Here is a 48,411-nt window from a genome sequence, read left to right as displayed (position 1 = left end):
CGTTGCCAGGCACATGAAAGAGACAATCCGCTAGGATTGTCTTTTTTTTATTTTAAGGCAAAATGAGTGAAAAGCTTAGCATCATTGTCCTTTTAGCTTGAATGAAGGACAGAAAGGTCGGTTAAAAGACGAAATTGGTCACTAGGAGCCTGGCATAACGCCAAAACTACTAATCAACCAACCAAAATTGTCTTTCATGGCCAAGATGAAGGACAAACCGGACAGCAAAAACCCGAGGGCGGTCAATAAAACGCTATTTAAATGCCCAAACCACCAGCTAACCAATCCAAACTGTCTTTCATAACCTGGATGAAAGACAAACCTGACAGTGAAAACCCAGCGGCGGTCAATAAAATGCTATTTAAATGCCCGACTCTCCAGTTAAACAACGCAAACTGTTTCATAGCTAAGATGAAGGACAAACCTCATACTCAATCAAGTCAGCAATACCGCTTATAGGAGACATGTACAGTGGAAAAATGCAATGTAAATTCCACAATAGAAATCCTGAAAACAATAAAACAAACAAAAATTTATAGTTTTTGAAAAGAAATCACCTATAGACATACACCCAATTGTGAAACACAACATAATATAATAAAGAGTATTCAAAAAATTGTATACAAATCCAAATTGCCGGGCAGAATGGGTGTATGGAGGTGGAGGAATTGAGTTCATTTTTGGCACATAAACATATTGAAGAAACATGTGTGATTTGTGAGAATCTAAAACCAAAAGGCATACATCTATATACTTCGTTTATTTGTACCGACTGTGAAAATGATTTGATTCAGACAGATACAAATGATCCAAAATATAAATATTTTCTAAAACAGCTTAAAAAAATAAACACTCCAGAAATATTTTCATAACAAGTCCTTATGGGCTTTATTTTTTTTGTTAAAATAGATGAGACTATGTAAAGGAAGTATATAAAAAATGACTCAATCCCAGAAGCCCTTATATGAAGCATTAATAAAACATATAAAACAGAAGCCAATATCCTTTCATGTACCTGGACATAAATATGGGGAAGTTAGTCTATCTCCATTTTATCAGCCTATCCTGCAGCTAGATGCAACAGAACTGACAGGACTCGATGATCTGCACTCGCCTGAAGATGCCATCTTAGAGGCAGAGACCCTTTTAGCTGACCTTTTTCAAGTGGAAAAAAGCTATTTTCTCGTAAATGGATCGACCGTCGGCAACTTAGCGATGATCATGGCAGCTTGCACAGAGGACGATACTGTCCTTGTTCAAAGGAACTGCCACAAATCTGTCCTAAATGCGTTAAAATTAGCAAAAGTAAATCCAATCTTTTTGGAACCGGAATATAACCTGGAGTGGAAGGTAGCAGCTGGGATTACTCTTGAAATAGCCGCAAAAGCAATAAGTCAGTATCCCAATGCAAAAGCCATCATATTGACCTATCCAAATTATTATGGGTTAGCAACGGATGTACAAGAAATTATTGAACAAGCCCACCTGCATCAAATTCCTGTTTTAGTCGATGAAGCACACGGTGCGCATTTTATCATTGGACAGCCCTTTCCGGCTTCTGCTACGCAAATGGGAGCGGATATAGTCGTGCAATCCGCACATAAAACCCTGCCGGCCATGACGATGGGCTCATATTTGCATTTTAATAGTAAGCTCATTGAAAAAAACAAATTAAAAGAAAACTTAGAAATGTTCCAATCCAGCAGCCCTTCCTATCCTATAATGGCGTCTCTTGATCTAGCAAGACATTATTTAGCAGGCTATGAGCAAAAGGACGCAACATTTTTACTAAAAGAGATCAACCGCTTTAAAGAGGATTTAGCAAAAATTCCACAGATTAAAGTGTTAGAGTTTCCCAATCATCATGGAGATTGTTTAAAAATAACACTTCAATCCCATTGCGGATTAAGCGGCTTTCAAATCCAGAAAAAATTTGAAGAACACGCTATCTATACAGAACTAGCCGATCCCTATAATGTCCTTCTCATCCTTCCATTATTAAAACAAGGACAGAACTATCCGTTGGAAGAGACGGCATTAAAAATCAAAACCATTCTAGAAGATCTTCCTAATCAAGAATGGAAGGAAGACTATCAGCCAGCTGCCGGCAGCATTTCAGGTCTGGCGATTCCTTATAAAGAGATGTCCAGCCTAAAAGAGCAAGATATACATATAAATAAAGCCGTAGGCCATGTTTGTGCGGAGACTATTATTCCTTACCCGCCGGGCATACCCTTGCTGATAAAGGGTGAAAAAATAAATGCAGAAAAGCTGATCCAGCTTAAAACGCTGTTAGAATCAGGGGCTAGATTTCAGGGCGGCACAAACTTAAACAAAGAGTCCATCAGAGTTTTTATACAACATTAGATTTTAACAGTTTTGGAGGTTTTATTTGAATGAACAACGGAACTTTTATTACATTTGAAGGGCCGGATGGTGCCGGTAAAACAACGATCATCAGCATGGTGGCGGAAAAACTTAACCACGCCCTATTAACAAGGGAGCCGGGCGGGATTGATATTGCCGAACAAATCAGAAGAGTTATTTTAGACAAGGAAAATACCGCAATGGATCCTAGAACAGAAGCATTGCTATATGCAGCAGCGCGCAGACAGCACTTGATTGAACGAGTGAAACCAGCGCTTGAGGCAGGAAGAGACGTTCTTTGTGACCGGTTTGTCGACAGTTCCCTTGCTTATCAAGGCTATGCAAGAGGATTAGGAATAGACGAAGTATGGAGCATCAATCAATTTGCCGTCGAGAACTTAATGCCAGAGTTAACAATATACTTTGATATCGAGCCAGAATTAGGTCTGACGCGCATTAATAAAAATAAAGGCCGAGAAATTAATCGGTTAGATTTAGAAAACCTTGAATTTCACCATAAAGTACGAAAAGGATACCATCTCTTACTCGATCGCTTTCCAGAGCGTATTGTTAAAATTGATGCTTCCGGAACAGTAGATGAGGTTTTTAAAAAGACCTTACAGATTGTCGAAAAAAAATTAGCTGAAAAATAGCCTTCATGTGAGGCTTTTTTTTATGGCTAAATTTCCACTTGAAATAAATCTGCTATAATATAGATAAAGGAAATAGAATCGGTTTAATAGAGGAGAGGTTGTTCGATGAAACTAATTATCGCTGTTGTACAAGACCAGGATAGCAACCGGTTATCAAAGGCATTAGTAGAGAATAATTTCAGGGCGACAAAGCTTGCCAGCACAGGCGGATTTTTAAAATCAGGTAACACAACCTTTATGATCGGGACCGAAGATATTCGCGTTGACCGTGCTCTCCAGATTATTAAGGATAACTGCAGGGCGAGAGATCAGCTCGTTTCCCCTGTGTCTCCAATGGGCGGGAATGCTGACTCCTATGTTCCATATCCAGTTGAAGTGGAAGTAGGCGGAGCAACGGTATTCGTTTTGCCAATCGAGCAATACATGCATTTTTAAATATAAAATTAAATTTTGACTTTGAAAATTGTCTAGCTCCACCGTCAAGGCGCTTCCGCATTTCTTTTAAAAAAGTGAGTGATAATTGTGGTTAAAACATGGGATCAACTAGAAGAGCTGCAGCCAGCCGTATTAAAGATGATAAAAAACAGCTTTTTAAAAAATCGAGTGGCCCATGCATATCTTTTTGAAGGCATGAAAGGGACTGGCAAAAAAGAAATAGGGCTGCTTTTGACGAAGTCCCTTTTCTGCGAGTCATTAAAAGATGACTTTAAACCGTGTGAAGATTGTAAAAATTGCCGTCGGATCAACCATGGGAACCATCCTGATGTTCATATTGTTGAACCGGATGGGCTGTCGATAAAGGTGGATCAAATCAGAAGCCTGCAGGCTGAGTTTGCGAAGAAGGGCTTAGAATCCTTGAAAAAGGCCTACCTGATCATCCATGCTGATAAAATGAGCAATAGCGCTTCTAATAGTTTATTAAAATTCCTTGAGGAACCCAATGCTGAAACCGTGGCGATTTTAATAACCGAGCAGCCTCAGCAAATATTACCTACGATTCTTTCGAGGTGCCAAACATTAAAATTCCATCCATTATCCCCGCAGATTATGGTTAAACAATTGGTGGAAAACGGCGTTGCTCCTCAAAAGGCACCGCTGTTAGCCCAGCTTACAAACAGTATCGATGAAGCGCTTGAATTAAATACCAATGAATGGTTTGCACAAGCCCAAAAAATAATGTTAAAATTATATGAAGTGTTGAGAAAAAATCCGTTAGAGGCGATGGTAACGCTTCAAAGCGATTGGTTCCCACACTTTAAAGATAAAGAACAGATTCAACGTGGTTTAGATCTTTTACTTCTTATTTTTAAGGATTTACTATATATACAATTAGATAGGCAAGAGCAAATTGTTTTTAAAGGAGAAAGTGAGCGGTTAAATCAATTTGCCTTGCAAACATCCGGACGGCGTATATCGGAACAAATGTCAGCTATCCTTGAGGCAAAAAGGAAGCTTGCGGCTAATATGAATCCTCAGCTGATGATGGAACAGCTTGTGTTAAAATTGCAGGAGGGATCTTCATTTGTATGATGTTGTAGGAGTACGCTTTAAAAAAGCGGGGAAAATCTATTATTTTGATCCTGGAGACCTCTCAATTCAAAAAGATGATTTTGTCATTGTTGAAACGGTACGCGGCGTCGAATATGGAAGGGCAGTCATTCCACGCAAACAGGTAGGGGAACATGATGTTGTTCTCCCATTGAAAAAGGTCGTTAGAATTGCAGACCCGAAGGATCGAATGATTGTTGATGAAAATAAACAAGCTGCCCAGGAAGCTTATGAAGTATGTAATGAGAAAGTAAATGAACATCAGCTGGATATGAAGCTGGTTGATGTTGAATATACATTTGACCGCAATAAAATCATTTTTTACTTTACGGCCGATGGAAGAGTCGATTTTCGTGAGCTAGTGAAAGATTTAGCGGCCATATTCCGGACAAGAATCGAACTCCGGCAAATTGGTGTCCGCGATGAAGCGAAGATGCTTGGCGGGATTGGCCCATGCGGAAGAATGCTTTGCTGTTCTACTTTTCTAGGCGATTTTGATCCTGTTTCCATCAAAATGGCGAAGGATCAAAATTTATCTTTAAATCCTACGAAAATATCTGGCTTATGCGGCAGGCTTATGTGCTGTTTAAAATATGAAAACGACGAATATGAATCTGCTAAAGAACAGCTCCCTGATTTAGGGGAAATCATTGAAACTCCACAGGGTGCCGGCAAAGTGGTAGGATTAAATATATTAGAACGAGTGCTTCAGGTTGAACTAAAGGAACAAGAACGGGTTCTGGAGTATACTTTGGATGAAATCGTTAAAGAAGGGGCCTTTTCTATACAATCCACAGATTAAGAGGTGTACGCCGTGGATAAAAAAGAAATATTTGAATCAGTAAGTAACATGGAAACACAAATTGGGAGTCTTTACCAACAGCTTGGGGAATTGAAGCAGCATTTAGCCGAAATACTAGAAGAGAATCATTATTTAAAGCTTGAAAATGAACATCTAAGGCGCCGTTTAGATGTAACCACGGAAGCAGAAAAGAAAGAAACAGAGGTTAAAAAAGGAGCTGCCCAATCGGGGGCACCTGTCATGAAGCCTTTTGATGTTGGGGAAGGATACGATAACCTCGCCCGTCTTTACCAAGAAGGCTTTCATATTTGCAATCTCCACTTCGGAAGTTTGCGCAAGGAAGGCGATTGTTTATTTTGCCTTTCCTTCCTTAATAAGAAATAGCTAAAGCCTTCCTTTAACAGGGGGGCTGTTTTTTTAGGAGGAAACTATGGTTATATTGAAGGAAGATGAGCGGCTTGATTATTTGCTTGCTGAAAATTTAAGGATTATTCAAAGTCCATCTGTATTTGCCTTTTCATTAGATGCCGTTTTGCTGGCAAGGTTTACGTATGTCCCAATTCAAAAGGGGAACTTAATTGACTTATGCAGCGGAAATGGTGTGATCCCATTGTTTTTAAGTGCCCGGACAAAGGGGAAGATTACAGGTGTAGAAATTCAGGAGCGATTATTTGATATGGCGGTTAGAAGTATTGAGTATAACGAGCTTCAAGACCGATTAACGATGATTCATGGCGATATTAAAGAAATGCCCAAGCAATTAGGCTTTGGAAAATTTGATGTTGTCACCTGTAATCCACCTTATTTTACGACACCTTCTAAGGAAGAAATCAATCCGAATGAGCATTTAGCTATTGCTCGCCACGAGATTCTCTGTACGCTCGAGGATGCGGTAAAGGCTTCAAGCCAATTGGTGCGTCAAGGTGGGAAAGTAGCTTTTGTACATAGGCCGGGGCGTCTCTTGGATATGATTACGTTGATGCGCACATACAGGCTTGAGCCCAAACGAATTCAGTTTGTTTATCCAAAGCAGGGGAAGGAAGCCAATACCCTTTTAGTCGAAGCGATTAAAGACGGCAGTCCTGATTTAAAAATACTGCCGCCGTTATTCGTCTATAATGAAAAGGATGAATATACGCCTGAGATCCGAGAGATTTTATATGGAGAATAACGAACATTACTTTTATGTCTTAACCTGCCGGGATGGAAGCTTCTACGGGGGCTATACGAATAATCTTGAGCGCCGCCTAAGACTTCATAATGAAGGAAAAGGGGCAAAATATACCAGGGGACGCGGCCCTGTTGAGCTTACCTTTTATAAAGAATTTGATAATAAAACGGATGCACTTAGAGCGGAATACTACTTCAAAAGGTTATCACGAAAGAAAAAAATTGAGTTTTTAATGGAAGAAACGGGTGGATATAATGTGGCAGCAGAAAAGCTTTGAAAACGAAGAACACAAAGGTATTCTCTATCTTGTTCCTACTCCCATCGGAAATTTGGAGGATATGAGCTTTCGGGCAATCCGAATATTAAAAGAGGCAGACTTGATTGCTGCTGAGGATACACGAAATACGAGAAAGCTCTGTAATTATTTTGAAATTGAGACGCCTGTTGTCAGTTATCATGAGCACAACAAAGAGACAAGTGGGGAAAAATTAATTCAAAGGGTAAAGGAAGGCCAAAAAATTGCTCTTGTCAGTGATGCGGGTATGCCGACGATTTCAGACCCGGGATATGAGCTTGTACAGGCTGCTATAACTAAAAAAATGACAGTAGTGCCATTACCAGGTGCCAATGCTGCCCTCACTTCCTTAATTGCCTCAGGGCTTAGTTGTCAGCCATTTTACTTTTATGGATTTCTAGGCAGAAGTAAGAAAGAAAAACGCTCAGAATTAGAAGTTTTAAAGAAACAAACGGCAACGATTATTTTCTATGAATCACCGCATCGTTTGAAAGAAACATTAGCAATTATGCTTGAAATTCTGGGTAATCGGAACATAGCCCTATGCCGAGAACTGACAAAGAAATTTGAGGAATTTATTCGAGGCACCATTGAGGAAGCAATTAATTGGGCCAATCAAGATGAAATTCGCGGGGAATTTTGTTTAATAGTAGAGGGGACCACCAATGAAGTCGAGGAAGAGTCTAGTTGGTGGGAGAGTTTTACAATTGAAGAACATGTTAATCACTATATTTCAGAAAAAAAGATGGCCTCAAAAGAAGCCATTAAACAAACAGCAAAAGACCGAGGCTTAAACAAGCGTGAAGTGTATCAAACTTATCATATTGAATAAAATTAAAAGCTCCAGAACCAACAAGGTTCTGGAGCCATTTATATTAAAGAAGTAAAAAAGAAAATATCTGCTTTATTCTTATTTTGCTAATTCAAAGCTGTTTTGAATTTCTTGAAGTAATTGCTCTGCACCTTCACGGCTAAGAATTAATTTTCCGCCAGCAAGTGCTAAATTGTCATCAGAAACTTCACCAGTTACTTGGCAAGTCATGTTTGGCTTGTATTTTTTAAGGATGATACGATCATCATCTACATAGATTTCAAGAGCATCCTTTTCAGCAATACCAAGAGTACGTCTTAATTCAATCGGAATAACCACACGGCCTAATTCATCAACTTTACGAACGATACCAGTAGATTTCATTTTTTATAATCTCCTCTCACTAATAAAAAAGTATATTTTCTATTCTATAATTCGTCATTATTCGACAAATTTTTCTTACCTTCATAATACCAGCCATTCCCATATCCGTCAATTATTTTTATTTTGGAAAATATAAGAAAATTTTTCCTGGTGGTTAAATTATTGATTTAATAGGGTTTAATAGAAAGTTTTTTCAATTAAACACTGTTTTTAATATTATCGTAGTGTAAATTCAGTTCCATTTGAATTTTACGGAATTCGACAAATATCTACATTATCAGCATTTAAACAACATATATTTCGCTTAAGGTCCTATTTTTATGGGTGTATAAGGAAAATATTTTAAAATGTTGGAAGCGAGGGATGGCGCTTTCTTGCACAAAAGTCCTTTTTTCGGTATATTTTGAGGATAGAAGCGGGAAAAAAGAGGCAATAATGGACAGTAGGGTTAATGATTGCCAACCTAATAGGAGGAGTAAAAATGGAGGAAAAATTAAAGACCTTTTACCTAACGACACCAATTTATTATCCAAGTGGAAATTTACATATTGGTCATGCTTATACCACTGTTGCGGGTGATGCAATGGCCCGTTATAAGCGGATGAGAGGGTTTGATGTCAGGTATTTAACGGGAACAGACGAGCATGGGCAAAAGATTCAGCGTAAAGCGGAAGAAGCGGGAATTACCCCGCAGCAGTACGTAGACGGAATGGTTGATGAAATTAAGGTCCTCTGGAATAAGCTCGATATTTCTTATGATGATTTTATCCGGACGACCGAAGAAAGACATAAGCAAATTGTTCAAAAGATTTTTGCGAGATTGCTTGAACAGGGTGATATTTATCTCGATCAATATGAAGGCTGGTATTGTACACCTTGTGAATCCTTTTATACCGACCGACAGCTTGTCGATGGAAACTGTCCGGATTGCGGCCGCCCTGTTGAACTTGTAAAGGAAGAATCCTACTTTTTTAGAATGAGCAAGTATGCCGACCGTCTTTTGCAATATTACGAGGAGAATCCTGAGTTCATTCAGCCGGAATCCCGTAAAAATGAAATGATTAATAATTTTATTAAACCTGGTTTAGAGGATTTAGCAGTTTCAAGAACGACGTTTGATTGGGGGATTAAAGTCCCGGGCAATCCGAAGCATGTTATCTATGTTTGGATTGATGCACTTTCAAACTATATTACGGCATTAGGATATGGAACAGAAAACGACGCTAACTATTTGAATTACTGGCCCGCTGATGTCCATCTGGTTGGGAAAGAGATCGTCCGTTTCCATACGATCTATTGGCCAATTATGTTAATGGCCCTGGATATTCCGTTGCCAAAAAAGGTATTTGCGCATGGCTGGCTATTAATGAAGGATGGAAAAATGTCAAAGTCAAAAGGAAATGTGGTCGATCCGGTTACGTTGATTGATCGCTACGGCCTTGATGCACTCCGCTATTATTTATTAAGGGAAGTCCCATTTGGTGCAGACGGAGTTTTCACACCTGAAGGCTTTGTGGAGAGAATTAATTTTGACTTAGCAAATGATCTTGGAAATCTGTTAAATCGAACCGTTGCGATGATCGAAAAATATTTTGCTGGTGTGATTCCAGCGTATTCAGATTCTGTCAGTGAATTTGATGATTCTTTGCTTCAAGTTAATCGTGAAACAGTCACAAAATACGAAGAAGCCATGGAGAAAATGGAGTTTTCTGTTGCGTTAACATCCATCTGGCAGCTAGTCAGCAGGACTAATAAATATATCGATGAAACCCAGCCATGGGCATTAGCAAAGGATGAGGCTAAAAAAGGTGAGCTTGCAAGTGTAATGGTTCATTTAGCGGAGTCGCTGCGCAGAACAGCCATTCTGTTAAAACCGTTTTTAACACGGACTCCTGATGGGATTTTCAAACAGTTAGGAATAGAAGAGGAAGCTCTAAAAGCATGGGAAAGTCTTGAAGGTTTCGGATTGATTCCAAGCGGAACGAAGGTAGCAAAGGATGCACCTCTATTCCCGAGACTTGAAATTGCAGAAGAAGTAGAATTCATTAAGACAAAGATGCAGGGCGGAACACCTGTGGCGGCTGAAGAAAAGAAAGAGGAAAAACCTGAGGCCATTGATGAAATCTCCATTGATGATTTTATGAAGATTGACCTGCGTGTTGCCGAAGTTATCCAGGCAGAGCCAATTAAAAAAGCGGATAAACTGCTAAAGCTGCAGCTGGACCTTGGCTATGAAAAGCGCCAGGTTGTATCAGGAATTGCTCAATACTACAAGCCTGAGGAATTAGTGGGACGTAAGGTTATTTGTATAACAAATTTAAAACCAGTTAAATTACGCGGTGAACTATCACAGGGTATGATACTAGCAGGTTCAAAAGACGGTCAGCTATCCCTTGCAACCGTTGATCAAACCCTTCCAGTTGGTTCTAAAGTAAAATAATGTCTAAAATAGAAATGTTCCACGTGAAACAATTTTCGGGACATTTCTATTTTTTTATTTATAGTATGACAAGGAAATCTATTGTGAAAAAAGGAGCATAGGAAATGTTATTCGACACACATGTACATTTAAACGCAGAACAATACAACGAAGATTTGCAAGAAGTGATTGAAAGGGCTCAAGCAGAGGGAGTTTCGAATATGGTTGTTGTCGGTTTTGATCGGCCGACGATTGAAAAAGCGATGGAATTGGCGGAAAACTACGAGTTCCTGTATGCCTGTGTTGGCTGGCATCCCGTTGATGCCATAGATATGACGGATGAGGATTTAGCTTGGATTGAGGAATTATCAGAGCACCCAAAGGTAGTAGCAATCGGAGAAATGGGCTTGGATTACCATTGGGACAAGTCTCCAAAGGAGATTCAAAAAGAGGTTTTTCGCAAGCAAATCAGGCTGGCTAAAAAAGTGAAGCTTCCTATTGTCATCCATAATCGGGAGGCAACGGCAGATATTGTGGAAATATTAAAAGAAGAAGGGGCTGAGGAAGTAGGGGGGATCATGCATTGCTTCAGCGGCAGTACTGAAGTGGCAAAAGAATGCGTGAAAATGAACTTTTATATTTCACTTGGCGGCCCTGTAACGTTTAAAAATGCCAAAAAGCCGAAGGAAGTAGCGGCAGAAATTCCGCTAGATAAATTGTTAATTGAAACAGACTGTCCGTATTTAACTCCACACCCATACCGAGGACAGAGAAATGAACCGGGTTATGTAAAGCTGGTCGCTGAGCAAATTGCCGAAATAAAGGGGGTAACATTAGCAGAAGTTGCCAAAGTAACGACACGAAATGCTAAAAAATTATTCGGCATAAACTGATAAGAGATTATGTCGAAACGATGAGAAGTTTGTCCAAATTTTTTCTTATAACAAAAAGTTCTACACGTCTCCTTTTCAACATAGGATTACCGTGTCGATAAGTTTTCCTTTGCAATTTTCCCAATATTATGCATAATTAAAAATACGTTCACAGGATAAGCAAGGGTTAACAGCCGGCAGCATGGTTCTCAATAATCTCTCCGAGAAAAGGAGGCGTTTTTCATCGTATTCAAAAACATGAAAAACCTGTTTTTCATGTCTTTGAGCGGGAGAAATTTGACCATTGCTTTTGCTAGTTTTGTAGTTTTGTTAACAACTCTTGGTATTCTTTTTTTTGAAGGATCAAAGAAAACTGTTGCAATTACTCTTAATGGCGAGCAAACGGTCGTTAATACACATGCAGATACCGTCAAAGAGTTATTTGATGAACTGGATGTATCACTTCGCTCACAGGACTACTTGTTTCCAAAGGCGAACGCAAAGGTGAAGGACCACCTTAAGGTCGTTTGGAAACAGGCGAAACAGGTTAGCATTGTCAAGGACAACGAGAAGAAAACGATTTGGACAACAGCCGGTACAGTGGCTGAGCTCTTAAAGGAGCAGAAAATTGTTTTGAATGCACATGATCAAATCTCACCAAAACCAGAGGCGGCAATCAAAAATGAGCTGAAGGTCGGCATTAAAAAAGCCTTTAATCTAACCTATGTTGACAAGGGTAAAGCACAACAAGTTTGGACCACTTCGACTACGGTCGCTGACTTTTTAACGCAGCAGGGCATCAAGCTAAATTCACTAGACCGAGTTGAACCAACACTGACTGAAAGAGTGAAAGATAATGGTGTTGTTAACGTCATCCGAGTAGAAAAGGTCACCGATGTAGTGGAAGAACCTGTTGAATTTGCCGTGGTAACCAAAAAGGATGAAGGGTTAGAAAAAGGAAAAGAGAAGATCTTATCAGCTGGTAAACATGGCCGCGTTTCCAGGCAATACGAAGTTTTACTTGAAAATGGCAAGGAAATTTCAAGAAAATTACTTAGTGAGCAGATGATTGCAGAGAAGCAAGATAAAGTTGTGGCTGTCGGAACGAAGGAGTTATCTTTACAGGTTTCCCGTGGCGCAGTGGAAACGGGAAAAGAGTTTTATGTTACTGCAACCGCCTATACAGCAAATTGTAATGGCTGTTCAGGACGTACTGCAACCGGTCTTAATCTCCGTGCTAATCCAAACATGAAAGTTATTGCTGTTGACCCGAGAATAATACCGCTAGGAACAAAGGTTTATGTCGAAGGCTATGGCTATGCTGTTGCAGCTGATACGGGCGGAGCGATAAGAGGGTATATCATTGATGTATTTGTGCCGTCAAATGCAGATGCGTATCGCTGGGGACGTAAGAAAGTCAAAATTAAAATATTGCAGTAATTTACTTAGGTGCAGAGGGTCCTATCCTCTGCATTTTTACTTTTTCATCGTTTTTATTTATACTTAACAACGAATAGAGACTAGGATTTTTTCCTATGTTTTATACATTAATGTATGATGGCTTTTGATAATATAGACGATGGACATTACAAAAATGTTTCAAGTTTTTTTCAAATATTTAAATATTTTTTGACTCTGTTAAACTTGTCTGTTGATTNNTTTCCGCGGGCGTGCCGGGGAGCCTCCTCGGCGCTATGCGCCTGTGGGGTCTCCCCTGCCCCGTACTCCCGCAGGAGTCTCGTGCCTTCTGCTCCAATCAACAGAGTGATAAAAAATCGACTATCAATTTTAACAAAGTCTTATGTTTCTGGAGGGAAAATGAAGATACAAGAAATTATTGTCGTGGAGGGTAAGGATGACACGACGGCGATTAAAAGAGCGGTGGATGCGGATACAATTGAAACGAATGGATCTGCGGTGAATGAGTCCACAATTGAAAAGGTAAGGCGTGCCCAGGAAACAAGGGGTGTGATTATTTTTACAGATCCAGACTTTCCCGGAGAAAAAATCAGGAAAACAATCTCCGAAAAGGTCCCTGGCTGCAAGCATGCTTTTTTACAAAAGGAAGATGCGCTTGCTAAACGCGGCAGGGGACTAGGTGTTGAGCATGCTAATCCAGAAGCGATCCGTGAGGCGCTGAAGGATGCGCAGATCATGCATGAAACGATTTCAGAAGAGATTTCCCAAGAGGATTTAATCACTGCCGGACTTATTGGCGGTGAAGGTTCTAAAGAGCGCCGAATCCTGCTGGGGAAGCTTTTGAAAATAGGCTACACAAATGGAAAACAACTTCATAAGCGTTTAATGATGTTTCAAATTAGCAAACAGGAATTTGCAGAAGCACTTGCTATTGTTAGGCAGGAGGAAAACAATGAATAAAGATATTGCAACACCCGTGAGGACAAAGGCGATCCTTGAAAAATACGGTTTTTCGTTTAAGAAAAGCCTGGGGCAAAATTTCTTAATTGATACAAATATATTAAAAAAAATCGTCAGTTTTGCGGACTTGACGGAGGACTCTGGTGCGATTGAAATCGGCCCGGGGATTGGCGCGCTGACAGAACAGCTGGCCCGCACAAGCAAAAAGGTCATTGCATTCGAAATCGACCAAAGATTGTTGCCGATTTTAGCAGATACCCTATCATCGTATCCGAATGTCAGCATCATTCATAATGACGTGCTGGCAGCAGATGTCAGGTCTGTTATGGCTGAACACTTTGCCAGCCTCGATGATGTTATGGTGGTGGCGAATTTACCTTATTATGTGACGACCCCGATTATCATGAAACTGCTAGAGGACCAGCTCCCAATCCGTGGCATCGTTTGTATGCTCCAAAAAGAGGTAGCAGACCGGATTTCAGCCAAGCCTGGGACAAAGGATTATGGCTCGCTCTCTATTGCCGTGCAGTACTATACAGAAGCGGAGACAGTGATGATTGTTCCGAAAACGGTGTTCGTACCTCAGCCAAATGTTGATTCAGCGGTAATCAGGCTGATTAAGCGGGAGAGCCCTGCTGTCAGCGTCAAGGATGAAACTTTCTTTTTCCAAGTGACAAAGGCTAGCTTTGCGCAAAGAAGAAAAACATTACTTAATAATTTAACGAGTCAGCTGCCGGATGGGAAACAAAAGAAAGAGGGCATCATTAAGGCGTTAGAAGCCAGCGGAATTGAACCTTCACGAAGAGGCGAAACCCTCTCATTAGAGGAATTCGGCCGTCTCGCAGACGAACTATATCCATATTTCCATTAGACCTTTTTAAAGGTCTTTTTTTATTGGCACAGTGCCTGTGGAGAGCAAAAAGGCAGTTTAAAGGCACTGTGAGGCATTGACAGTGCCCGTGAATGCATATAAAACGCTTCATAGTCCTTGTGAAATCTTTTCAAGGGCCATGAAACGAACTTTATCACATCTTAGGCATTATGAGTTATCCGCCCAATAAATAACCAACAAAATCCTTAAAAATAAATAATCCTAATTATCGTTCGTCACAGGGACAAAGCCGGTGGCATAGCCTATCAGGGAAACTTTTATTATTTTGAAAGGCCTTTTTTGCTGGTCTAATTGGAGTGACGGCAGTGGATATAAAATTAATGGATATTGTCGGCAGACGTTCGTACAACTGTGACATTCTTTTTCGTGTAATCGATTTTCGAAAAATAAATGACCAGAAATTTGCGATCCTTTACGGGGAAGATTTCCGCATCGTGGCAGATGCTCCATATAATGATTTGGTTGTCATCAACCAAACCGAAAGATTAAAGCTTACACAAGAATTTAGGACACTTGAAGAACAGTCTTTAAGACTTTTTACTCAGGATGTTGATTTATTGAAACAGAGACAAGAATATACTGCAACAGGCGGGTATGTAAAACCGAGCAATTATTTTCAAATCCCCGGCAGAGTCCTTCATTTAGATGGAGATCCCTCCTATCTAAAAAAATGTATGACTTTGTATGAAAAAATCGGAGTCCCCGTATTAGGCATCCATTGCAATGAAAAGGAAATGCCGAATAAAATCGGCGAATTAATGGACTATTACCGGCCGGATATTCTCGTTATCACCGGGCACGACGCCTACTCAAAGGCAAAAGGGAAAATGAGCGATATCAACGCCTACCGGCATTCTAGGCACTTTGTTCAAACCGTTAGGGAGGCAAGGAAAAGAGTACCGCATCTAGATCAACTGGTTATCTTTGCGGGTGCATGCCAATCACACTTTGAATCTCTGATTCATGCAGGGGCAAACTTCGCCAGTTCTCCCACAAGAGTCAATATACACGCACTTGATCCGGTATATATTGTTGCCAAAATAAGCTTTACCCCGTTTATGGAAAGAATAAACGTGTGGGATGTTTTGCGCAATACGTTAACAGGAGATAAGGGGCTGGGCGGCATCGAAACAAAGGGTGTTTTAAGAACAGGTATGCCTTATAGACCACTCCCAGACGAGGATGAAGAAGAAAATCAAAATCAAGATACAGAGAAAGTATGAGCCTTTTAATCCCCGGGGCTTATTTTTTTTAATATTGTACACATATTCCATTGACATTAAGGTAACGATAGAAATGTTGAAATTTAGAAGAAAAAGTAGAAGAAAAAATATTGACAAACTTTTTGTCGGACTGATATAATTTATATTTTTGTTTGACAGGACTATGTCAGTGTGTTATACTTTACATAGTGAGGTGGACCGAATGCCAAAAACCTTAGCCGATATTAAAAAGGCTCTTGACACAAATTTAGGGAAAAGATTATTGCTGAAAGCAAATGGCGGACGCAGGAAAACAATTGAACGTTCCGGTGTTTTAGCTGAAACTTACCCGTCTGTTTTTGTTATTGAATTAGATCAGGATGAAAATTCATTCGAGCGAGTGTCTTACAGCTATGCGGATGTATTAACAGAAACAGTTCAAATTACATTCTACGATGAAGCAGCAGGACATGTAGCATTAAGTTAGTATATAAGCAATGAGTGGCAGTAAACTTTAGGTTTACTGCTTTTTGCTATCATTAAAAACCATTATTTACTCATACTATGAATGCTGTAGTATGAAAGGGGTTGTTTAGATGGGCAGAAGAAGAAGAGGGATTATGTCAAGCCAATTTAAAGAAGAGCTTGCAAAAGATCTTGGTTTCTATGATGTTGTTCAAAAAGAGGGTTGGGGCGGCATCCGTGCAAAGGATGCAGGGAATATGGTTAAACGCGCCATAGAGCTTGCAGAAGCACAGTTGGCTGGTAAAGGCCGGCAGTCTTAACTCAAAATTAAAATGCACTTCCGCTTGTAATTTAAACGAATCACTGCTGCAGCATGGCCAGGGGGAACTTTTCCTCTGGCCTTTAAATTTCACCATAAAACCCCAATGCGCTTGCGCTTTACTAGTCGTTTTGTGGTAAAATAGGACAAAATGTGGATTGCGGAATATTGCACTATATAGAAGTAGGTGGACCTATTGAAGCTTTTAGTCAAAGCACCGGCTAAAATCAATTTAGCACTAGATGTTTTACATAAACGTTCCGACGGCTATCACGAGGTTGAAATGATCATGACAACTATTGATTTAGCCGATCGGGTGGAACTGACCTTATTAAATCAAGATCAAATACATATTCTTTCCCATAATCGTTATGTACCGGATGATCAGCGCAACTTAGCCTATCAAGCAGCACAGCTGTTGAAAAACCGTTTCCAGGTGAAAAAAGGTGTCATGATTGCCATCGAAAAAACCATCCCTGTTGCGGCTGGACTTGCGGGCGGGAGCAGTGATGCCGCTGCTACTTTACGAGGCTTGAATAAACTATGGGACCTCGGCTTATCACTAGATGAATTAGCAGAGCTCGGGAGCGAAATTGGTTCAGATGTGTCCTTTTGTGTCTATGGGGGCACAGCGTTAGCAAAAGGCAGGGGCGAAATGATTACCGAACTGCCGCCTCCACCGACGTGCTGGGTAATTCTCGCTAAACCCTTTATCGGAGTTTCGACGGCTGAGGTTTATCGACGCTTAGATATCAACAGAATGAGTCATCCTGATATTGGACAAATGGTCGAGGCGATTAACAGCCGGGATTATCAAAAGGTTTGTCAAAATGTAGGGAATGTGTTAGAGGATGTTACCTTAAATCTTCATCCAGAAGTGGCGCAGATAAAGGAGCAAATGAAGCGTTTTGGAGCGGACGCCGTTTTAATGAGCGGCAGTGGGCCAACCGTTTTTGGAATTGTCCAGCATGATTCGAGAATGCACCGAATCTATAACGGCCTTCGAGGCTTTTGTGACCAGGTGTTCGCTGTCAGGATGCTTGGAGAACGGCACTCACTTGATTAAATCCGAACATTATTGGTATTTTAATGGCAAACACTTGATTAGAAACGTACAATAATGATATCCTCTAATTAGAATATTCGGCTTTTGGGGGTTTGTTATGAAATTTCGCCGTAGTGAACGTTTGATTGATATGACCAACTATTTATTGGACCATCCTCGCCAATTAGTACCGCTAACGTATTTTGCTGAACGCTATGCTTCAGCTAAGTCTTCTATCAGTGAGGATTTAGCCATCGTCAAGGAAACCTTTGAACAAAGGGGAATCGGTACGCTGCAAACCGTGCCCGGGGCCGCTGGCGGGGTTAAATTTATTGTAAAAGTAAGTAAAGAAGAAGCACAGCCATTCATGAATGAGCTATGTGACTTAATTGCTAAACCTGATAGGCTCTTGCCTGGAGGGTATTTATATTTAACGGATATTTTAGGAAATCCATCCGTTGTGCAGCAGGCCGGGCGAATTATTGCCTCAGCTTATGCAGATGCCAAAATTGATGTGGTGATGACTGTGGCCACTAAAGGAATTCCGCTTGCCTATGCAGTTGCCAGTCAATTGAATGTTCCGGTAGTTATTGTCCGAAGGGATAGTAAAGTTACTGAAGGGCCAACCGTCAGCATTAATTATGTGTCCGGGTCAGCCAAGCGCATCCAGACTATGGTCTTGTCAAAACGAAGCATGCAGGAAGGATCGCGTGTTCTTATTGTTGATGATTTTATGAAAGCAGGCGGTACTGTCATGGGTATGATCAGTATCATTGAGGAATTCAATTCCCAAGTCGCCGGTATTGCTGTTTTAGTCGAAGCGGAAAAAATTGAAGAGCGGTTGGTTGATGAATATATTTCGCTTGTCCAACTATCTGATGTGGATGTAAAAGAAAAAACGATCAATGTCCAAATAGGTAATTATTTTAATAAACAGGGGGAAATCGTATGAAAGTAGTTCAAACAAATCAAGCGCCAGCAGCCATCGGGCCATATTCACAAGGAATCATTGTCAACAATTTATTCTACAGCTCAGGACAAATTCCGCTAACAGCAGAGGGCAATCTGGTGACTGGAGACATTAAAGAACAAACCCATCAGGTTTTCCGCAATTTACAGGCTGTGCTGGAAGAAGCTGGGGCATCCTTTGGAACGGTCGTAAAAGCTACTGTATTTATTAAAAATATGGACGAATTCGCGGCAGTTAACGAAGTATATGGGGAATATTTCTCCACGCATAAACCGGCCCGTTCCTGTGTAGAGGTCGCCCGTTTGCCAAAAGATGTGTTAGTTGAGATTGAAGTAGTAGCGCTCGTGAAATAAACGGGCGTTTTTTTTTATGTCTACTTTTTACAAAAGTTCACAAATTCGTCCTATTTTTTAAAAAAATTTTGAAAATAAAGAAGGAATAAGCAAATTATTTGTTGAATTTATTAAACTAGCTTTTTATCATTAGAAAAAGGGTGTGAGCACATGGAAGTAACTGACGTAAGATTACGCCGGGTTAATACGGATGGAAGAATGAGAGCGATTGCATCAATCACATTGGACAATGAATTTGTTGTTCATGACATTCGTGTTATTGACGGGAACAACGGTTTATTTGTAGCTATGCCAAGTAAACGTACTCCTGATGGAGAATTTCGTGATATTGCGCATCCAATCAATTCAGGAACACGCGGTAAGATCCAAGAAGCTGTATTGGCTGAGTACCACCGTTTAGGTGAATTGGAAGTAGAATTTGAAGAAGCCGGAGCTTCCTAAGGATTATTACAACTAGGGCCTTTCTTCTAAGTAAGGCTCTTTTTTATGTGTTTTATATAACCTCGATACTTTCTTCTGCCCTCTACTAAAAAAACTCAAAATTACAACAATAGACACATATCCTTCATTCCTTGAAAAGCCGTCCCATTTACGTTAATATTTTTAGTGGATAAAAAGGTTAAATTGGAGGACTTGAACATGCCCAATCGTTATGCTGTGATTTTGGCCGCAGGACAAGGGACGCGGATGAAATCTAAGCTTTATAAAGTATTACACCCAGTTTGCGGTAAACCGATGGTCGAGCATGTGGTTGACCAAGTGGAAAAACTGAATGTCCAAGAAATGGTCACCATCATTGGACACGGAGCGGAAATGGTTCAGGGCCAACTAGGCAGCAGAAGCCATTATGCACTTCAGGAGCAGCAGCTAGGAACAGCACATGCGGTTATGCAGGCTGCCGGAATGCTGGAAGGAAAAGAAGGCGTTACCATCGTTGTTTGCGGTGATACCCCGTTAATTAAAGCCGAAACGATGGAGTCCCTATTTAAACACCATGAAGAATTAAAGGCAAAAGCCACCATCCTTACGGCAAGAATTGATGATCCAACAGGATACGGCCGAATCATTCGCAATGAAAAAGGTCTTGTCGAGAAAATTGTCGAACATAAAGATGCTACGGAAGATGAGCGCAAAGTAAATGAAATCAATACAGGAACATACTGTTTTGATAATGCTGCCCTTTTCGAAGCACTAAAAAATGTTTCTAATGACAATGTACAAGGAGAATACTATTTACCAGATGTCATTGAAATCTTGAAAAAACAAGGTGAAATTGTTACAGCCTTTCAAACAAATACGATAGAAGAAACCCTGGGTGTCAATGATCGGGTAGCTTTATCAGAGGCAGAGCGAATTATGCGAACACGTTTGAATGAAGCGCATATGCGAAACGGAGTAACAATCATTGACCCATCTAACACTTACATTGGAACGGATGTTGAAATCGGTCAGGATACCGTCATTTATCCTGGAACCATTTTAACAGGTAAAACCATTATCGGTGCGGAATGTCATATTGGACCAAACACAGAAATTGACACGTGTGAAATTGGGGATGAAACAGTCATCCGTCAATCAGCTGCCTTTAAAAGCTCAATTGGTTCCCACGTCAATATCGGACCGTTTGCTCACATTCGCCCTGAGTCAAATATTGATGATGATGTGAAAATTGGAAACTTCGTCGAAATTAAGAAAGCTGTATTCGGAAAAGGAAGTAAAGCCTCACACTTAAGCTATATTGGGGATGCCGAAGTCGGCACTGATGTAAACATCGGCTGCGGATCGATTACAGTGAATTACGACGGTAAAAATAAATTTTTAACCAAAATTGAAGATGGAGTCTTTATTGGCTGCAACTCCAATCTAGTTGCCCCTGTCACTATTGGAAAGGGCGCTTATGTAGCTGCCGGATCCACGATTACAAAAGACGTACCTGGCGAGGCTTTATCCATTGCCCGTGCCAAGCAAGTGAATAAAGAAAATTACGTTGCAAAGCTTAATTTAAAGAAATAAGCGAATGATTTCAGGAGGGCCCTCATGTCGAATCAATATTTAGATCCAAATTTAAAGGTATTCAGTTTAAATTCAAATCTTCCCCTTGCAAGAGAAATTGCCAAAGTAATTGGTGTTGAGCTTGGAAAGAGCTCGGTAACCAGATTTAGTGATGGAGAAATTCAAATCAATATTGAGGAAAGTATCCGCGGCTGTGATGTGTATGTGATTCAGTCCACAAGCTCACCTGTGAATGAAAATATCATGGAATTGTTAATCATGATTGATGCTTTAAAGAGAGCTTCAGCGAAAACGATTAATATTGTGATGCCTTATTATGGCTATGCACGTCAGGATCGTAAAGCGCGTTCACGTGAACCAATCACAGCTAAGCTTGTGGCAAACCTGCTTGAGACAGCTGGTGCGACACGTGTACTTTGTTTAGATTTGCATGCACCACAAATTCAAGGGTTCTTCGATATTCCGATTGACCACTTGATGGGTGTGCCTATTTTAGCTGATTATTTTTCAAATAAACAATTAAACGGTGATATTGTTGTTGTTTCTCCTGACCATGGCGGGGTTACAAGAGCAAGAAAAATGGCTGAACGCCTGAAAGCACCAATTGCGATTATTGATAAGCGTCGTCCAAGACCGAATGTGGCTGAGGTTATGAATATCGTTGGTAATATTGAGGGCAAAGTAGCGATATTAATTGATGATATCATTGATACAGCAGGAACAATCACATTGGCTGCTAACGCATTAGTAGAGAATGGTGCATTGGAAGTATATGCATGCTGTACACATCCAGTTCTATCAGGACCGGCGATTGAAAGAATCCAAAATTCGAAAATTAAGGAATTAGTGGTGACTAACTCTATTGCCCTTTCAGAAGAGAAAAAGACGGATAAAATCATTAATTTATCTGTCGCACCATTAATTGGAGAAGCGATTATCCGCATCCACGAAGAACAATCTGTAAGTACCCTATTTGATTAATAGGCCATATTAGGATCTGACTTTTTAGGTCAGGTCCTTCTTCGCTATAAGTGTTATTTTTTGCAAAAAAATGTTTAGTCCTTCCTATTTTGGGGCAATTTTATATAGAATGTTTTATTCAAAATAGGAAGGTGACAATACATGAGTACTGTTTTACAAGCAAAAGAGCGGAAAGAACTCCGCCATTCGGCATTACGGAAAATCAGAGATAATGGGAATATTCCTGCTGTCATCTATGGAGCAAGGGTGGATAGCAAGCCGGTTTATATCAGTTCAGCTGATTTAACAAAGACAATCCGCGCTGTCGGCCGTAATGGGGTCATTTCACTTGATGTTGACGGCAGCAAACAGGATGTTATCTTAACTGATTACCAAGAGGATTTTATTAAAAAAGAAATTCTTCATGTTGATTTCCTAGCCGTAGATAAATCATCCAAGATCAACGTTAATGTAAGACTTGCTCTTGTAGGTGAGGCAATAGGAGTGAAGGACGGCGGGGTCCTTCAGCAGCCGCTTCATGAAATTTCGATCACGGCAACCCCTGATAATATTCCACAGCAAATTGAAGTCGATATCACGAACCTTCAGGTCGGCGAAAACATAACGGTTGGCGACATTCCATCAGGTGGTGCTTTCAGCATTAACCACGAGGATGAAGAAGTCGTTGCTTCTATCCTGCCGCCTAAGGTCGAAGAGGAAATTGATGCCGGTGAGCAGCAAGAAGGCGGCCACCCTGATAATGAAGAAGGAAGAGAAACAACACCAGTTGGTGGAGAATAGAAACAAAGACGTAACCTATCTTGGTTACGTCTTTATCGCATTTCCATAGAAAATATATTATATTATGGGAGATAGCTATGTTCCGAAATTTTTTTAAAAGGTTGGCTAAACCAAAAGAGGAGGGACCGTCTATGAAATTAATAGTTGGTTTAGGGAACCCGGGGAAACAGTATGACCAAACAAGGCATAATATCGGTTTTGAAGTCATTGATGCTTTATCAAGTCAAATGAATATACCGCTTAATCAATCCAAATTTAAAGGATTATATGGGATTGGTTTTCATAAAGGAGAGAAGATTCTTCTCTTAAAACCTCTTACATACATGAATTTATCTGGAGAGTCGATCAGAGCTGTAATGGACTATTACCAAATCGAGTTAGAAGACCTGCTTGTTATCTATGATGATCTCGATTTGCCCGTCGGAAAAATCAGACTGCGTCAAAAGGGAAGCCCCGGCGGACATAACGGAATTAAATCAACCGTCGCACACCTTGGTACACAGCAGTTCAACAGGATTCGAATTGGAATTGACCGCCCTGAGCCGGGAATGAGCGTGCCGGATTATGTTTTAGGACGGTTCCGTCAGGATGAAAGGCCTTTGACACAGGAAGCTGTGAAAAAAAGTTCTGAAGCCTGTGAAGTCTGGCTGGAGAAGCCTTTCTTACAGGTGATGAACGAATATAATCAGTAAGTATTCATGATACAGGCTAAAATGACATACAATAAAGTGCATAAGAAACTAGTTGAATAAGTTCCTCCTATCAGGTTAATACTAGAAGGGAATCGTAGATTAGGGAGGGACAGGCGTGGCCATCCATTACCATTGTCGTCATTGCGGTACGAACCTTGGTTCCATTGAAAAAGCATCGGTCCATTCAGAAAGCCTTGGTCTTCATAAATTAACGGATCAGGAAAGAATAGATATGGTTGCTTATGACTCATCAGGTGATATCCATATCACGGCCATCTGTGAAGACTGTCAGGAAGCTTTGGAACGGAATCCAGACTACCATCAATACGATTACCTTATTCATTAACCAGCTTTGGATGCTATTCCAAAGCGTTTTTCTATTTATATTTTTCTACTATATTAATTTTATAAATGTCTAGCTGCAGCGCCTAGGGGCTCTTTGGTCTAAGCCAATCCGTCGAGAAGGTTAAAAAGCAACCTTCCCGCCGGCTCGTCTTATGCTTGTCGCCCCGGGGAAAAAATGAACTACTTTTTTCCTTGGTCTAGGCGCTTCCGCTTTTCGTTAAGAAGGGAGGAGAAACCTTGAACGGTTTAAAGTCATTATTCCTGAAGCAGGAAGATGTGCACTCCATCATAGCCGGTGTGCAAGAAGGCTTAAGGGAACAGCTAATTGCCGGATTATCAGGCTCGTCTAGGACAGTCCTTACGGCTTCTGTCTATGAACAAATGAAAAGGCCGATTATGCTCGTCACCCACAATCTATTACAAGCCCAAAAACTCTATGATGATATTGTAAATCTACTAAGTGAAAAAGAAGTGTTTCTTTTTCCGGCTAATGAATTGATTGCCGCTGAAATGAGTATTGCCAGTCCAGAATTAAAGGCGCAGCGAATTGAAGCCTTAAATCACTGGAGCAAGCAGCAGCAAGGCATATTAATTGTCCCCATTTCCGGATTAAAGAAGATCCTTCCACCCAAATCGTTATGGAAGGAATACCAGCTTTCTTTAAAAATTGGCGAAGATTTAAATATTGATAAAATGTTAAATACCTTTGTCCAGATGGGCTATGTTCGGGCTGAAATGGTCACGACACCAGGGGAGTTCAGTGTTAGAGGCGGAATTATTGATATCTATCCGCTTACTGAAACGAACCCGCTCCGAATTGAATTATTTGATACTGAGGTAGATTCGATTCGCTATTTCTCTTTGGAGGATCAGCGTTCCAAAGAGAAGGTTTCGGAGGTTATGATTGGCCCGGCAACGGAGGTATTGCTTAAAGCCGAGGATTATAGCCGAATGATCGGCAAGCTGGAAGATGGTTTATCCAAAAGTCTTAAAAAATTAAAAGATGATAAAGCGAAAATCCAGTTATCACAAAATATCAGTTTCGAACTGGAGCAATTGAAAAATGGCCATAAGCCTGATCAAGTCTTTAAATACCTCTCGCTGGCATATGAAAGGCCTAGTAGTTTACTAGACTACCTGCCAAGTAATGGATTGGTGTTTATTGATGAAATCAGTCGTGTCCAAGAGATGAACGACTCCCTTGTAAAAGAGGAAGCTGAATGGTATACCTCTCTGCTTAGTGAAGGCCAAATCATTCATGATTTACATATTTCCCATGATTTGCAGTCGATGCTGCAAAAAAAGGATTTTCCAATCCTGTACATGTCCCTGTTTTTAAGACATGTAGCCAATACGAGTCCGCAGAATATTATTAATATCTCTTGCAAGCAAATGCAAAATTTTCATGGACAAATGCATGTGTTAAAGGCAGAGATTGATCGTTGGAAAAAAGGCAATTATTCTATTTTATTTTTAGGACCAGACGAAGAACGAGTCAAAAAGCTTGAGCGGGTGCTAGAGGACTATGAAATTGAGGCCAGCATTATAAAGGGAGGTCAGCAGCTGCTCCCTGGCAAGGTTCAAATTATGAAAGGAAACCTGCAAACAGGTTTTGAGCTTTCTATTCAAAAAATTGCCGTCATCACAGAAGAAGAGCTGTTTAACAAACGGGTGAAAAAATCAGCCAGCCGTCAAAAGCTATCAAATGCTGAAAGAATCAAGAGTTACTCAGAGCTTAGAATTGGCGATTATGTTGTACACGTCAATCACGGAATTGGCAAGTATTTAGGAATTGAAACACTGGTCATCAACGGAATTCATAAGGATTATCTCCATATTCGCTATCAGGGAACCGATAAACTCTATGTACCGGTGGAACAAATCGACCAGGTCATGAAGTATGTCGGCTCAGAAGGAAAAGAACCGAAAATCTATAAACTGGGCGGCACGGATTGGAAAAAGGTTAAGAAAAAGGTTCAATCCTCTGTTCAGGATATCGCCGACGATTTAATTAAGCTGTATGCGGAAAGAGAAGCGGCCGTTGGCTATGCTTTTACACCGGATGGTGATATGCAGAGAGAATTTGAAACTTCCTTTGCGTATCAGGAAACGGAAGACCAATTGCGCTCTATTCATGAAATTAAAAAAGATATGGAACGTGGACGGCCAATGGACCGCTTATTGTGCGGGGATGTTGGCTATGGAAAAACAGAGGTTGCCATCCGCGCCGCTTTTAAAGCCATTGCAGATGGCAAGCAGGTTGCGTTCCTTGTGCCGACAACGATTTTGGCGCAACAGCATTTTGAAACACTCCGGGAAAGATTTCAAGACTATCCGATTAATATTGGCCTGTTAAGCCGTTTCCGCTCGAAAAAGCAACAAACCGATACAATAAAAGGTCTAAAGGCCGGTTCATGTGATATTGTCGTCGGAACCCATCGCCTGTTATCAAAGGATATTGTCTATCGAGATTTAGGGCTGTTAATTATTGATGAGGAACAACGATTTGGTGTTACTCATAAGGAAAAAATTAAGAAGTTAAAAACCAACGTTGATGTCCTTACGTTAACGGCAACGCCAATCCCAAGGACGCTGCATATGTCGATGCTTGGAGTCCGTGACTTATCGGTCATCGAGACACCGCCGGAGAATCGATTCCCTGTCCAGACTTATGTCATGGAGTACAATGGATCATTGGTGAGAGAGGCAATCGAAAGAGAACTAGCCCGTGACGGACAAGTCTACTTTTTATATAACCGGGTGGAAGACATTGAGCGGAAGGCAGAGGAAATTTCCATGCTTGTCCCGGATGCGCGCGTTACCTATGCACATGGCCAGATGACGGAAAATGAATTGGAATCGGTGATGATTAGTTTCTTAGCCGGGGAGTTTGATGTTCTGGTCAGTACGACCATTATTGAGACAGGGGTCGATATTCCAAATGTAAATACGCTGATTGTCTTTGATGCCGACCGCATGGGGCTGTCCCAGCTTTATCAGCTTCGCGGTCGTGTCGGCAGGTCAAACCGCGTTGCCTATGCCTACTTTACGTACCGCAAGGATAAGGTACTGACGGAAGTGGCCGAAAAACGCTTGCAAGCAATTAAAGAATTTACCGAGTTAGGTTCTGGCTTTAAAATCGCGATGCGAGATTTATCCATCCGCGGGGCAGGTAATTTATTAGGTGCCCAGCAGCATGGCTTCATTGATTCGGTTGGGTTTGACTTGTATTCACAAATGCTGAAGGAAGCGATTGAGGAGCGTAAAGGCGACCTGGTTTCCGCAGAGGTAAAAACAAATGTAGAAATCGATCTTGAGATTGATGCTTACATTCCGGATACGTATATTAAGGATGGCCATCAAAAGATTGAGATGTATAAGCGATTTAGAGGGGCCCAGGCGCTTGAGGATATTGAAGAGCTTCAGTCAGAAATGCAGGACCGTTTTGGTGAATATCCGGATGAGGTTTCATACCTTTTCCAAATTGCTGAAATGAAGATCTATGCTGCGCTAAGCGGAGTCGAGCAAATCAAACAGGTTAAACAAGACGTGACCATATTAATCAACGAAAAGGTTACCAACACCATTGATGGAAGCAAACTTTTCAGAATCGCTAATCAATTTGGCCGAAATGTCACACCGGGAATGGAAGGCCAAAAATTAAAAATAATGATCAAGACGAAAGAATATGCAACTGCCGAGTGGCTGAACATTGCTTTCGAAATGATAAAGGCCATTCCCACTGCTAAAAGAGAACAGGAAAATCCGGTGAATTAAAAAGAGTCCTCATGGATTGTTCATGAGGACAAAAATCATGATGGAGAAGCAGAACCTGTCCTCATGGAGCGTTCATGAGGACAAAAATCATGATGGAGAAGCAGAGCCTGTCCTCATGGAGCGTTCATGAGGACAAAAATCATGGTGGAGAAGCAGAACTTGTCCTCATAGAGAGTTCGTGAGGACAAAACCAAGTTAAAAAAAGCAAAACCTGTCCTCATAAAACACTTGGAAACCCAAATCTTCAAAAATCCCCCTTAAATCTGGACCTGTTTTTACCATTAAATACAATTTCTCTTAATCAATCCCATTCTCTTTGGGAAAATTTCCTGTAAATGTGAAATTTATATGTCGATTGTGTATAGAACTTTCCAGTTGAAAGATACTAAGTTCAAAGTTGGTGATGATTGCTATTAAAGGAAACACAGTCAATCACCAAGTTGAAAAATCATCAGATGAAAGTGAGGCAACATTGGATGAAAGCAACTGGAATAGTTCGTCGAATCGATGATTTGGGTCGTGTTGTAATTCCTAAAGAAATACGCAGAACCCTGCGTATCCGTGAAGGGGATCCGTTAGAGATCTTTGTTGATCGGGACGGAGAAGTCATATTAAAGAAGTATTCACCAATCAGCGAATTAAGCGATTTTGCCAAAGAATATGCAGAAGCCCTATTTGATAGCCTCGGTAACCCAATTTTAATTTGTGATAGAGACGCTTTCATTGCAGTAGCAGGCGGTTCCAAAAAGGATTATTTAAATAAAAATATTAGTGATTTAGTTGAAAAAACAATGGAAGAACGTAATTCAGTCCTGGTTAACCAGCAAGGTGAAATTGCTCTCGCCGATGGCAATGATGAAACTGTATCATCGTATACCATTGGACCGATTATTGCAAATGGCGACCCAATTGGAGCGGTCATTATCTACTCCAAAGAAGGCACCCTTGGTGAAGTAGAACAAAAAGCTGTAGAAACAGCGGCAGGTTTCCTGGCAAGACAAATGGAGTCATAATATTTTCATTTAAAAAGGCAGCATCGGCTGTCTTTTTTATTTAGGTTAAGTTTAAGGCTGTTGATTGGAGCGTAAATCAACAACAAAGTTAACAGAGCCCTTATTTAGCGATAAAACAAGCAACACTGTGCTATAATAACTGTCGAGTTTGTTTTTTATGTCTAGCTACAGCGCCTAGCCCCTCGAGGCTTCTTGTCGGGGCTGAGCAAGGCGCTTCCGCTTTTCTAAGTAGGTGAACTAATGAATTCGAAGTCCGTAAACCCTTCAAAGACTTTATTTAGAGGAGCTTTTATCTTAACCCTTGCAGCCATCATAACCAAGATACTCAGCGCGTTTTACCGGATTCCATTTCAAAACATTGTCGGTGATATTGGTTTTTACATATACCAGCAAGTGTACCCTTTTTATGGGATCGCCATGGTCCTGTCAACTACAGGCTTTCCCGTTGTGATCTCGAAGCTTTATGCAGAACAAAAAGCAAAAGGGGACGATCAAAAATCTCGTCTACTTCTGCTTGTATCGTTTATTTATTTACAGTTATTTGGCTTTGTCTGCTTTCTTGTCCTATATTTTGGAGCGAATCAAATCGCCTTGTGGATGAATGATGCTCATTTATCCATCCTATTAAGGGTAGTCGCAATTGTCTTTTTAACCTTTCCATTTGTATCGCTCTTAAGGGGCTATTATCAAGGAATTGGCGACATGGTGCCAACGGCTCTATCCCAGGTTGGAGAACAAACAACTAGGGTGCTTACGATTATCCTTTTATCGTATTTGTTTATGCAAAAAGGATCCTCACTTTACCTTGTTGGCGGCGGAGCGATGTTTGGCTCTATTACAGGGAGCCTGATATCAGCGATTATTCTGTTTATGTTCTTATGGATTCGTAAAGAATGGAAATGGGTAGCACCCAAAAAGGCAATATTCCAAAGCTATACGGAGGATGCGAAACAGATTTTTAAGTCGCTCGTTTTTCAGGGTCTGACCATCTGCCTGAGCGGAATGCTGCTAATATTTCTCCAATTAGGCGATTCTTTGAATCTGTTTTCTTTGCTTACTTCTAGTGGAATCGAGCAGGATATCGCAAAAGGCTTAAAAGGAGTATTTGACCGCGGTCAGCCTTTAATTCAGCTGGGAACAACTGTAGCTACCGCGATGTCGTTAACATTGGTTCCTATGATTACTAAGGAGCGAATGGCGCACAAACCCCAATTTTTACATCATAAAATAAAATTGGCCATTAAGGTTAGCATTGTCATCGGTCTTGGCGCCTCTGCCGGTTTATGGGCCATCATTGAACCGACAAACACCATGCTGTTTGAGAATGAAGCGGGTTCATCTGTCTTAGGAATTCTTGGTTTTGTGATTTTGTTTACTTCGATTATTCTAACGCTGATTGCCATCATGCAGGGGCTGGGAAATCTTATTTTTCCGGCATTAGCTGTCCTATGTGCGTTTCCATTAAAGTATTTCCTTAACATTATTTTCGTCCCGAAGTTTGCAACAATGGGAGCGGCACTTTCTTCCTTGATTACCTTAGCCATAATAAGTGTTCTATTGTTTATGAGATTAAAAAAAATGGTCAAAATCCCGTTGTTTAACTCTCATTTTCTAGGAACTGTACTAGCGGCAACTGTTCTGATGGTTCTTTTTTTAAAGGGCTATTTAATTGTATCAGGTTTCATTATCAGCCCATTGGACTTGGGCCGGATTGGAGCTGCTTTTCAAGCAATCAGCTCTGCCTGTTTCGGCGGATTGCTGTTTTTACTGATTATTATTAGAGGAAGCGTGTTTCATGAAGAAGAACTCTCCTTATTTCCATTGGGAAGTAAGCTCATTCATTTAATGGTTCGAAAGGATAGAAGATAAAATGGTGAAAAACATTGAAGTTTTAGGCTTAGGGGCAGGCGACTTAGAACAGCTGCCAATGGGAATTTATAAAAAATTACTAAATGCCAGCCACCTTTTTTTAAGAACAAAGGAACATCCCGTAGTAATTGAGTTAGAAAAAGAAGGGATGAACTACTCTTCCTTTGATTCTGTTTATGAAAAACATGATCAATTTGAAGCGGTATACCAAGAAATCGCCAGGACTCTTTTGGAAAAGGCACAAACGGAAGAGATTTTTTATGCGGTTCCGGGCCATCCGCTTGTTGCCGAGCAAACTGTTCAGCTTCTTTTAGAAAACGGACCAAAACAAGGGGTGGAAATTATCATCGGCGGCGGCCAAAGCTTTATTGATGCCCTATTTGCTTCGTTAAAAATTGACCCGGTTGATGGATTTCAGCTGCTTGACGGGACGATGCTCCAGGCCAGTCAGCTGAATTTGAACCAGCACATGATGATTAGTCAAGTCTATGATCAATTTGTTGCCTCCGATGTGAAATTAACTTTAATGGAAAAATTACCTGATGATTATGAGGTATGGATTGTGACGGCAGCAGGCAGTAAAGAAGAAGCCATTGAAAAGGTGCCGCTGTATGAGCTTGACCGCAATGTATCGCTCAATAATCTCACCTCTGTCTATGTCCCTCCAGTAAAAGACGAACAAATCTTGTGGAAAAATTTCTCCAAGCTGCGCGAGATTATTGCTGAATTAAGAGGGCCGGACGGTTGCCCATGGGATAAGGAACAAACCCATGATTCTCTGAAAAAGTACTTAATTGAAGAAACCTATGAAGTCATCGAGGCAATCGACAACGAAGATATCGATCATCTCGTTGAGGAACTTGGAGATGTTCTCCTTCAAGTAATGCTTCATGCCCAAATTGGTGAGGATGACGGATATTTTTCCATCGATGATGTCATTGAAGGCCTTTCTGCCAAAATGGTCCGCCGGCATCCTCATGTGTTTGGTAATGTAATAGCAGAAAATGCCGAACAGGTGCTACAAAACTGGGAAGATATAAAAAAGAAGGAAAAAGGCGATGTACAATCTTCATTACTAGAAGGCGTTTCAAAATCCCTTCCGAATTTGCTTCAGGCCTACGAATTGCAAAAGAAAGCTGCCAAAGTTGGCTTCGACTGGCAGGAAATTTCTCCAGCCTTGGAGAAAGTGAAGGAAGAGCTCGAGGAATTTGTAAATGAACTCGATGGAACGGAAGAAGGTCTTAAGCGGGCGAAAAAGGAATTTGGCGACTTGTTGTTTGCGTTTGTCAATGTAGCCAGATTTTTAAAGATTCATCCCGAAGAAGCCCTATTTGAAACGAACGAAAAGTTCAAGCGCCGGTTTCATTATGTCGAAGAAATGGTGGAAAAGAGCGGCCGAACGTTTGAAGATCACACGCTGGAAGAGTTGGATCAGTACTGGGATGAAGCAAAGTTAAAAGGATTATAGAATGGGGGACGAAGCATGCGTCTAGATAAATTTTTAAAAGTTTCAAGATTAATAAAAAGAAGAACATTAGCAAAAGAGGTATCTGACCAAGGAAGAATCGAAGTAAACGGGAAAGAAGCTAAGGCCAGTACCACGGTCAAGGTGGGCGATGAATTAATGATTCGCCTCGGTCAAAGAAAGGTCACAGCCAGAATCGACCGGATTCAGGAAACCACTCGTAAGGATGAGGCGGCTGAGATGTATACAATCATAAATGAAGAAAGAATCAGTTCCATAGAAAACCCACTGGAGTAGTGATGTTCTAAATCTCCTTTTCCTCACATAAATATGTATCAAAAAGGTTGTACAAATGATTGTGAGGGATAAAGGATGAGCCAATATTATGATAGCAATCCACAAAAGAGCAGCAATGTTCCTGATCATGATGTGATTATGCGGGGAAGAAAGCTACTTGATATTACCGGTGTTAAACAAGTAGAAAGCTTTGATAATGAGGAATTTTTATTGGAAACGTCGATGGGATTTTTGGCGATTAAAGGGCAGAACCTGCAAATGAAGAATCTTGATGTTGAAAAGGGCATTGTCTCCATCAAGGGGAAGATTTTTGATTTAGTATACTTAGATGAGCAGCACGGGGAGAAAGCTAAAGGCTTCTTTAGCAAGTTATTCCGATGAACCTTTCGACGCAATTTTTAACGATGCTTTCGATGATTGGAATGGGGTCGGTGTTTGGTGCCATGTTTGATACGTATCAGCGTTTTTTAAACCGCCCCAAACAAAAGCGCTGGATTGTTTTTATTAATGATCTATTATTTTGGATGATACAAGCGATAATTATCTTTTATACCCTATTCCTCGTTAATAATGGAGAATTACGATTTTATATCTTTATTGCGTTAATTTGTGGCTTCGCAGCCTATCAAAGCTTGTTTAAAGGGATCTACCTCCGTTTACTTGAGTTCTTAATTCGAACGATTATTTCCATTGCCAAATTTATTAAACAGACCTTTCATCTCCTTGTGTATAAACCAGTCGTCGGTTTAATCCAGCTGGTCATTATCATACTTCTTTCCATTGGCAGGGGGCTTTTATCCCTTGTCAAATTTATTTTTAAGATTTTACTGTCTATTGTTAAAATCCTTGTCACTATTTTACAATATATATTATTAATTTTTTGGAAACTTTTGCCGAAAAGTCTTAAAAAATCCGTCGAGAAGTTATATAATAGAACGGCAGGAAAATTCAAGGAAATCGGGAATTATATTGTAAAGTGGATAGATAAGTGGAAAAAGAAAAAAGAGTAAGGGGGGAAGGGAATGGGAACGCCAGCCCAAAAAAATGTATCCAAGATTCAGACAACCTATGTTGCCCAGCAGGAGTACGCGGAAATTGCCTCGGCTAGGAAAAGGAAGCAGGTTATAAGACGCCTTTCGGTGTTTTTCATTTTTGCCAGCTTACTATCATACCTGATGATTTCCAGTTTTCTTTCCCAAACCACTAAGCTCGAAGCTAAAATAGCGCAAAAAAAACAGGTGGACAACCAGCTCGCTGGTTTAAAAAAGGAACGGGATAGCTTAAAACAGGAAATAATTAATTTAAATGATGATGACTACATTGCTAAATTTGCCAGAAAAGAGTTCTTTTTCTCTAAGGAAAACGAAGTCATCTTTACGATCCCAGATGAAAAGAAGGAAAAATGAACCAATGTGTAGTCTTATTGACACTCAATTTTTTCTTTCTGTATAATATAGAGTAAGATTGATTTTTTAAATTATTAAGGAGGAACATTCTTTTTATGTCAATTGAAGTAGGCAGCAAGTTACAGGGAAAGGTAACAGGGATTACAAATTTCGGAGCGTTTGTGGAGCTGCCGGATGGCTCAACAGGACTCGTCCACATCAGTGAGGTTGCTGACAACTATGTAAAAGATATTAACGACCATCTTAAAGTTGGCGACCAAGTTGAGGTAAAAGTCATCAATGTTGAGAAGGATGGAAAGATTGGCCTATCCATTAAAAAGGCAAAGGATAGACCTGAACAGCCGGAAAGAGAAAGAAGACAACACTCACATTCGCAACGTCCTCGTCAAGGTAGATCAAACGATCGTAACAATGCTAGACCAGAAAACTTTGAAACAAAAATGGCAAAATTCTTAAAAGATAGTGAGGATCGTTTAACTTCCTTAAAGCGCCACACGGAATCCAAGCGTGGAGGAAGAGGAGCTAGACGGGGTTAACTTGCTGCTCGCTTTTATCGGAAAAAGCAGGTTCCACTGAATATCCAATAGATCAAGACAGGTCTTAAACGACTTGTCTTTTTTGTTTTTATTATAAAGTATCAACTTCGACTTTGAGAATTGTTCAGACTATAGCGCCTAGGGGCACGATGTTCTACAGCCAATCCGTCGAGAAGGTTAAAAAGCAACCTTCCCTCCGGCTTGTCTTATGCTTGTCGCCCCTAGGAAAAAATGAACTGCTTTTTCCCTGGTCAAGGCGTTTCCGCTTTTCTTATTCCGACATTAATTGATTAAAAATAGTGAAAACAGTCGAACGATTTTCACTATTCCGTTCACTATTTTGACAAACTTCTGAATCTAGCAAATTTATAATAGACTCCAACGATGAATTAGTAGGGAGTGTGATTTATGGAAAAGCTGGAGCGAAGTTTAATAGAACCAATCGGAGAAGTCAACCTTCATTCATCAAAATGGGACCCTGGGCTTGGAGTCAAAAAAGTTCAGTTATTACTAGAGTCCTTTTTTATAAAGAAAGGTTTTCTATTATTAATAGTAGGGTTTTTGCTAGGAAGGGCGCTGATCCTGGCGAAGTTGACCCCATTTTGCCTGCCTTTTTTTGCCTCTGTCTATTTAATTAGAAGGGATCGGGCACCGCTTGCCTTAATTGGGCTGATTGCAGGAGCAGCCACCCTTTCTTTAGCTAATGCAGCCTCAACCTTTGCAATCTCAATCCTTTTCCTAGTCATTTATCGGGTCAGCAGGAAATGGCTGACAAATGAAATGAGGGCTTTGCCGCTTTTTGTCGGCATTATTTTAGGAATTGGAAAATTAGCAGAAAGCTTTATCCTCTCAAAGCAATTGACCCTATATGATGCGATGATGGTCGGTGTCCAGGCAAGCCTTGCCTTTATTTTAACCCTGATCTTCTTACAAAGTATCCCGCTCTTGACCTTAAATAAACGCAGACAATTATTAAAAACAGAAGAAATCGTCTGCCTCATCATCATGCTTGCTTCGATTATGACGGGAACCATTGGCTGGAAGCTATATGATTTGTCGATAGAGCATATCATGTCCCGTTATTTAGTATTAGTCTTTTCTTTTATAGCAGGGGCAACCATTGGCTCAACCGTTGGGGTCGTGACGGGATTAATTTTCAGCCTTGCAAGCGTGTCAAGCTTTTATCATATGAGTTTACTGGCCTTTTCTGGTGTTCTGGGCGGATTATTGAAGGAAGGGAAAAAAATCGGTGTTTCGATCGGCTTATTTATTTCTACTCTATTAATCGGTATGTACGGAGAAGGCGGCGGTTCGATCACACAGACAGTTTTAGAAACGTCAGCGGCCGTACTTTTATTTTTGCTAACTCCACAAAGTATGACATCAAGACTAGCAAAATACATTCCAGGAACACCTGAATATACAGCGGAGCAGCAGAAATATATGCGTAAAATGCGTGATGTTACCGCACAGCGGGTCTCGCAGTTTTCAAGTCTATTTCATACGCTGTCGAAAAGTTTTTCACAATCGGAAGTTATACCGAATGAAGAATATGACCAGCGGGAAATGGATTATTTTATGAGTAATGTAACGGAAAAGACGTGCCAAACCTGCTTTAAGAAGGAACAATGCTGGGCAAAGAACTTTGCAGGAACTTATTCCTATATGGAAGAAATTATCCATGAAATGGACCAAAATGACGGCAACGTTTCTTTAAGACTTTCAAAGGAATGGGAAAAAATATGTTCCCGTCCGAAAAGGGTATACGAAACCATTGGACAAGAGTTAACGTTTTTCCAAGCTAATCAAAAATTAAAAAAGCAGGTGCATGAATCCAGAAAGCTTGTCGCCGACCAATTGCTGGGTGTATCCGAGGTGATGGATAATTTCGCTAAGGAAATTCAGCGCGAAAGGGAAAATCATTATAAACAGGAAGAACAAATCATGGAGGCACTTCAAGGTTTCGGAATCCATATTGAGCAAGTGGAGATTTATAGCCTGGAGCCTGGAAATGTTGATATCGAAATGAGTGTCCCATTCTGTAATGGCCACGGGGAATGTGAAAAGCTGATTGCACCAATGCTATCCGATATTCTGGCAGAAACGATTATCGTCAATAAGGAGGAATGTGCCACCTATCCAAATGAGTTCTGTTACGTTACCTTTAGATCGTCAAAGGCTTTTACAGTTGAAACAGGGGTAGCCCATGCGGCCAAGGATGGAGGCTTAGTTTCTGGTGATAGTTATTCAACCATTGAGCTCGGCTTCGGCAAATATGCAATTGCAATCAGCGATGGAATGGGAAATGGGGAGAGAGCCCATTATGAAAGTAAAGAAACGCTGCAGCTATTACAAAAAATCCTCCAGTCAGGTATTGATGAAAAAGTGGCAATCAAATCGATTAATTCGATCCTTTCACTAAGAACAACAGATGAAATTTTTTCTACCTTGGATTTAGCGATGATTGATTTAAAGAATGCTGCCGCTAAATTCCTTAAAATTGGTTCGACTCCAAGCTTTATTAAAAGGGGTAATAAGATTATTAAGATTCAAGCGAGCAATCTGCCAATCGGGATTCTGCAGGAATTTGAAGTCGATGTTGTCAGCGAGCAATTAAAAGCTGGCGATTTGTTAATTATGATGAGCGATGGGGTGTTCGAGGGGCCGAAGCATGTTGAAAATTATGATTTGTGGATGAAACGAAAATTACATGAATTAGAAACAGAAGATCCGCAAGAAATAGCCGATTTAATTATGGAGGAAGTGATTCGCTCAAGAGCAGGAGTTATCGCTGACGATATGACAGTAACCGTAGCAAAAATAAAACATAATACCCCAAAATGGGCGTCCATCCCGGTTTATAAAAAAAGAAAGCATGCATAAATGTTTATTTTATACAGCACCTTCCAAAATTATGTATAAATCACCCCCACGCGGTCGAAAATGGTACCAATACATGTAGTGGAGGGAGAAGGTTATGTATACAGGGAAAATCCGGCAAATTTTGTTGATCACGGATGGATGCTCCAATCAAGGAGACGATCCGATCGCGATGGCCGCACTCGCCAAAGAGCAGGGAATTACCGTTAACGTCATTGGTGTGATGGAGCACGATGTTATTGATGAAAAAGGAATGACCGAAATTGACGGGATCGCGATGTCAGGTGGAGGTGTCAGCCAAATTGTCTATGCACAGCAGCTTTCACAAACCGTGCAGATGGTCACCCGAAAAGCGATGAATCAAACGATACAAGGTGTGGTCAACCGCGAGCTCCAACAGATTTTGGGCCGTTCACAAACAATGGAAGACCTGCCTCCTGAAAAACGCGGTGAGGTCATGGAGGTTGTCGACGAATTAGGGGAAACTGTCGAATTAGAAGTGTTGATTCTTGTCGACACAAGTGCAAGTATGAAGCACAAGCTAGAAACGGTAAAAGAGGCACTGTTAGATCTTTCACTTAGCTTAAATGCCCGGACGGGAGAAAATCAATTTTCTGTTTATGTATTTCCCGGGAAAAAGAATGATGTCGAAAAATTGCTGGATTGGACGCCAAAGTTACAATCTTTGACAAGTATCTTTTCGCAGTTATCAACTGGAGGGATTACCCCTACAGGCCCGGCCTTACGTACCGCCCTTTCTGCTTTCAGTCAAAAACGATCATTAAGGAGTCTGCTTGCACGTGATGATGAATCATTCTTTGAAGAGTCAATGTAAAGTCAGTCCCGGAACAGTCATTTCAGGAAAATGGCATGGAAATAAATATTCGATTATAAAGGAACTAGGGTTTGGAGCAAACGGGGTTGTCTACCTTGCAAAATACAATGACACTCAAGTAGCGTTAAAAATGAGTGATAATGGCATGTCGATCACCTCTGAGGTAAATGTTTTAAAATCCTTTGCAAAGGTCCAGGGGCCATCATCCCTCGGGCCTTCTTTGCTTGATGTAGATGATTGGCAAACGAATCGCGGGCGCATTTCCTTTTATGTAATGGAATATATTCACGGCCCTGATTTTCTTTCTTTTTTACAACAAAAGGGGAAATCGTGGACGACTGTTTTATTTTTGCAGCTTCTCAATGATTTAGATATCTTGCATGAAAACGGTTGGGTTTTCGGTGATTTAAAACCAGAAAATTTAATTGTTACTGGACCGCCTCCCAAAATTAGATGTATTGATGTGGGGGGAACGACTATCCAAGGCAGAGCCATTAAGGAATTCACCGAGTTTTATGATCGCGGCTATTGGGGGCTGGGCGGAAGAAAGGCGGATCGCTCCTATGATTTATTCTCCGTTGCCATGATCATGATCAACACTGCCTATCCGAAACGTTTTACCAAAACAACGGGAGGAATCGCTCAGCTAAGAGAGGCGATTCGCCAAAAATCGGAGTTAATTCCCTTTGAAAAAGTAATGTTAAAAGCACTTCAGGGGCATTATACGACCGCCAAACAAATGCGGACAGACTTATTAGGTTTACTGAACGAACATCCAAGTTCTAATCCGAAACCAAACCCTCCTAAGGCATACGCTACGGCCAAGGCGAATCCGTCACAGGGAAGTCCGCCCATTTCAAGGCGCCATTATCGGAAAAAGAAGAAAAAGAGCGGCTGGATTGAAGTTTTTGTGATCGCGGCGGTATTAGCCGTTTTATATAGCGGATATATTTTTTTAAAACTACTATAAATATTGAAACCATTTTGAAGGTTATTCGTATTAGAATGAAGAAAATATTTCTATAGGCATAGCAAAGCCTAAATTTTGATAGTTCCTTCGTTGTAGTGGTATGCTATTAATATTCTCATCTTATTTTAATAAGGAAGTTTTTTATATGTTGGAAACAAAGGTCGCGGCCTTTCTTGAACGCCATTCATTCAAACTGAACAATAAAAAAATTGTCGTTGGTATATCAGGCGGGCCGGATTCTTTAGCATTACTTCACTTCTTGCTGGGGAATAGAGATAAAATGAATCTTTCCATTGTTGCAGCCCATGTTGACCATATGTTCCGCGGTGAAGAATCCTATGAGGACGCGATGTTTGTTAAAAACTTTTGTGAACAAAATCAAGTCCCCTTTGAAATGGCCCGGATTAATGTTCCAAAAATCATGGAAACTGCCGGGAAAAGTTCACAGCTTGCAGCAAGAGAAGCGCGATATGATTTTTACTTAAGTACTATGGAAAAATATGATTTTCCTTTTTTAGCCCTTGGTCATCATGGGGATGACCAAATCGAAACGATGCTGATGCGGGCAACGAGGGGAAGCACGGGGATGGCGCGAGCAGGAATACCTTTTTCTCGCCCTTTTCATAATGGCCGAATCTTTCGTCCATTTTTATGCTTATCCAAGGATGAGATTTGGAGCTATTGTAAATCCAATGAGCTTACTCCAAGGCTGGACCCGAGTAATGAAAAAGGAGTGTATAGCAGGAATCGATTCCGTAAACAAGTTCTCCCGTTTTTGAAAACGGAAAATCCCCATGTGAATGAGAATTTCCAACGATTTAGTGAAGATTTACAATCAGATGAAACCTTTCTTCTGGAATTAACAGAAAGACACATGAATACAGTAGTGAAAATAAGGGAAAAGAGCAAAATAGTCATTGACATTAACCAGTTTCTAGAAGTGCCTTTACCTTTACAAAGAAGAGGGATTCAACTAATATTAAACTATCTTTACATGGGAAAATCGGCTGATCTTTCTGCTGTACATATCGAGCAAGTATATCACTTAATACGTCATAGTGAACCTTCAGGTAAACTTGACTTTCCCAGTGGTTTAAAAGTAATTCGTTCCTATCATCAATTATCTTTTCAATTTCAAGCGGATCTGGTTAAACCTTATTTTTTTGAAGTGAACGAGCCAGGAACGATTTTGCTGCCAAGTAAAGGGAATATTAGGATAGAACGAGCTAATGGCGACATTCCCTCTAACAAGCCGTACATGGCCTTGTTTAATGAGGAAAAATTGAAATGGCCGATTATCATTCGGACGCGGCACATTGGCGACCGGATGACATTAAAAGGAATGCAGGGTTCGAAAAAGCTAAAGGATATTTTTATTGATCAAAAAATTCCTGTTCATGACCGGGATAACTGGCCGGTGATAACGGACAGTGACGGAAATATTATTTGGCTTCCAGGTCTGAAAAAATCATCATTTGAAGGCATAGATTCTGCAGCAAAGCAATATATACTACTCACATATAATAAGTAATGATCTTCTAGGGGGCACAATTATGATGAACCAGGATATTGAAAAGGTATTAGTTTCTGAAGAGGAAATACAAGAAAAAATTAGGGAGCTTGCGGCACAATTAACCGAAGAGTATCAAGACCGTTTCCCGCTTGCAATTGGGGTTCTAAAGGGAGCCATGCCTTTCATGGCTGATTTGTTAAAACGAATGGACTGCTATTTAGAAATGGACTTCATGGATGTTTCCAGCTATGGTACGGGATTAGTATCCTCAGGTGAAGTCAAAATCATTAAAGACTTAGACACATCTGTTGAAGGCAGAGATATTTTAATTATCGAGGATATCATTGACAGTGGGCTGACTCTTAGCTATTTAGTCGATTTATTCCGTTACCGTAAAGCGAAATCCATCAAGATTGTCACTTTACTTGATAAGCCGACAGGAAGAAAAAGCAAAATTCAAGCAGACTATGTAGGGTTTATTGTTCCTGATGAGTTTGTTGTCGGTTATGGGTTAGATTACATTGAAAAATATCGAAACCTTCCATATATTGGGGTACTAAAACCAGAGGTATACAGCAATAATCAATAATAAGGATTTTTCTTGAACAATTACTAGGAAAACCCTTGACAGAAAGGGCAATTCCTTGTATTTGTAAGATTTTCTATGATACTATTTATTATAGTTTTTACCCGCGGGAGGAGGTAAGAGATGAATCGGATTTTCCGTAATACCATCTTTTATTTATTGATATTTTTAGTCATTATTGGCGTAGTGAGCTTTTTTAATGGAAACAGCGAATCGACCAAACATATTACGTATGATAAGTTTGTTTCGCAGTTAGAAAATGGCGAAGTAAAGTCATTTTCCATGCAGCCTGAACGAGGTGTATATGAGGTTCGGGGTGAATTAAAGGCAAATGGTGATAAATTTCTAACCTATATTCCAAACAGTGAAAAGATTATTGGAAGCATCCAGGATTCAGAAGCTAAAGTTGACGTAATGCCTGCTAAAGAAACAAGTGGATGGGTTACGTTCTTTACATCCATTATTCCATTTGTCATCATCTTTATTTTGTTTTTCTTTTTATTAAACCAAGCTCAAGGCGGCGGCAGCCGGGTTATGAATTTTGGTAAATCTAAAGCTAAGCTTTATAACGATGATAAGAAAAAGGTACGTTTTAGAGATGTAGCTGGAGCAGATGAAGAAAAGGCTGAATTAGTCGAAGTGGTTGAGTTTTTAAAAGACCCTCGCAAATTTGCTGAGCTTGGCGCCCGAATTCCAAAAGGGATTCTTTTGGTGGGACCTCCAGGAACAGGTAAAACGTTATTAGCGAGAGCGTGTGCTGGTGAAGCGGGCGTCCCATTCTTCTCGATAAGTGGTTCTGATTTCGTTGAGATGTTCGTTGGGGTCGGTGCATCCCGTGTTCGTGACTTATTTGAAAACGCAAAAAAGAATGCTCCTTGTATTATCTTCATAGATGAAATTGATGCTGTTGGCCGTCAGCGTGGTGCGGGTCTTGGCGGCGGTCATGATGAACGTGAGCAAACCTTGAACCAGTTGCTCGTTGAAATGGATGGTTTCGGTGCCAATGAAGGAATTATTATTGTAGCTGCAACAAACCGTCCGGATATTCTCGATCCAGCCCTTTTACGTCCGGGCCGCTTTGACCGACAAATTACGGTTGACCGTCCAGATGTTATTGGACGCGAAGCAGTCCTTAAGGTTCATGCACGCAACAAGCCTTTAGATGAGTCCGTAAACTTAAAAAATATTGCGATGCGTACACCAGGTTTTTCAGGGGCAGATTTAGAAAATTTATTAAATGAAGCTGCATTGGTAGCAGCTCGTCAAAATAAAAAGAAAATCGAAATGTCCGATATCGATGAAGCAACGGACCGTGTCATTGCTGGTCCAGCTAAAAAGACTCGTGTTATTTCCGAAAAAGAAAGAAAGATTGTTGCCTTCCATGAAGGAGGACATACCGTTATTGGATTAATACTTGACGAGGCCGATATGGTCCACAAGGTAACGATTGTTCCTCGTGGCCAGGCAGGCGGATATGCGGTAATGCTTCCTAGAGAAGACCGCTACTTTATGACAAAACCGGAATTGCTTGATAAAATTGTAGGTTTATTAGGCGGCCGTGTGGCAGAAGAAATTGTCTTTGGTGAGGTAAGTACGGGGGCACATAATGACTTCCAGCGTGCTACGGGAATTGCCCGCCGCATGGTGACAGAATTTGGAATGAGTGATAAGCTCGGACCATTGCAGTTCGGTCAAGCTTCAGGCGGTCAAGTGTTCCTAGGTCGTGACCTTCATAATGAACAGAATTATTCAGATGCGATTGCCTATGAAATCGATCTTGAAATTCAGCGTATCATTAAAGAACAATATGAAAGAGCTAGAAAGATTCTGACAGAGAATCGAGATAAGCTTGATCTTATTGCCAAGACTCTTCTTGAAGTGGAAACACTTAATGCTGAACAAATTCGCTATTTAGTTGACAATGGCCACATGCCAGACCCTTCTGTTACTTTAGAAGCGGTTAAGGTTGAACCTAAAAAAGCGGAAGATGTAAAGGTAAATATCAACACTAAAAAGGATGAGGCTGAAAAGGATGAAAAATCCTTCTTAGATACTCCTCCTGATGAGATTGACTATAAGTAATTTGGAAAGAGTGCTTCGATGAAGCACTCTTTTTTTTCATGAGGCAGATAATTATGGTATGATATGTGCAATATGAGAAAAGAAAAATCCAATAAAGTGAGTGATAGATTTGATTTTTGTTTTTGATGTGGGAAATACGAATATTGTACTCGGCGTTTATCAAGGAGATGAACTGAAATACCATTGGCGGATTGAAACAAATCGAAATCGGACGGAAGATGAGTTTGGGATGAATGTAAAAGCATTGTTTGATCATTCCGGCCTTTCTTTTTCAGATATTGATGGCATTATCATTTCTTCTGTTGTTCCGCCGATTATGTTTGCGTTAGAGCGCATGTGCCAAAAGTATTTTCATATTAAACCGCTTGTCGTCGGCCCAGGAATTAAAACGGGATTAAATATCAAATATGAAAATCCCCGCGAGGTTGGAGCGGACCGAATTGTTAATGCCGTTGCGGCTATTCATGAATATGGAAGTCCATTAGTTATTGTCGATTTTGGAACCGCAACTACTTATTGTTATATCAATGAGGAGCGTCAATATATGGGTGGTGCGATTGCTCCGGGAGTGGGCATTTCTACCGAAGCCCTATATTCTAGAGCGGCGAAATTACCGCGGATTGAAATTGCCCGCCCTGAAGGTGTTATTGGAAAAAATACTGTTGCGGCGATGCAGGCAGGGATTGTCTATGGGTATGTTGGACAGGTTGAAGGCATTGTAAGGCGGATGATGGAACAAGGTGAGAAAAAGCCAACGGTTATAGCCACAGGTGGCTTGGCTAATCTAATTGCCCAAGAATCAACGGTTATTGATATTGTAGACCCATTTTTAACATTAAAAGGCTTGCAGCTTATCTATAAGCGCAACATAGGATAACCTAAGAAGGGGCAGCACGAAAGGAGTTTGACAATGAAGGATTATCTAGTTAAGGCGCTTGCTTATGATGGAAATATTCGCGCTTATGCGGTCCGTACTACTGAAACGGTCCGTGAGGCGCAACGCCGCCACCAAACCTGGAGAACAGCATCGGCTGCACTTGGCCGCACGATGACCGCAGGGGTAATGATGGGGGCCATGCTAAAAGGAGACGATAAGCTGACGATCAAAATTAACGGCGGTGGTCCGCTTGGTCCTATTTTAGTTGACAGTAATGCCAAGGGCGAGGTGCGCGGCTATGTAACCCACCCGGAGGTTGATTTTGAATCGAATGAAAATGGCAAGCTTGATGTCCGCCGCGCGGTCGGAACCGATGGCCTATTATCCGTCGTGAAGGATGTCGGGCTTCGTGATTTCTTTTCTGGACAGGTGCCGATCGTATCAGGGGAGTTAGGGGAAGATTTTACTTACTACTTTGCCACTTCTGAGCAGGTTCCATCGTCCGTAGGTGTTGGGGTTTTAGTGAATCCAGATGATTCGATTTTGGCTGCGGGAGGCTTTATTTTTCAGTTAATGCCGGGGATTAAAGATGAAATTATCTCCAAGATGGAAGAACGGTTAAATACGATTGAACCGGTATCCAAATTAATTGAACGCGGCTTAACTCCAGAGGATATATTGGAGGAGCTTTTTGGCAAGGAAAATGTAAAGATACTTGAAACCATGCCAGTTGGATTTCAATGTTCCTGTTCCAAGAAGCGCTTTGCTGATGCGATTGTCGGTCTAGGCGCAAAGGAAATTAATGATATGATTGTAGAAGACGGACAGGCTGAGGCACACTGTCATTTCTGCAATGAAAAATACCTATTCACAAAAGAAGAATTAGAAGAACTTAAAAAAGAGGCGAAATAAGAGATTCATTAGGGGGAGAACCGGTTGAGCAGGAAGCAGCTTTGGATGGTGATTGCTGCTCTCATTATGCTCAATTGCCTGACGGCTGCCTTTTTCTTATCTAAGGTGAACGAGGCAAGTGGAGCATTGGCCAATGATGAGGCGGTAGCGACAATCGGGAAAAAGACCATCTCGAGACAAGATTGGCTGAATGAACTTGAAGCAAGATATGGCAAAGACGTCTTAAAGGAAATGGTTGATCAAAAGGTCATTGAAGAAATGGCAGCCAAATACGATATTGAAATTGCGGACGAAGATGTTGAACGTGAATATCGCATGCTGCAGACCACTTATAATACTTTTAGTCCAAAAAAGCAGGCCAATGAGAAAAAGTGGAAGGAACAAATTCGCAGCACTCTTTTATTAGAAGAGCTTTTAACGAGAGATGTAGAGATCTCAAATAAAGAATTAAAAAGCTATTATGATAAGAATAAAAACCTTTTCGATGTACCGGATGCCTATCATTTATCGCATATCATTGTGAAAACAAAGGCAGAAGCAGTTAAGGCATCAAAGGAATTGGCCCATGGCTCCAGCTTTTCTGCACTGGCAATGGAAAAGTCCATTGATGAGTTTTCCGCAAATGAAGGCGGGGATATCGGCTTTATCACAGAAGAGGATGAGCGCTACCCTAAACTTTATCTTCAGACAGCTAAAAAGCTAAAAAAAGGAAAATTCAGTAAACCACTCAAAGTGGAGCAAGGGTATGCTTTAATTAAGCTTGAAGGAAAAATTAGCGGAGAAACCTATTCCTTTTCCGAGGTAAAAAATCAACTCCGCAGGCAAATTGCCCTCGATCAAATGAAAAAACCAGCATCAGCAGCGACTTTCTGGGACGAAGCAAAAGTAGACTGGTTTTATGGCAAGAATAAGGAATAAAAGAAAACACAGTGCTATTCTGTGTTTTCTTTTTTATAGTCGAGTTTAAAGAACAATGTTGATTTTTTAACCCCTGTTGATTGGAGCGGAAGGCGCGAGACTCCTGCGGGAGTGGGAGACCCCGCAGGCGCTAAAGCGCCGAGGAGGCTCCCCGAACCGCCCGCTGAAAGCGAAGCGCCTGAAGTGGAAATCAACAGGCAAGTTTAAATAGTATTTTTTATAATATTTTCACAATTCTACAAACAAAACAATTGACAATAGGACTATGTAACTGGTAAATTTAATGATATAAATCCAATGAAATTACTCGGAATAGGGGTGTCTTTATGGTACGTGTTGCAAATTCTGTAGCAGAATTAGTTGGTCAAACACCAATCGTAAAATTAAACAGATTAGTAGATGAAAATAGCGCTGAGGTTTACTTAAAGCTAGAATATTTTAACCCTGGCAGCAGTGTAAAAGACCGTATTGGTTTAGCGATGATTGAAGCGGCTGAAGAACAAGGCTTAATTAAGCCTGGTGTCGATACAATTATTGAGCCGACAAGCGGTAATACTGGTATTGGACTTGCAATGATTGCAGCAGCAAAAGGATACAAAGCGATTTTTGTAATGCCGGAAACAATGAGCTTAGAAAGAAGAAACCTTCTTCGTGCCTATGGCGGTGAGCTTGTATTAACACCAGGACCAGAAGGAATGAAGGGGGCCATTGCCCGTGCAGAGGCTCTTGCTGCAGAAAATGGCTATTTCATGCCACAGCAGTTCAAAAACCAAGCTAACCCTGAGGTTCACAAAAGAACAACAGGTAAAGAAATTGTCGAGCAAATGGATCAATTAGATGCGTTTGTTTCAGGAATTGGAACAGGAGGAACCATTTCAGGAGCTGGAAGTGTTCTTCGCGAAAAATTCCCAAATGTTAAAATTGTCGCAGTCGAGCCGCAGGATTCTCCAGTCCTATCTGGTGGAAAACCTGGCCCGCATAAGCTCCAAGGACTTGGAGCAGGCTTTATCCCTGATACACTAAATACAGAAATCTATGATGAAGTTATTCAAATCAATACTGAAGAGGCATTTGAAGCTTCCCGCCGTGCTGCAAGAGAAGAAGGAATTCTAGGCGGTATTTCTTCTGGAGCCGCTATTTCTGCAGCATTAAAAGTTGCGAAACAATTAGGTAAAGGTAAAAAAGTGCTTGCGATTATTCCGGATAACGGAGAACGTTACTTAAGTACACCGCTTTATCAATATGAAGCTGAGTAAAATTAATGAAGAGGTGTTGGCATTTGCCGACACTTCTTTTTTTGTAAATGAATGGCCAAATCATGTATGATAATAGAAGTATTTAATAGGGGGCATAAGGATGAATACAGCTCAGGGACAAATTCATTGTGGTCCATATACCTTAGACTTTGGAAAAAAAACCATCGTGATGGGAATTTTAAATGCAACTCCAGATTCCTTTTCAGATGGCGGTAAATTCAATCAAATTGAACATGCCGTCCGCCATGCAAAGGAAATGGCGGCAAATGGTGCAGATATTATTGATATCGGGGGCGAATCAACACGGCCGGGGTTTGCGGCCGTTTCAGCAGAGGAAGAACTTGAACGGGTTATCCCAGTTATTAAGGCTATCTCCGAGAACGTCCAAATACCGATTTCAATCGATACATATAAAGCAGAGGTAGCCAAGCAGGCAATTGAAGCAGGAGCCCATATCATTAATGATATTTGGGGAGCTAAAGCAGATGATCAAATGGCGGAAGTAGCTGCCCATTATGATGTTCCAATCGTATTAATGCATAATCGCCATGAACGAAACTACAGCTCTTTTATAAGAGATGTATTAAATGACCTTTATGAAAGTATCGCAATCGTAAAAAAAGCAGGAGTAAAGGATGAAAAAATTATCCTCGACCCAGGTATCGGCTTTGCCAGAAACTATCAGGAAAATCTCCTAACCATGCAGAATTTAGATAAGTTTGTCATGCTGGGTTATCCCGTTCTTTTAGGTACATCTAGAAAAACAATGATTGGACAAGCGCTAGATCTCCCTGTTGATCAAAGAATGGAGGGAACAGGCGCAACCATTTGTTACGGAATTCAAAAGGGTTGTCAAATCATTCGAATTCATGATGTTAAGGAAATGAGCCGGATGGCCAAAATGATGGACGCACTAATGGGGAAGGGTGAAGTGATTGGATAAAATATTTGTGAACCAGATGGAGTTCTATGGCTATCACGGAGTTTTCCCAGAAGAGACCAGACTTGGCCAGCGTTTTATCGTTGACTTAAACGTTTCCTTAGAGTTAAAAAGAGCGGGCGAAACCGATGAACTGCAGCATTCCGTCAATTATGGCGAGCTGTACCAATTATGTAAAGAAATCGTCGAAGGAACTCCTTTTAAATTACTTGAAGCAGTTGCCGAAAAATTGGCCGGAAGTATACTGGCTGCATTCCCGCTTATTGATAAGGTGACAGTGAAGGTGATTAAACCGGACCCGCCGATTCCGGGACATTATAAATCCGTTGCTGTAGAAATAACGAGGAGTAGATAAAAGTGGAAAATACAGCATTTATTGCCCTTGGCTCTAACATGGGAAACCGTTATGATAATATGGTAAGTGCAATTAAAAAACTAACAAATCATTCAGATATTAAGTTGGTAAATTATTCTTCTATTTATGAAACAGATCCTGTCGGCTATGAGGACCAGGATTTATT

Annotated in this window: 50 protein-coding genes; 49 read left to right on the top strand and 1 reads right to left on the bottom strand. The window is 40.7% G+C overall.

Annotation, left to right across the window (positions count from 1 at the left end):
- The first annotated feature begins 653 nt into the window (after positions 1-653).
- From V7161_RS23890 to rsmI, 10 genes are all read left to right on the top strand, one after another.
- Positions 654-872 carry a sigma factor G inhibitor Gin gene (locus V7161_RS23890; RefSeq protein ID WP_223596416.1) on the top strand — a complete coding sequence of 73 codons (219 nt, stop codon included), beginning with the start codon at positions 654-656 and terminating at the stop codon, positions 870-872.
- Between the two features lie 67 nt (positions 873-939).
- Positions 940-2,367, top strand: coding sequence for an aminotransferase class I/II-fold pyridoxal phosphate-dependent enzyme (locus tag V7161_RS23885; RefSeq protein WP_335715316.1), 1,428 nt, complete (start codon positions 940-942; stop codon positions 2,365-2,367).
- Positions 2,368-2,396: 29 nt separating this feature from the next.
- Positions 2,397-3,020, top strand: a complete 624-nt coding sequence (tmk, locus tag V7161_RS23880; protein ID WP_335715315.1) for a dTMP kinase — start codon at positions 2,397-2,399, stop codon at positions 3,018-3,020.
- Between the two features lie 105 nt (positions 3,021-3,125).
- Positions 3,126-3,455, top strand: a complete 330-nt coding sequence (locus V7161_RS23875; RefSeq protein WP_223596413.1) for a cyclic-di-AMP receptor — start codon at positions 3,126-3,128, stop codon at positions 3,453-3,455.
- Between the two features lie 87 nt (positions 3,456-3,542).
- A complete protein-coding gene (gene holB, locus V7161_RS23870; protein WP_335715314.1) occupies positions 3,543-4,550 on the top strand; it encodes a DNA polymerase III subunit delta' in 1,008 nt (335 codons plus the stop codon).
- Positions 4,543-5,370 (top strand): PSP1 domain-containing protein, encoded by an 828-nt coding sequence (locus V7161_RS23865; RefSeq protein WP_223596411.1) that lies wholly within the window; start codon positions 4,543-4,545, stop codon positions 5,368-5,370. The genes holB and V7161_RS23865 overlap by 8 nt, the downstream gene beginning before the upstream one ends.
- A gap of 12 nt (positions 5,371-5,382) precedes the next feature.
- Complete coding sequence (yabA, locus tag V7161_RS23860; RefSeq protein ID WP_335715313.1) at positions 5,383-5,754, top strand: DNA replication initiation control protein YabA; 372 nt, start codon at positions 5,383-5,385, stop codon at positions 5,752-5,754.
- Positions 5,755-5,800: 46 nt separating this feature from the next.
- A complete protein-coding gene (locus tag V7161_RS23855; protein ID WP_335715312.1) occupies positions 5,801-6,541 on the top strand; it encodes a tRNA1(Val) (adenine(37)-N6)-methyltransferase in 741 nt (246 codons plus the stop codon).
- Positions 6,531-6,818, top strand: a complete 288-nt coding sequence (locus V7161_RS23850) for a GIY-YIG nuclease family protein (protein WP_335715311.1) — start codon at positions 6,531-6,533, stop codon at positions 6,816-6,818. The genes V7161_RS23855 and V7161_RS23850 overlap by 11 nt, the downstream gene beginning before the upstream one ends.
- Positions 6,796-7,668: a 16S rRNA (cytidine(1402)-2'-O)-methyltransferase gene (gene rsmI, locus V7161_RS23845; RefSeq protein ID WP_335715310.1), complete on the top strand. Its 873-nt coding sequence runs from the start codon at positions 6,796-6,798 to the stop codon at positions 7,666-7,668. Before V7161_RS23850 ends, rsmI begins: the two co-directional genes overlap by 23 nt.
- A gap of 78 nt (positions 7,669-7,746) precedes the next feature.
- Here rsmI and V7161_RS23840 read toward each other — a convergent pair whose 3' ends face one another.
- A complete protein-coding gene (locus V7161_RS23840; protein WP_223596406.1) occupies positions 7,747-8,031 on the bottom strand; it encodes an AbrB/MazE/SpoVT family DNA-binding domain-containing protein in 285 nt (94 codons plus the stop codon).
- A 481-nt stretch (positions 8,032-8,512) separates the two neighbouring features.
- Here V7161_RS23840 and metG point away from each other — a divergent pair, with 481 nt between their 5' ends.
- From metG to V7161_RS23645, 39 genes are all read left to right on the top strand, one after another.
- Positions 8,513-10,471 (top strand): methionine--tRNA ligase, encoded by a 1,959-nt coding sequence (metG, locus tag V7161_RS23835; protein ID WP_335715309.1) that lies wholly within the window; start codon positions 8,513-8,515, stop codon positions 10,469-10,471.
- A gap of 104 nt (positions 10,472-10,575) precedes the next feature.
- Entirely contained in the window at positions 10,576-11,343 is a 768-nt protein-coding gene (locus V7161_RS23830; protein ID WP_335715308.1) for a TatD family hydrolase, read from the top strand.
- A gap of 237 nt (positions 11,344-11,580) precedes the next feature.
- On the top strand, positions 11,581-12,762 hold the full coding sequence (locus V7161_RS23825; RefSeq protein ID WP_335715307.1) for a ubiquitin-like domain-containing protein: 1,182 nt from the start codon (positions 11,581-11,583) through the stop codon (positions 12,760-12,762).
- 378 nt (positions 12,763-13,140) lie between these two features.
- Positions 13,141-13,701 carry a ribonuclease M5 gene (gene rnmV / locus V7161_RS23820; protein WP_335715306.1) on the top strand — a complete coding sequence of 187 codons (561 nt, stop codon included), beginning with the start codon at positions 13,141-13,143 and terminating at the stop codon, positions 13,699-13,701.
- Positions 13,694-14,572, top strand: a complete 879-nt coding sequence (rsmA, locus tag V7161_RS23815) for a 16S rRNA (adenine(1518)-N(6)/adenine(1519)-N(6))-dimethyltransferase RsmA (protein ID WP_335715305.1) — start codon at positions 13,694-13,696, stop codon at positions 14,570-14,572. Before rnmV ends, rsmA begins: the two co-directional genes overlap by 8 nt.
- A 326-nt stretch (positions 14,573-14,898) precedes the next feature.
- Positions 14,899-15,816: a sporulation peptidase YabG gene (yabG, locus tag V7161_RS23810; protein ID WP_335715304.1), complete on the top strand. Its 918-nt coding sequence runs from the start codon at positions 14,899-14,901 to the stop codon at positions 15,814-15,816.
- Positions 15,817-16,018: 202 nt separating this feature from the next.
- Positions 16,019-16,282 carry a biofilm formation stimulator Veg gene (gene veg, locus V7161_RS23805; protein ID WP_205181638.1) on the top strand — a complete coding sequence of 88 codons (264 nt, stop codon included), beginning with the start codon at positions 16,019-16,021 and terminating at the stop codon, positions 16,280-16,282.
- A 109-nt stretch (positions 16,283-16,391) separates the two neighbouring features.
- On the top strand, positions 16,392-16,580 hold the full coding sequence (locus tag V7161_RS23800) for a small, acid-soluble spore protein, alpha/beta type (protein WP_335715303.1): 189 nt from the start codon (positions 16,392-16,394) through the stop codon (positions 16,578-16,580).
- Between the two features lie 195 nt (positions 16,581-16,775).
- Entirely contained in the window at positions 16,776-17,645 is an 870-nt protein-coding gene (gene ispE, locus V7161_RS23795; RefSeq protein WP_335715302.1) for a 4-(cytidine 5'-diphospho)-2-C-methyl-D-erythritol kinase, read from the top strand.
- Between the two features lie 97 nt (positions 17,646-17,742).
- Positions 17,743-18,576, top strand: a complete 834-nt coding sequence (gene purR, locus V7161_RS23790) for a pur operon repressor (RefSeq protein ID WP_335715301.1) — start codon at positions 17,743-17,745, stop codon at positions 18,574-18,576.
- Positions 18,573-18,947, top strand: a complete 375-nt coding sequence (ridA, locus tag V7161_RS23785; protein WP_335715300.1) for a 2-iminobutanoate/2-iminopropanoate deaminase — start codon at positions 18,573-18,575, stop codon at positions 18,945-18,947. Before purR ends, ridA begins: the two co-directional genes overlap by 4 nt.
- Before the next feature lie 150 nt (positions 18,948-19,097).
- A complete protein-coding gene (spoVG, locus tag V7161_RS23780) occupies positions 19,098-19,388 on the top strand; it encodes a septation regulator SpoVG (RefSeq protein ID WP_003347151.1) in 291 nt (96 codons plus the stop codon).
- A 198-nt stretch (positions 19,389-19,586) separates the two neighbouring features.
- A complete protein-coding gene (glmU, locus tag V7161_RS23775; protein WP_335715299.1) occupies positions 19,587-20,960 on the top strand; it encodes a bifunctional UDP-N-acetylglucosamine diphosphorylase/glucosamine-1-phosphate N-acetyltransferase GlmU in 1,374 nt (457 codons plus the stop codon).
- A 24-nt stretch (positions 20,961-20,984) separates the two neighbouring features.
- Entirely contained in the window at positions 20,985-21,941 is a 957-nt protein-coding gene (locus V7161_RS23770; RefSeq protein WP_223596387.1) for a ribose-phosphate diphosphokinase, read from the top strand.
- 141 nt (positions 21,942-22,082) lie between these two features.
- Positions 22,083-22,721, top strand: a complete 639-nt coding sequence (locus V7161_RS23765; RefSeq protein WP_335715298.1) for a 50S ribosomal protein L25/general stress protein Ctc — start codon at positions 22,083-22,085, stop codon at positions 22,719-22,721.
- Positions 22,722-22,852: 131 nt separating this feature from the next.
- On the top strand, positions 22,853-23,413 hold the full coding sequence (gene pth, locus V7161_RS23760) for an aminoacyl-tRNA hydrolase (RefSeq protein ID WP_223596383.1): 561 nt from the start codon (positions 22,853-22,855) through the stop codon (positions 23,411-23,413).
- Between the two features lie 115 nt (positions 23,414-23,528).
- The gene (locus V7161_RS23755; protein WP_223596381.1) at positions 23,529-23,759 is read left to right on the top strand and encodes an anti-sigma-F factor Fin family protein; all 231 of its coding nucleotides are present in this window, start codon (positions 23,529-23,531) and stop codon (positions 23,757-23,759) included.
- Positions 23,760-23,995: 236 nt separating this feature from the next.
- A complete protein-coding gene (gene mfd / locus V7161_RS23750; protein WP_335715297.1) occupies positions 23,996-27,535 on the top strand; it encodes a transcription-repair coupling factor in 3,540 nt (1,179 codons plus the stop codon).
- A 476-nt stretch (positions 27,536-28,011) separates the two neighbouring features.
- Positions 28,012-28,548 (top strand): stage V sporulation protein T, encoded by a 537-nt coding sequence (gene spoVT / locus V7161_RS23745; protein WP_335715296.1) that lies wholly within the window; start codon positions 28,012-28,014, stop codon positions 28,546-28,548.
- Positions 28,549-28,788: 240 nt separating this feature from the next.
- Positions 28,789-30,417 carry a putative polysaccharide biosynthesis protein gene (locus V7161_RS23740; RefSeq protein WP_335715295.1) on the top strand — a complete coding sequence of 543 codons (1,629 nt, stop codon included), beginning with the start codon at positions 28,789-28,791 and terminating at the stop codon, positions 30,415-30,417.
- A 1-nt stretch (position 30,418) separates the two neighbouring features.
- Complete coding sequence (mazG, locus tag V7161_RS23735; protein ID WP_335715294.1) at positions 30,419-31,885, top strand: nucleoside triphosphate pyrophosphohydrolase; 1,467 nt, start codon at positions 30,419-30,421, stop codon at positions 31,883-31,885.
- 15 nt (positions 31,886-31,900) lie between these two features.
- The gene (locus V7161_RS23730; protein WP_335715293.1) at positions 31,901-32,179 is read left to right on the top strand and encodes an RNA-binding S4 domain-containing protein; all 279 of its coding nucleotides are present in this window, start codon (positions 31,901-31,903) and stop codon (positions 32,177-32,179) included.
- Between the two features lie 75 nt (positions 32,180-32,254).
- On the top strand, positions 32,255-32,560 hold the full coding sequence (gene yabP / locus V7161_RS23725; RefSeq protein WP_223596371.1) for a sporulation protein YabP: 306 nt from the start codon (positions 32,255-32,257) through the stop codon (positions 32,558-32,560).
- Positions 32,557-33,189 carry a spore cortex biosynthesis protein YabQ gene (yabQ, locus tag V7161_RS23720; RefSeq protein ID WP_335715292.1) on the top strand — a complete coding sequence of 211 codons (633 nt, stop codon included), beginning with the start codon at positions 32,557-32,559 and terminating at the stop codon, positions 33,187-33,189. The genes yabP and yabQ overlap by 4 nt, the downstream gene beginning before the upstream one ends.
- Before the next feature lie 12 nt (positions 33,190-33,201).
- Positions 33,202-33,585, top strand: a complete 384-nt coding sequence (locus V7161_RS23715; RefSeq protein ID WP_335715291.1) for an FtsB family cell division protein — start codon at positions 33,202-33,204, stop codon at positions 33,583-33,585.
- Positions 33,586-33,680: 95 nt separating this feature from the next.
- Complete coding sequence (locus tag V7161_RS23710) at positions 33,681-34,121, top strand: S1 domain-containing RNA-binding protein (protein ID WP_289989718.1); 441 nt, start codon at positions 33,681-33,683, stop codon at positions 34,119-34,121.
- 408 nt (positions 34,122-34,529) lie between these two features.
- Positions 34,530-37,004, top strand: coding sequence for a stage II sporulation protein E (gene spoIIE / locus V7161_RS23705; RefSeq protein ID WP_335715290.1), 2,475 nt, complete (start codon positions 34,530-34,532; stop codon positions 37,002-37,004).
- A 94-nt stretch (positions 37,005-37,098) separates the two neighbouring features.
- Positions 37,099-37,836 carry a VWA domain-containing protein gene (locus V7161_RS23700; protein WP_335715289.1) on the top strand — a complete coding sequence of 246 codons (738 nt, stop codon included), beginning with the start codon at positions 37,099-37,101 and terminating at the stop codon, positions 37,834-37,836.
- Positions 37,805-38,806, top strand: a complete 1,002-nt coding sequence (locus V7161_RS23695; RefSeq protein WP_335715318.1) for a serine/threonine protein kinase — start codon at positions 37,805-37,807, stop codon at positions 38,804-38,806. The genes V7161_RS23700 and V7161_RS23695 overlap by 32 nt, the downstream gene beginning before the upstream one ends.
- A gap of 145 nt (positions 38,807-38,951) precedes the next feature.
- Complete coding sequence (tilS, locus tag V7161_RS23690) at positions 38,952-40,337, top strand: tRNA lysidine(34) synthetase TilS (RefSeq protein ID WP_335715288.1); 1,386 nt, start codon at positions 38,952-38,954, stop codon at positions 40,335-40,337.
- A 25-nt stretch (positions 40,338-40,362) separates the two neighbouring features.
- Entirely contained in the window at positions 40,363-40,908 is a 546-nt protein-coding gene (gene hpt, locus V7161_RS23685; protein WP_438825807.1) for a hypoxanthine phosphoribosyltransferase, read from the top strand.
- Positions 40,909-41,028: 120 nt separating this feature from the next.
- Positions 41,029-42,987, top strand: a complete 1,959-nt coding sequence (gene ftsH / locus V7161_RS23680; protein ID WP_335715286.1) for an ATP-dependent zinc metalloprotease FtsH — start codon at positions 41,029-41,031, stop codon at positions 42,985-42,987.
- A 109-nt stretch (positions 42,988-43,096) separates the two neighbouring features.
- Entirely contained in the window at positions 43,097-43,864 is a 768-nt protein-coding gene (locus V7161_RS23675) for a type III pantothenate kinase (protein WP_223596356.1), read from the top strand.
- A 33-nt stretch (positions 43,865-43,897) separates the two neighbouring features.
- Entirely contained in the window at positions 43,898-44,776 is an 879-nt protein-coding gene (gene hslO / locus V7161_RS23670; protein WP_335715285.1) for an Hsp33 family molecular chaperone HslO, read from the top strand.
- A 24-nt stretch (positions 44,777-44,800) separates the two neighbouring features.
- Entirely contained in the window at positions 44,801-45,694 is an 894-nt protein-coding gene (locus V7161_RS23665; RefSeq protein ID WP_335715284.1) for a peptidyl-prolyl cis-trans isomerase, read from the top strand.
- A gap of 326 nt (positions 45,695-46,020) precedes the next feature.
- Positions 46,021-46,950 carry a cysteine synthase A gene (gene cysK, locus V7161_RS23660; RefSeq protein WP_335715283.1) on the top strand — a complete coding sequence of 310 codons (930 nt, stop codon included), beginning with the start codon at positions 46,021-46,023 and terminating at the stop codon, positions 46,948-46,950.
- 100 nt (positions 46,951-47,050) lie between these two features.
- Positions 47,051-47,893, top strand: a complete 843-nt coding sequence (gene folP, locus V7161_RS23655) for a dihydropteroate synthase (RefSeq protein WP_335715282.1) — start codon at positions 47,051-47,053, stop codon at positions 47,891-47,893.
- Positions 47,886-48,245, top strand: a complete 360-nt coding sequence (folB, locus tag V7161_RS23650; protein ID WP_335715281.1) for a dihydroneopterin aldolase — start codon at positions 47,886-47,888, stop codon at positions 48,243-48,245. The genes folP and folB overlap by 8 nt, the downstream gene beginning before the upstream one ends.
- A 2-nt stretch (positions 48,246-48,247) precedes the next feature.
- The coding region (locus V7161_RS23645; protein WP_335715317.1) for a 2-amino-4-hydroxy-6-hydroxymethyldihydropteridine diphosphokinase at positions 48,248-48,411 on the top strand (164 nt) is incomplete at its 3' end.

Source organism: Neobacillus drentensis, from assembly GCF_036965425.1.
Lineage (GTDB): Bacteria > Bacillota > Bacilli > Bacillales > Cytobacillaceae > Neobacillus > Neobacillus drentensis_F.
The sequence above is the reverse complement of the archived record's forward strand: the minus strand, read 5'-3'. Positions and strand labels throughout refer to the sequence as shown.

Bases quoted from the DNA above. Each gene is read 5' to 3' on its own strand.
- yabP (WP_223596371.1), top strand. From the start codon at position 32,255: ATGAGCCAATATTATGATAGCAATCCACAAAAGAGCAGCAATGTTCCT.
- pth (WP_223596383.1), top strand. From the start codon at position 22,853: ATGAAATTAATAGTTGGTTTAGGGAACCCGGGGAAACAGTATGACCAA.
- spoVG (WP_003347151.1), top strand. From the start codon at position 19,098: ATGGAAGTAACTGACGTAAGATTACGCCGGGTTAATACGGATGGAAGA.
- hpt (WP_438825807.1), top strand. From the start codon at position 40,363: ATGAACCAGGATATTGAAAAGGTATTAGTTTCTGAAGAGGAAATACAA.
- spoVT (WP_335715296.1), top strand. From the start codon at position 28,012: ATGAAAGCAACTGGAATAGTTCGTCGAATCGATGATTTGGGTCGTGTT.
- glmU (WP_335715299.1), top strand. From the start codon at position 19,587: ATGCCCAATCGTTATGCTGTGATTTTGGCCGCAGGACAAGGGACGCGG.
- V7161_RS23730 (WP_335715293.1), top strand. From the start codon at position 31,901: ATGCGTCTAGATAAATTTTTAAAAGTTTCAAGATTAATAAAAAGAAGA.
- V7161_RS23710 (WP_289989718.1), top strand. From the start codon at position 33,681: ATGTCAATTGAAGTAGGCAGCAAGTTACAGGGAAAGGTAACAGGGATT.
- V7161_RS23800 (WP_335715303.1), top strand. From the start codon at position 16,392: ATGGGCAGAAGAAGAAGAGGGATTATGTCAAGCCAATTTAAAGAAGAG.
- V7161_RS23890 (WP_223596416.1), top strand. From the start codon at position 654: ATGGAGGTGGAGGAATTGAGTTCATTTTTGGCACATAAACATATTGAA.
- tilS (WP_335715288.1), top strand. From the start codon at position 38,952: ATGTTGGAAACAAAGGTCGCGGCCTTTCTTGAACGCCATTCATTCAAA.
- V7161_RS23885 (WP_335715316.1), top strand. From the start codon at position 940: ATGACTCAATCCCAGAAGCCCTTATATGAAGCATTAATAAAACATATA.
- V7161_RS23700 (WP_335715289.1), top strand. From the start codon at position 37,099: ATGTATACAGGGAAAATCCGGCAAATTTTGTTGATCACGGATGGATGC.
- ridA (WP_335715300.1), top strand. From the start codon at position 18,573: ATGAAAGTAGTTCAAACAAATCAAGCGCCAGCAGCCATCGGGCCATAT.
- V7161_RS23695 (WP_335715318.1), top strand. From the start codon at position 37,805: ATGATGAATCATTCTTTGAAGAGTCAATGTAAAGTCAGTCCCGGAACA.
- tmk (WP_335715315.1), top strand. From the start codon at position 2,397: ATGAACAACGGAACTTTTATTACATTTGAAGGGCCGGATGGTGCCGGT.
- veg (WP_205181638.1), top strand. From the start codon at position 16,019: ATGCCAAAAACCTTAGCCGATATTAAAAAGGCTCTTGACACAAATTTA.
- V7161_RS23770 (WP_223596387.1), top strand. From the start codon at position 20,985: ATGTCGAATCAATATTTAGATCCAAATTTAAAGGTATTCAGTTTAAAT.
- folP (WP_335715282.1), top strand. From the start codon at position 47,051: ATGAATACAGCTCAGGGACAAATTCATTGTGGTCCATATACCTTAGAC.
- purR (WP_335715301.1), top strand. From the start codon at position 17,743: ATGAAATTTCGCCGTAGTGAACGTTTGATTGATATGACCAACTATTTA.
- rnmV (WP_335715306.1), top strand. From the start codon at position 13,141: ATGAAGATACAAGAAATTATTGTCGTGGAGGGTAAGGATGACACGACG.
- V7161_RS23850 (WP_335715311.1), top strand. From the start codon at position 6,531: ATGGAGAATAACGAACATTACTTTTATGTCTTAACCTGCCGGGATGGA.
- yabQ (WP_335715292.1), top strand. From the start codon at position 32,557: ATGAACCTTTCGACGCAATTTTTAACGATGCTTTCGATGATTGGAATG.
- V7161_RS23765 (WP_335715298.1), top strand. From the start codon at position 22,083: ATGAGTACTGTTTTACAAGCAAAAGAGCGGAAAGAACTCCGCCATTCG.
- hslO (WP_335715285.1), top strand. From the start codon at position 43,898: ATGAAGGATTATCTAGTTAAGGCGCTTGCTTATGATGGAAATATTCGC.
- rsmI (WP_335715310.1), top strand. From the start codon at position 6,796: ATGTGGCAGCAGAAAAGCTTTGAAAACGAAGAACACAAAGGTATTCTC.
- mazG (WP_335715294.1), top strand. From the start codon at position 30,419: ATGGTGAAAAACATTGAAGTTTTAGGCTTAGGGGCAGGCGACTTAGAA.
- cysK (WP_335715283.1), top strand. From the start codon at position 46,021: ATGGTACGTGTTGCAAATTCTGTAGCAGAATTAGTTGGTCAAACACCA.
- V7161_RS23715 (WP_335715291.1), top strand. From the start codon at position 33,202: ATGGGAACGCCAGCCCAAAAAAATGTATCCAAGATTCAGACAACCTAT.
- V7161_RS23855 (WP_335715312.1), top strand. From the start codon at position 5,801: ATGGTTATATTGAAGGAAGATGAGCGGCTTGATTATTTGCTTGCTGAA.
- V7161_RS23825 (WP_335715307.1), top strand. From the start codon at position 11,581: ATGAAAAACCTGTTTTTCATGTCTTTGAGCGGGAGAAATTTGACCATT.
- V7161_RS23840 (WP_223596406.1), bottom strand. From the start codon at position 8,031: ATGAAATCTACTGGTATCGTTCGTAAAGTTGATGAATTAGGCCGTGTG.
- V7161_RS23740 (WP_335715295.1), top strand. From the start codon at position 28,789: ATGAATTCGAAGTCCGTAAACCCTTCAAAGACTTTATTTAGAGGAGCT.
- ftsH (WP_335715286.1), top strand. From the start codon at position 41,029: ATGAATCGGATTTTCCGTAATACCATCTTTTATTTATTGATATTTTTA.
- V7161_RS23830 (WP_335715308.1), top strand. From the start codon at position 10,576: ATGTTATTCGACACACATGTACATTTAAACGCAGAACAATACAACGAA.
- V7161_RS23875 (WP_223596413.1), top strand. From the start codon at position 3,126: ATGAAACTAATTATCGCTGTTGTACAAGACCAGGATAGCAACCGGTTA.
- spoIIE (WP_335715290.1), top strand. From the start codon at position 34,530: ATGGAAAAGCTGGAGCGAAGTTTAATAGAACCAATCGGAGAAGTCAAC.
- metG (WP_335715309.1), top strand. From the start codon at position 8,513: ATGGAGGAAAAATTAAAGACCTTTTACCTAACGACACCAATTTATTAT.
- rsmA (WP_335715305.1), top strand. From the start codon at position 13,694: ATGAATAAAGATATTGCAACACCCGTGAGGACAAAGGCGATCCTTGAA.